The organism is Amycolatopsis sp. NPDC051102 (assembly GCF_040682815.1).
Lineage (GTDB): Bacteria > Actinomycetota > Actinomycetes > Mycobacteriales > Pseudonocardiaceae > Amycolatopsis.
Map to the genome: position 1 here is coordinate 55,618 of NZ_JBFBBT010000020.1, position 56,241 is coordinate 111,858.

The window sequence follows — 56,241 nt, forward strand, 5'->3', positions numbered from 1 at the left end:
GTGAGAACAGTTGTACGTACAGGAGCTTCGCGACTACGGAGAGAGCGCGGAAATCTTCGTCGTTCCAGATTTGCAGGTCGATGCGTGCGTGATCGCGCGCCACGATGTACACCCCATAAGCGGCAGAGTTGGGCATGAGGAAGCCGCCCGCCGAGACAGCAGCTCGGCGGGCAGCGAGAAGGCAGAACGGCTAGGACGCGGCCCGTTCGGCGGCGGCCCGGAGGTCTCCGAGGGCGGCGCCGTCCAGCGCGTAGACCGGCTGGAGTTTTCCACCGTTGCGTCCGGCCGTGTCCGTGCTCCGCACGTAGCGGCCGGTGGTCACCAGCAGCCCGGCCGCGCGCAGTCGGTTGACCGTCGCGCCGACCAGCTGGGGCTGCACCCAGGCGGGCAGTAGCGGCCGCCAGCGGTTCGCGGTGGTCTCCCGGAGCGGGTCAGCCAGCGCGTCACCGACGACAACTGAAACGATCGCCAGCACCTGAGCGTCGTTCCGTGGTTCGGACGTCAGCAGCGCCGCGACCGTGGCCGCCGTCTCCGCGTGGCCGGCCCCCGGCGGGCCGCTGGCCTGGGCGATCATCGCCCTGGCCAGCGAGACCAGCTCGGAGAACGGGACCGTCAGGCCGCGTCGAGTAGCCGGAATGTCCAGACCTCCGAAATGTCGCTGCACTCCCTCGCCACCTCGGGGTAGCGCGCCTTGACCAGGCTCTGGTCCAGGCTGATTCGCATCGAGCTGTCGAAGGACACGACCGGCACCCCGGCGACCGTCCCGACCGTAGCGCCCATCGCCACGAGCGCGGCCTTGATCACCGCCTCATGCTCCTTGCGTTCCTTGGAAAGCCGGGCCTGCTTGAGCTTGATCCGCCGGAGCGACGCGATGAGGTTCGCGTGGTTATCCAGTGGCCGGGCCGTCGGCCGGTCAGTAGCGTCAATACGGCGTTCGGGTGTGTTGTGCTTCACCGAGCTAACTCCCTGGAGCAGTTAACGCGCCCGCAAGACACCGCGATGGATGATCTTGGGAGCGCATCTCCGCGGCGGGTCGCTCGATCGGAACGACCGGGCGCGGAGGTTAAAAGTTAATGGTTGTAAACATTCTCTGGTCGTGCGTTTGTGCTGGCTGGCAGCGTGATGAAGCCGACTCTAACCAGGCCGGATGATCATCTGTCAACAGAAAACCGCAAAGTTCGACGGAAACTGTTTACAGCCGTAAGCAAATGGGGAAACGGGTGGCCGAAGAGGGGGCTGTGTCGTTCGCGGAGGCGTTGACCTTCTTGTACGACAAGCGACTGCGTGATGACGGAAAGCCATACAGTGACCGTGACGTTGCGGATGCACTGCAGGCGGCGGGTGTCGAAGTGTCGCACTCGTACCTGTGGATGTTGCGCAAGGGACGCAAGGACCATCCGCGCACCAACATCGTGACGGGACTTGCGGCATTTTTCCTTGTACCGGCGGGATTCTTCCTCGATCGCCCGGTCTATGACGCGTGGCGTAAGCGAATCGCTACGCCAGGAGAAGGGAGTCTGCCGGTACAGAGAGGTGGGCATTCGATACTGCGGCGAAGCTTTGAGGGCATGTCGGATCGCAGCCAGAGCCTGCTAGAAGCACTCGCCGCGCACTTGCACGAGCTTGAGGGCGACGACCGCCCAGGGAACCAGTATGAGTGAACACCGCAACCGACGGTGTCTGCTGCGCTGGCTGCGGGCTGCCCGTCGCCGCAGTGGCCTGATCGCCGCCGCGACGCCCGTCACCCAGCTGGCGGACGTCGAGCGGCTGGTAAGTGAACTGGATCTCACCGCGACGACCACCCATGCCGAACTGGCCGCACAGCTATCGACGCTGCGCGGGCGACCGATCAGGATCCAGCCGTACCCGGCCGCGTTCGTCGCCGAGGCACGGAGGATCGATGAGCCGTTGCCCTACGGCGTGTGGGTTCCGAAACCGGCAGCCGACTACGTGTTCTTCCGTGCCGAGACGACGCTCACGCACCAGCGGCACATCATCTTGCACGAGCTCGGTCATATCTGCTGTCGCCACGTTGGGGAGGACACCGCCGAGGCCGGCCGCGCGGAGCCCGGCGAGCCCGATCACGCCTCGATCACCAGTGCGGTGAAGCGTGCCGGTGGCTTCGCCGAGGACCAGGAGCAAGCGGCCGAGACCTTCGCCTACCTGGTCGAGCGCCAAACCCGGCCGAACCTGTCCGCAGCTGGCGAAACACCCGCCGCGCGCTATCGCCTTTTGGAGGACTGAATGCCCATCCCCGTCGCGCAGGTCCAGCAGCTGCTGACGTGGCTCGCCGTCACAGGAGCCCTGCTCTACTGGATCAGATCCTGGCGGCGCTCCCGCACACCCGGCCTGCTGGCGATGGTCAAGGCTCTGGCCGCGCTTGACCTCGCGCTGATCCTCGGCACGGACTACGGGGTGCACGACTGGCTGTTCGGCATCGCCACGCTCCCGAACTACATCGTGCACGTGCTCACGCTGTGCTCGGCTTACTGGCTCCAGCTGTTCGTGCTCTACCTCGCCCACCCCGCTGACACCATCCCGGCGAAGGTGCGAGCCCGCACCCGCGTGCTGATCGTCGCGCAACTGGCGCTCGGCGTGCTGTACCTGCTCGGCCCGCTGCCGGGCAAGCTGCCCGCGATCACCGCCGAGGCGGGTAGCCACACGTTCGTCGTCGCCTACCTCGCGGTGTTCGAGCTCTACCTTGGGCTGGCGATGTTCGACGTGGTGTACGTCGGCCGCCACGCCAAAGACCTGCCGCCCGGCTACCTGCGCACTGGGCTGCGGCTGCTGCGTTGGGGCGGTATCTGCGGCCTGGCGTTCGTCGCGCACAAGGCCCTGTACTCCCTGGCCGTCCGATTCGATCTCAACCCGCCGTGGGCCGAACTCGGCAACGTCGGCGCCATCCGGGTACTCACCACCGCCGGAATCCTGCTGCTCATGGCTGGGGTCACCGTGCCCGCCGTCGCCCCGCGTCGACAGCTGCGCCGCCACTACCACGCACTCGAACCGCTGTGGCACGACCTGACGGCCTTCGCGCCCGAACTCCGATACACGGCAGCACCACCCCGGCGGCTGTTCGGACGGCCCGATATCACCGACCTGGTCCGCACGCGCCTGACCGAGATCAACGACGTCCTGGTCGGGCCGCTTCAGCCGTTCCTCGACCCGGCGGTTTTCGCCGCCGCGCTCCAGCCGGCCGCAGCGTCGCCCGACGCAAGCCGGGCGCACGCGCAGGCGGTGACCATCGCCACGGCCCTGGTCACTGCGGAGCACGGAGCACCGGTCCACGCCGAGGACCCGGTAGCGTTCACGCCGGACAAAGCCACCGACGACTACCGCGAGGAAGCCGCGTGGCTCGCGGCCGTCGCGACGGCCTACAGCACGTCCACCACAGTCGCCGCGATCTTGAAGGAGACCAGCAGCCATGCCGCCGACCCTGTCCACTGAGTCCGCTTCCAGCGAGGCCCGGCGGCGTGCGGCCCGCGTCGCCACCGAAGTGCTCGCCCCCTGGGTCTGGGTCCTCGGCCTCCCGCTGGTCGTCGCCTGGCAGGTCACCGGACACCACCTTGGCGAAACGCTGCTCTGGGGGCTGATCGTCGGCGTCACCGGCTCCCTCATCCCCATGGCGGTCATCGTCCGGGGGGCGAAGAAAGGCAAGTGGGACGGACACCACGTCACCAACAGGGCCGGGCGGCTCGTGCCCTTCGCAGCCTGCATCAGCTCCCTGGCGGCCGGGTTCGCCATCCTTCTGATCGGCAACGCACCGCGCGAGATGGTCGCGCTCGCCGCGGCCGAGCTGGCTTGCCTCGTCGTCGCGCTGGCGGTCACCTTCGGGCTGAAGTTCAAGATCTCCATTCATGCGGTCGTCGCCGCTGGTGCGACCGTCATGCTCATGAAGGTCTACAGCCCGTGGCTGGCTGTCCTGTTCCTGGCGGTCGCCTGGGTTTGCTGGTCCCGTGTCGAGTTGCGCGATCACACGACCGCCGAGGTCGCCACGGGATCGCTGGCCGGCATCGTCGTGGGCGGCGGCGGCTACCTGGCGCTGGTCGCTGCCCTGGTGTGATCACCAGCCGACACTGCGGTTGAGGTCCGGGAGGACGTCGGCGAAGATGGCAGCGTGACGCGTGTACTGGTTTTGGGTGGGTCCTGGTTCCTCGGCCGATCGATCGTAGACGCTGCGCTGGCGACGGGCGCCGACGTGACGACGTTCCGGCGCGGCAAGTCGGGCGAGGATGCGACGGGGGTTCGGACGATCCGAGGTGACCGCACCGACCCGGCGGATCTCCGGCGGCTCGCCGCAGAAGGACCGTGGGACGCGGTCCTGGATACGTCGGGCTTCGTACCTCGGGAAGAGCTTGCCGTTGCCCGCGCACTCGAACCAGTTGCGGCGAGGTACGTCTTCGTGTCGACGGTGTCCGTGTACGAAGGATGGCCGACCGAGCCGCTGACCGACGAGTCCCCGGTCCTTGACGCGCCGAGCAGCGCAGGCCCGGACTACGGATTCGACGGCGATCCCGGTCCGTCCGTTTACGGCTTCACCAAGGCTGGTTGCGAAAGAGCTGTCAACGAGGTGTTCGGTGTGGAACGCGCAGTGTCGTTGCGGCCTGGCGTCATTCTCGGACCGCGCGAGTACGTTGGTCGTCTGCCGTGGTGGTTGCGTCGAGTCGAGCGGGGCGGCCTGGTCCTCGCACCGGGCCGCCCGGAGCGCTCCATACAACCCGTCGACGTGCGCGACGTCGCATCGTTCGCCCTCCACGCTGTCGGTGCAAACCTTAGCGGCAGCTTCAATCTGACCGGTTCCGGCAACGAAACGATGGAGGATCTTCTCCACGCTTGTCGCCAGGCGGTTGGCTCAGATGCCGTTTTCGAGTGGGTTACAGACGAGAAGTGGCTTGTATCGCAGGGGGTTGCGCAGTGGACGGAACTTCCACTCTGGCGAACCTACTCGGGCGCATGGGATGTGGCTTCTTCTCGCGCCCGCGAGGCCGGTTTCACTACTCGTCCGCTTGTAGAGACTGCCGTGGATACGTGGCGATGGCTACAGTCCGGGGACGCCGCGGTCAGTCACGAGCGAGCCGGAGAGCAAGGAATCGATCCTGCTAAGGAGACGAAAATCCTTTCAGCGTGGGAGAAGCAAAAGCGATAGCCGGGAGTCAGCGACCGTCCGTGATGGTCCTGACGGTCGTTCGCGCGAGACTGTGGGCGGTGAAGTCCTCGATCTCGCCGCCGAGGCTGATTGCTTCGCTGGCTCCGCGGTATCGTGCTGTGCCAAGCATCCGGCCGAGGTGTCGCATGCGCAAGGTCACAGCCTCCGTGCGCCGGGGAGGGTCTAGTTCGAGGACTGGGCGCAAGGCGGCTTCGGCCCCAGCAAGGTCGCCGCGCAGAACCCGCGCGGTGCCGAGGTCGATCCGCGCTCCGGATTCACCGGCAGCCCATCGGACGTCTTCAGGCAGCTCACCGAACAGATCGAGTGCGCGCAGCGCCTCTACCTCGGCTTGGTCGCCATCGCCAAGAGCGACGAACGCCGCCCCAGCGCAAAGAGCGTGCCGCGAGCGATCGAAACCAAGTTCACCGCCGATCTCGTCCAGGAACGGATCATCACCTGCGCGGTCCAGTTCGTCGGCAGCGTTCGCCAGCTCAACCTGTACCTCTTGACGCGCGCCGAGGAGCGCGAGCGAGCGAGCCTTCACCGAGTGCAATCGGACGCGGGCGGTCCCAGCCGGTGCCGTTTCTAGCGCAGCCTGGGCGATCGTCACAGCACGCCGGGGCCGGCCATCCCAGAACGCCACGGTGACCTGCAAGGCGCGCGCCCACGCGGACAGCGATAGGTGGTCGATCACGCTGCCGTAGGTATGAGCGGCGCGGGCCTGTTCCTCCGCCATGTCGGCATGGCCGAGGTCCCACGACACCGACGAAAGCAATCCGCAGACCTGACCCGCGATCAAGTACAGCTCAGCCTGCTGACGAGGCTTATGCGTCCGGTCGAGTTGTTCGTACACGCTGTTGCGCAACGCAATCAGGTTGGTCAGCATCACAATCGACGACGTCTTGTAGTAGTCGACCGCAGCCTGTGCCGCCATGGCGGCCAGATGTTCCAGCGCCGAGGGATCAATAGCCGACGACGATTCGATGGAGTGGTTGGCCGACTCGCGGGCGGCGTTCACGATGATGTCCTCCTCGGTGACCGCGGTAGTGGCGACCTCGAACTTGGGAGGTCCGAGCAGCTGCTCGACCGGTTCATCGAACCAGTGCTCCAGCACCCTGCACGACACGGCACGCGGCAATGGCGCACCTCCCGCGAACCATCGCTTGGCCTGACGCTCGGAGACATGGAACGCCCCGTCTTCGCCCGCTGCCTCTGCCTGCCGGGGGAACTCCTTGAGGAAGTCGCCCAGCGAGAGACGGCGCGCCTGCGCCAGCTGCTCAAGTCTCGACCGCGGATCCCTGTTCGCCATGTCGCTCCCTCCTACCCACCACGCTACCGATTCTTAAGCCGAATGGGGGGCTGAGCTGCGTAAATGTCCTCCACATGGCCTCCTATGGCCCCCTCATGGCCTCCGTATGCCGGTGACTGCCGCTCAAGATCGAACTACGGCACTTCCGACGTGGGGAGGACACAATGACTGGCTCGGCGATCACAGGCTGTCCCATCCCCGCCCTGAGCAGCCCGGTGCCCGGACTGAGTCCCGACGTCAGTCCGGGCACTGGGTGTCGACCAGTCGCGGCGCGCGCATCGCGCAGCCGGCATGGGGCGACTGGGGTGCGATCGCCAGGACGCGGGCGAACGCACTAGTGAAGGAACGCAGGCGATCCGCCCCCGGGCCGCACCACCCGGGTGCCTGCGTAGCTGGTCCGCGTAGCTGCCTTAGGCGGCCCCTTGAGCTACGCGGACCAGCTCCCTGACGGAGAGGACTCCCGATGACCGTCTACCTGCTTGATGCGGCGCGAAGATGATGACGACACAGACCGCGTTACGCGAGCGCGCTATCTATGCACAGGCGCAGCCCGATGGCGATTCCGTGCCGCATCCACGAAGGCAAACAGACTCATCCGTTTGGCGCGCAGTGCTACATCCAGAGGTGTTGCATCAGATCGACAACAGTGGAAAGCGCCTCAAAGCCAATAAGAAACTATTCGGCATATCAAGCTGCGGATTAGTCTGCACCCTGGATGAGGCGACCGGGGCCGGCGTCCTATGCGCAAAATGCTTCCCGTCTTGGCCGGTCGATCAAGACACTCAGCAGATGCCCGCCCTTCCTCCGCTGCCTAAAAGGACGCCCGGGCACGTGTCCCCGCCGCTTCCTCAAAGAGCGAATCCGAATAGTGGCTTGTTTGATGGTTGATCGCGCGTCCTCCGTGGCATAGCGCGAGGCAACTTACCCGAAGAGGCGAGAAAGGTTCTTACATGCATCGAGTGATCGCAACTCCGTTCCAGGGAAAGTTTCTGCTTCTGTGTCCCGGAAAGCCTCAAGATCTCAGTATTCCCAAGGGGAAGTTCGATGAACTTAACTCGCCGGAGAGCGAGGAGACGTGTCCGGAATGGTTTTCCGGAGTCGTGCAGCGAACCTGGGGCCTTGATGTTCGCGACCAGAAATTCAGCGACGTGTCGTTGATCAGGAGTCCGTCGAGCTTCAACTACGGGCAAGCTAGCTATGAGTTAAACCTCGGCTGCAACTATGACTGCAAGCACTGTTATCTTGGAATAAAGGAATTTGAAGGTCTTCCGTGGGCTGACCGGGTCAAGGTTCTGCATGCGTTGCGCGACGCCGGTGTTGTGTGGCTCCAGTTGACCGGCGGCGAACCGATGATCGATAAGCTTTTCGCCGCAACTTACTCGTATGCTTTCGCTCTTGGCATGATGATTGAAGTTCTGACAAACGGGTCTCGACTGCACAACGCCGTCATGCTCGATCTGCTTACACAGCGGCCACCTCAGAAGATGACCCTCAGCGTCTACGGTGCCACAGAAGATACTTACGACGGCTTGACGCAACGTCGAGGCTCTTACAAAGCTTTCTCGCGCGGCTTAGCCGCAGCACACGAAGCTGGCTTACCTCTGGAACTTAGCATTATCATCACAAATGACAATGCTCATGAAGTCGACGCCATGCACGCACTGGCGAAAAAGTTCGGGATTCCCGCCACTGACTTCGCGAACATTTCTCCTACGATCTACGGGGGATCTGAGACTCTGGCGAGCCAGTCTTCCCGGCATCTGACAAAGCGAACTCAATTCAACGGGTGCGACGCCGGAAACACCTTCTTCCATGTCGATCCGCACGGGAACGCCAGTACCTGCAAAGTGGCGCGAGACCCGAAGATCTCGTTGGTAAGCGAAGGTGTCGAAGGTTTACGCCGTCTCGGGGGTATTGCAGACGGCTTATTGCTTCGTCAGGGCGGATGCTCGGGGTGTCAACTCAGCGGCACATGCGGTACCTGCATGCCGCTGGCCTCGTTGTTCCGCAAGGCGAAGGCGCCGCTGGCAAATTATTGCCAGCACACCGAGAAGAGGAAGGAAGTAAGCTGATGACCGCGATCGCGCTCACGCTCGAACCGCCGCCGAGGACCGATCCCCAGGAGGCTGACGTCCAGATCATCCCCGATCTGGAAGGATTCACCGCCAACACGATCGTCTGCGGCTGCAACGACGACAACCCGTATCGGTAGACGGCTCTGGTCCCGCACCGCCAGAGCAGGCCCGACACCTGCTCTACTGCGGGCCCGAGGCGGGCCAGTGTCGTCAAGTCCGCTTCGATCGGGCGGGCTGGACATTCGGAGCCTCGGGGTAGACCTCGGTCTGCCCCGAGGCTCCATCAAACGTAAGGTGCCTCCGTGGTCACGACACGAGTCGAATGGGACTCACTCTCCGAAGACACTCGCCGCGCCGTCGAAGCGCGAACGGGACCGCTCAGTCACGTCGAATCCGTGTCGAGCGGCTTCAACTCCGAACTCGCTGCGGTGCTCCATTCGGCCGGTAAGACGACGTTCGTCAAGGGCCTGCGCGTCGACCATCCGCGCGTCTGGACGCAACGCCGAGAGAAGGCGGTCAACCCCCACGTCCTGCCGGTGACTGCCGCGCTGCAATGGTCGGTCGACACCGACGAGTGGAGCCTTCTCGCCTTCGAGCACGTACCAGGCCGGCACGTCGACTACTCGCCGTCTTCACCCGATCTGGCGAAGTTCGTGACTTCCCTGCGGACACTGCAAGAGCTTCCGTGCCCCGATATCGAGCTCAAGCTCGCCGAGAAGCGCTGGGCGAACTACTCGGATGATCCCGAGCTGTTCAAGGGTGAACATCTTCTCCACACTGAGTGGAGCCCCAGCAACGTGCTTGTCGACGACACGGCGTTGTTCGTCGACTGGGCCTGGGCAACCCGAGGCGCAGCCTGGATCGATCCGGCATGTTGGGTCGTCTGGCTCATCGCTTCGGGTCACTCGCCGCGAGAGGCTGAGAAGTGGGCCGCTCAGGTCCCGTCATGGAACGATGCGCCGACAGATGCCGTAGCCGCGTTCGCGGCTGCTCAAGCGGACCTCTGGAGCGAGATCGCCGAGGTCGATCCAGAGCCTTGGATCACGGGCATGGCGGCGGCTGCGCGCAGGTGGTCCACACACCGCTGTGCCTGAGAACTGGCTACCGAGAGCACCAGATGACGGTGTCGCGGCCGCCATCTGGTGCTGTCACATAAAGTAGTAGTCGGAGCACTCAAGGTGTTTGTGCTGGGTGGTCGACCTGGTCGACATGGCGCGTTCGATCTGTTGCCACCGCGTCTACCAGGCAAAACGCGTGCTTGCCGTTAACGTGCGTCAGTCCCAATTTGACTTTACCACTCACGAGCGTGGTGAAGCGGATGCCGGCCTGGGTGAGCCGGTCGACGAGCGCGCCGCCCATCGCCGTCGCCGTGGTCACCTGGCCCGCCGTGGCCGGCAGGTCGTCGGTCGCCAGGCACAGCGCCGATTCCGCGAGCATCTTCGCCGTTTCGTCGTAGCCGGGATCACCGCCCGACACCTCCGTCACGACGCGCGAGCCGCCGCCTTCGCCGACGAACCGCACCGAGAACCACGACCGCGCGCGGCGCTCGGGGCTCGGTCCGCTGCCGGGCGCGAGCAGCCGCGAGAGCGCCCGCCGGGCCGGCGGGACCTGCGCCGCGGCGAACAGCGCCCCCGCCCCGGCGACGCCGCCGGCCAGCACCGGGAGGTGCTTCACCGCGGCGAAGTGCCGGTAGGTGAAGTCGGGCCCGTAGCGCTCGGACGCGGCCGCCGACCGGCGGACGACCTCGGCGTCGATCGTCGGCAGCGGCACCGCCCACCAGCCCGCGCCGGCGACCCGGTGCGGGCGCCCGAGCGGGGCACGCGCGAACCGCCCGGCCGGCCGCGGCTCGGCCGCCGCCCGCTCGCGGGCCACCCGGGCCCCCGCGGGCAGCCGGGACATGATGGTCAGCGCGCTGAGCACCGTGCCGCCCGACGGCATCCCGCCGGCCCGCACGTAGCCGTCGACCCGCAGCGGCACGTCCTCCGGCAGCTGCTGCACGGTGAACCAGGCGCCGAGGTCGTGCGGGACGGAGTCGAACCCGCACGCGTGCACCAGCCGCGCCCCGGTTTCGCGGGCGCGCCGGTCGTGCGCGAGGTACATCCGGTCGACGAACTCGGGTTCGCCGGTGAGGTCGACGTAGTCGGTACCGGCCTCGGCGCACGCGGCCACCAGCGGCTCGCCGTGCGTCAGGTACGGCCCGACGGTGGTGATCACCACCTTGGTGGCCTCGGCGACGGCCCGCAGCGACGCCGGGTCGCCGGAGTCGGCGACGAGCAGGTCCAGCGAGCCGAACCGGTCGTCGATCCCCGCCAGCCGCGTCCGGACGGCCTCGAGCTTGCCGCGGTTGCGCCCGGCCAGCGCCCAGCGCAGGTCCGCGGGAGCGTGGCGGGCCAGGTAGCCGGCGGTCAGGTCACCGGTGAACCCGGTGGCGCCGAACAGGACCACGTCGTACGCGCGCATGGCTTCTCCTCCGGGACGTCGGCGGCCCCACGTTACCCGTCGGTCACTTCCCGGCGCCGGGTGAACTACCGGCGGGTACAGTGCCCCCTCGAACGCGAGGAGGCAACCGTGACCGAACGCTTCGGCAGCTACCAGAACGAGATCTACCTGCAGGGACTCGGGGGACAGCTGCCGCCGTGCTCGACCGACGCGACGAAGCTCGAAGCGTCGGCCCGCGAGGTCATGGCGCCCGGGCCGTTCTCCTACGTCGCGGGCGCGGCCGGCTCCGGCGCGACCGCACGCGCCAACCGCGAGGCGTTCGACCGCTGGCGCGTCGTGCCGCGGATGCTGACCGGCGCCACCGACCGCGACCTGGCCACGACGGTGCTCGGCACCCGGCTGCCGGCGCCGGTGGCCGTCGCGCCGGTCGGCGTCCAGTCGATCGTCCACCCGGACGCCGAATCCGCGACCGCCCGCGCCGCCGCGTCGGTCGGGCTGCCGTTCATCCTGTCCACGGCGTCCTCGACCGGCATCGAAGACGTCGCCGCGGCCAACGGCGACGGCCCGCGCTGGTTCCAGCTGTACTGGCCGGGCGACAACGACGTCTGCGCGAGCCTGCTGACGCGGGCGAAGAACGCGGGCTACACGGCGCTGGTCGTCACGCTCGACACGTGGACGCTGGCCTGGCGACCGTCCGATCTGGACCAGGCGTACCTGCCGTTCCTGAAGGGCGAGGGCTGCGCGGTCCCGTTCACCGACCCGGTGTTCCGCGGCCTGCTGGAGAAGACCCCGGAAGAGGACCCGAACATGGCGATCTTGCGCTGGATCGGCATGCTCACCGGCACCGACCGGACTTGGGACCAGCTGCCGTTCCTGCGCGAGCACTGGGACGGCCCGATCGTGCTCAAGGGCATCCAGCACGTCGCCGACGCGCGCCGCGCGGCCGAGGCGGGCGTGGACGGCATCGTGGTGTCCAACCACGGCGGCCGCCAGGTCGACGGCGCGCTCGGCGCGCTGGAGGCCCTGCCGGGCATCGTCGCGGCGGTCGGCGACCGCCTGGAGGTGCTGTTCGACTCGGGCGTCCGCACCGGCGCGGACGTGCTGAAGGCGCTGGCGCTGGGCGCCCGGGCGGTCCTGGTGGGCCGCCCGTGGGTGTACGGCCTGGCCCACGCGGGCGAGGCCGGCGTCCGGCACGTCCTGCGCAGCCTGCTCGCCGACTTCGACCTGACCATGGGGTTGTCGGGGCACTGCACCCTCGCCGACCTGGGGCCGGAGTCGCTGCAGCGGGCCTGAGGGGAGCCGGCCCGAGCTCTCGAGGGTGCGCCCGGTCACGCGGCGGGGATATTCGGAGGCCCGGTTCGTCACGCACGGCTATCCTTGGACCAAGAATGTCCGAGCCATCCCCCTTCCACGCGCTGCGTGCGCGCCTGCCCGAGCTGATGCCGCGCGACGAGCAGCGGCTGCGCCGGCGGCTCGAAGGCGCCCGCAAAGCCCGCAACCGCGACTCCGTGCTCGCGCAGATCGCCGCCGACATCGACAAGGCCGAGCGGCGGCTCCAGTCGCGGCGCGAGAGCGTGCCCAAGATCGAGTACCCCGAAGAGCTGCCGGTCAGCCGGCTCAAGGACGAGATCGCCGCGGCCATCGGCAAGCACCAGGTCGTGATCGTCGCGGGGGAGACCGGCTCGGGCAAGACCACCCAGCTGCCGAAGATCTGCCTGGAGCTCGGCCGCGGCATCCGCGGCCAGATCGGGCACACCCAGCCGCGCCGGCTGGCCGCGCGCACGGTCGCCGACCGGATCGCGAGCGAGCTGAAGACCGAGCTCGGCGAGACGGTCGGCTACAAGGTCCGGTTCACCGACCAGTCCGGGCAGGACACGCTGGTCAAGCTGATGACCGACGGCATCCTGCTGGCCGAGATCCAGACCGACCGGTCGCTGCGCCAGTACGACACGCTGATCATCGACGAGGCCCACGAGCGCAGCCTCAACATCGACTTCATCCTCGGCTACCTCAAGCAGCTGCTGCCGCGCCGCCCCGACCTCAAGGTCATCATCACCTCCGCGACGATCGACCCGGAGCGCTTCTCGAAGCACTTCGACGACGCGCCGATCGTCGAGGTGTCCGGCCGGACGTACCCGGTCGAGGTGCGCTACCGGCCGCTCGTCGACCCCGACGACCCCGAGGGCTCCGGAGACGCTGACGAGCGCGACCAGACGCAAGGCATCCTCGACGCCGTCGAGGAGCTGTGCGCCGAAGGCCCCGGCGACATCCTGGTGTTCCTCTCCGGCGAGCGCGAGATCCGCGACACCGCCGACGTGCTCAACCGGGCGAACCTCCGCAACACCGAGGTGCTGCCGCTGTACGCGCGCCTTTCGACGGCGGAGCAGCAGCGCATTTTCCAGTCCCACACCGGCCGCCGGGTGGTGCTCGCGACCAACGTCGCCGAGACGTCGCTGACCGTGCCGGGCATCAAGTACGTCGTCGACCCGGGCACCGCGCGGATCTCGCGCTACAGCCACCGCACGAAGGTCCAGCGGCTGCCGATCGAACCGGTGTCGCAGGCGTCGGCGAACCAGCGCAAGGGCCGCTGCGGCCGGACGTCGGACGGCATCTGCATCCGGCTCTATTCGGAAGCGGACTTCGAAGCGCGGCCCGAGTTCACCGACCCCGAGATCCTGCGGACCAACCTCGCCTCGGTCATTCTGCAGATGACGTCGCTGGGCCTCGGCGACATCGCCGCGTTCCCGTTCGTCGAGCCGCCGGACCGCCGCCAGGTCGCCGACGGCGTCGGCCTGCTGCAGGAACTGGGCGCGTTCGCGCCGGGCGGTTCCGGGTCCGACCGCAGCCTGACCGACATCGGCCGCAAGCTCGCGCAGCTGCCCGTCGACCCGCGGATGGGCCGGATGGTCCTGGAGGCGGCGAGCAACGGCTGCGTCCGCGAAGTGATGATCATCGCCGCGGCGCTGTCCATCCAGGACCCGCGGGAACGGCCGGCCGAGAAGCAGCAGGCGGCCGACGCCCAGCACGCGCGGTTCGCCGACCCGACGTCGGACTTCCTCGCCTACCTGAACCTCTGGGAGTACGTCTCGGAGCAGCAGAAGGCGTTGTCCGGCAACCAGTTCCGCCGGATGTGCCGCACCGAGTACCTGAACTACCTGCGCCTGCGCGAGTGGCAGGACATCTTCAGCCAGCTGCGCCAGCTGGCCAAGCCGCTCGGCATCTCGCTGAACACGAACGCGTCCCCCGTCGACCCGCAGCGCGTGCACACGTCGCTGATCGCCGGCCTGCTCTCGCACATCGGGCTCAAGGACCCGGCCAAGGGCGACTACCTGGGCGCGCGCGGCGCCCGGTTCGGCGTGTTCCCGGGGTCGGCGCTGTTCAAGAAGCAGCCGCGCTGGGTGATGTCGGCGGAGCTGGTCGAGACGTCCCGGCTGTGGGCGCGGGTGAACGCGCGCATCGAGCCGGAATGGGTCGAGCCGCTGGCCCAGCACGTCGTGAAGCGGTCGTATTCCGAGCCGCACTGGGAACGCAAGCAGGGCGCGGTGATGGCGAGCGAGAAGGTGACGCTGTACGGCGTCCCGCTGATCGCCGACCGCCGCGTCAACTACGGCCGGATCGACCCGGAACTGTCGCGGGCGATGTTCATCCGGCACGCGCTGGTCGAAGGGGACTGGCAGACGCGCCACCACTTCTTCGCCGAGAACCGGGCGTTGCTGGAGGAGGTCGAAGACCTCGAAAACCGCGCCCGGCGGCGTGACATCCTGGTCGACGACCAGACGCTGTACGAGTTCTACGACGCCCGCGTGCCCGCCGACGTCGTCTCGGTGCGCCACTTCGACAGCTGGTGGAAGAAGGCCCGGCACACGGATCCTGATCTGCTGTCGTTCGAGAAGTCCATGCTCATCAACGAGGCCGCGGGCAGCGTCCGCGAGGGCGACTACCCGGACTCGTGGACGCAGGGCACGCAGGTCTTCAAGCTGACGTACCAGTTCGAGCCGGGCGCGGACGCCGACGGCGTGACGGTCCACGTCCCGCTGCCGGTGCTGAACCAGGTGACGCCGGACGGCTTCGACTGGCAAGTGCCGGGCCTGCGGGCGGAGCTGGTGACGCAGCTGATCAAGTCGTTGCCGAAAGCGTTGCGGCGCAACTTCGTCCCGGCGCCCGACACGGCCCGGGATGTCCTTTCGCGAGTGTCGCCTTCGGACGGTCCGCTGCTGGAGGTGCTCGGCCGCGAGCTGCGGGCACTGCGCGGGATCACGGTGCCGTACGCGGACTGGGACCCGGCTTCGGTGCCGGACCACCTGAAGATGACGTTCCGCGTGGTCGACGAGCGCGGCAAGCGCGTGGCCGAGGGCAAGGACGTCGAGGCGCTGCAGCGGCAGCTGGCCCCGAAGGTCCGCGAGACGATCTCGAAGGCGGCCAACACGCTGGAGAAGGCGGGCCTGACGAAGCCCGCGTTCGGGTCGCTGCCGCACGTTTTCGAGTCCCACCAGCGCGGTCACGACGTGAAGGCGTACCCGGCGCTGGTCGACGAGGGCGAGTCGGTGGCGGTGCGCCTGCTGGACACGCCGGCCCAGCAGGAACACGCGATGTGGGCGGGCACGCGGCGGATGCTGCGGCTCAACCTGAACTCGCCGATGAAGTTCATCACGCGGTCGCTGTCCAATTCGTCGAAGCTGGTGCTGAACCGCAACCCCCACGGAAGCGTGGCGGCGCTGCTCGAGGACTGCGTGGACTGCGCGGTGGACGCCCTGATGGCGGCGGGCGGCGGCCCGGCGTTCGACGAGACCGGCTTCAAGGTGCTGCTGGAGAAGGTCCGGGCGGGCTTGCACCCCCAGGTCCTCGAAGTCCTGACCGAGGTGGAGAAGATCCTCCGCGCGGCGAACGACGTCGAGGTCCAGCTGACATCCACCCGCGGCCCGGCGGAGTCCCTGGCGGACATCCGCGCCCAGCTGGCGGCGCTGGTGTACCCGGGCTTCGTGACGGAGACGGGCGCGCCGCGACTACGTCACGTGGTGCGGTACCTGCAAGGGATTTCCCGACGCCTGGAGAAACTGCCGACGGAGCCGACCCGCGACCTGCAGCGGACGGCGGACATCGCGTGGATAACCCGCGAGTACGCCGAGGGGTTGGCGTCCCTCCCACCGGGAACGTCGTCCCCGGCGCTGCGCGAGGTGCGGTGGATGATCGAGGAGCTGCGGGTGTCGTTCTTCGCCCAGACACTGGGGACGGCGCACCCGGTGTCGCTGAAGCGGATCACCAAGGCCCTGGACGACGCTTTGGCGTGACGCCGGGAATGTCCGGCTCCACACTTACGGCGGTTGACCCGCGGCGGGCGGGCGTCAAGCCTGGGGCGGCTGGAGACCTTCCTGGGAAAGGACTTTCCGATGTCCTTGGGTGTTTCGTCCGCCAAGCGAAGAATCGTCGCCGCCTGTAGTGCGCTTCTCTTGCCGCTTGTCTTCGCGTCCACCGCGCACGCCGCCGCCGGGGGTGCGCCGGTGCCCGGGGAACCGCATGCCGGCAAGGCGAAGATCGCCGCGGAGGCTCGGCACGATGTGCCGAATCCGCTGCTCAAGGAGCAGTTCGCCGAGGAGGAAGAGGAAGACGGCGACGATCCCGCGCTGTCCGCGCTCTGCCAGACCTACATCGGCAAGCCGAACCCGTACCGGCCGCTCGCGCCGAACACCGACGTCATCGACGGCGACACCATCGTGCCCACCGGCAGCCAGACCGGGTGCAGCACGGCGCAGAACGAGACGACCGTCGCCGTCAACCCGGAGAACCCGCGCAACATCGTCGCCGGGTCGAACGACTACCGGCTGTACAACACGCGTGAGTCCCGCAACGACTCCGGCGGGTTCGCCTACACCTCGTTCGACGGCGGCCGGACCTGGGCGAACGTCCAGCTGCCGCACCTCGACTACCCGACCGGCGCCGCCGCGCCGCTGTCCTACATGGACGCCGCCGGTGACCCCGCGATCGCGTTCGGGCCGCACAACACCGTCTACTACGCGACGCTCGTGTTCAGCCGCGCCGCGGTGCCCGACGACCAGCAGCTCGCCAGCGGCATCGCCGTGTCGGTGTCCCACGACGGCGGCCGCAGCTTCGGCGACCCGGCGATCCTGCACCTCGACGGCGTGACCCCGGCGGGCACGCCGACGCCCACCAACATCTTCAACGACAAGGAGTGGATCGCCGCCGACCCGGTCACCGGCGACGTCTACGTGACCTGGACGCAGTTCACCTACGACGCGACCGGCGCGTTCACCGAGTCGCCGATCGTGCTGTCGAAGTCCCGCGACTTCGGCCGCACGTGGTCGCCGATGCGCCGGATTTCGCCGTCGCTGACCGGTTTCCACGGTGGGATCACGCCGTTCGGCAGCGGCTCGAACCCAGTGGTCACCCGCGACGGGACCCTCCAGGTCGCCTACGAGACGTCGGTGTGCGCGACGGCCGCGTGCGACCAGCCCGCCGACCACGACGCGGTCGTCGTGGCGACCTCCCGGGACGGCGGCCGGACGTTCCGGCACACGGAAGTGGGCCTCGACTTCGACTTCCCCGTCGACGAAGACCTCGCCAACAACGCGCTGACCGGCGAGAACTTCCGGGTCAACAGCTTCCCGCAGCTGACCTACGACCGGGTCACCGACCACCTGTGGGTGACCTGGGCCGACGACCGCAACGGCACCTACCGCGACGGCGAGTCGGTGAAGACCAACGGTGACGCCTTCCTCAGCGGATCCGACGGCCGGCACGGCTGGTCGAAGCCGGTCAAGATCGGCACCGGCGCCGACGAGGTGTTCCCCGCGGTCGCGGCGCTGGCCGGCCGGGTCGCGGTGACGACCTACACGCGCGGCTACGACCCGGGCGGTATCGGGCTGGACTACGCCTACGCCACCGGCTGGGGTGACCGGATGTCCCCGCTGCGGCGGATCACGACGCAGACGGCGAACCCGCAGGTCCAGTTCGTCTCGACGGGCGCGGTGACGGGCAAGGAACTCCAGGGCGTGTTCATCGGCGACTACACGGCGGCGGCGGTCGGCGCCGACTTCCGCCTGCACCCGGTCTGGACCGACTTCCGCGGCAACCCGGGCCGGACCCTGCCGAACCAGGACGTCGGGACGCAGTCCCTGCCGATGTTCCCGTAGCGAGGCGGACCGGCCGCTCCCGGCCCGGGAGCGGCCGGTCACTTCGCGTCGGCGTAGGTGTCGACGACCGCGGTCTGCATCGGGAAGCGGACCGGGCAGGCCGGGCCGAACAGCATCCGGGCCGCCTCCGCGACCGAGTCCACAATGGACTCGGTCACCGTGCCGGCCAGCGGAGCCGGGGTGTGGACGATCACCTCGTCGTGCTGGAAGAACACCAGGTGCGCCGGCTCGGGCAGGCGGGTCCGCAGGGTCGCCAGCATCACCGCCGTCATGTCCGCCGCGCTCGCCTGGACGACGAAGTTCCGCGTGAACCGGCCCCAGCCGCGCGAGGCCCGGCGCGCCTTCAGCTCCGCCGCTTCGTCCGACGCCAGGCCGCCGGTCAACGCGCGCCAGGCCGCCGAGGGCGCGGGCGACGTCCGGCCCAGCCGGGACCGGACGCGCTCGCCGCGCTCGCCCGCCTGTGCCGCACGCTCCACATAGGACACCGCGTCCGGGAACCGCTGCCGCAGCAACCCCAGCAACGGCCCCGCTTCGCCGGACGTGCCGCCGTACATCGCCGAGAGCATCGCGATCTTCGCCCGGGCGCGGTCGTCTCGGTCGTCGTCCGCGGCCGGCACCCAGCGGGCGCCGGAGAACAGCGCCTCGCCGAGGCGCGCGTACAGGTCCGTCGCCGCCGCGACGTCGGCGAGCCGCCGGTCGCCCGACAACGCCGTGAGCACCCGCGGCTCCAGCTGGGCCGCGTCGGCCACCACCAGTTTCCAGCCCGGGTCGGCCCGGACGCACGTCCGCAGCACCTTCGGGATCTGCAGCGCCCCGCCACCGCGGCTGGCCCACCGCCCGGACACCACCCCGCCGACGACGTAGTGCGGGCGGAACCGGCCGTTGCCGACCCACTCGTCGAGCCAGGCCCAGCCGTTCGCGGTGAACAGCCGCGACAGCTCCTTGTACTCCAGCAGCGGCCCGACCGCGGGGTGGTCGATGCCCTTGAGCAGGTACTTCCGCGCCGCCGGCACCTCGATCCCCTCGCGGGCCAGCGCGCGGACCACGCTCGGCGGCGAGTCCGGGTTCACCGGCCGTCCGCCGAACGCCTCGCTGATCTTCGCGGCCAGCTCGACCAGCGCCTTCGGCCGCTGCCCGGCGGGCACGCGCGGACCCAGCCGCTCGGCCAGCAGCGCCTCGTGCACGTCGGCGCGCCAGGGCAGGCCGTCGGCCGACATCTCCACGGCGGCCAGCGCGCTCGCCGACTCCGCGGCCAGCAGCAGCCGCATCCGGTCCGGGTGCGCGGTCGCCGCCACCCGCCGCTCCTGCTCCGCGAGCACGCGCCGGACCGCCGTGACGACCGTCACGCCCTCGGGCAGCGTCGGCACGCGCGTCTCGAACAGCGTCGGCTGCGCGAGCTCGACGGCCGTCGCGTCCGGCGGCGGTTCCTCGCCGTTCGCCCTGGCCCAGGCCGCGCGCAGGCTCCGCGACTGCGTCTCCGCGCCCTCGTACGCCAGCAGCAGCCCCTCGGCCAGCTCGAGGTCGTAGCAGCGGCGCACCTGCAGGCCGGCCGCCACCAGCAGCGGATACGTCCGCTCCACGGACGGGAACACCCACCGCGGCGCCAAGGACGTCTCCAGCTCCCGCGCCAGCGCCAGGAAAGCCGCCTCGTCCAGGCCGTCCACCGTCGAAGACGGCGTGTGCACGGTGAAGCTCCCGTCCTCCTCCCGTCCCGCGATCACCTGCACCCGGACATCATGCCGACCACCACCGACAGTTTCCGCGGGCTGGTGCGTTCGGCCCACGGTTGGTTTACTCTCCAGTAGCTCCCATACCGCCGGTACGCCCGCCGTCGGCGTGGGCTCACTCTTCCCGCAGCAACGGAGGTGCCTGGATGAGTCTGGTCGCGCTCGCCACCACGGTGGCGGACAAGGTGACCGAGACGGTGCGCAGCGTCGACGTGATGCGGCGGGCGGGCCTCGTGCCCTTCCCCCGGCTCGACGAGGGCGTGCGCTCGCTGGTCGCGCTGCGGAAGTTCGGCCCGTTCGCCGGCGCCAACCACATCTCCGCGCGCCGCGACCCGGCCGCCGTCGGCATCGTCGACGAGCTCGGCCCGCTCACCTACAAGCAGCTCGACGACCAGTCGAACGCGCTGGCCAGGGCCTGGTCCGAGCGGGGTATCCGGCCCGGCCAGGTCGTCGCCGCGCTCTGCCGCGACCACCGCGGCCTGGTCCTCACGATGGCCGCGTCGGGCAAGCTCGGCGTCCGCCTGCTGCTGATGAACACCGGGTTCGCCAAGCCGCAGCTGGCCGACGTCGCCAAGCGCGAAGGCGTCACGGCGCTCGTCTACGACCAGGAGTTCACCGGCCTGCTCGACGCGATCCCCGACGGCGTCGACCGCTACCTCGCCTGGGTCGACCCGGGCTCGGACCTGACCGACCGGACCGTCCCGGTGCTCGACGAGATCATCGCCAGCACCGACGACCGGCCATGGCCCGCGCCGGCCAAGCCGGGCGGTTTCGTGCTGCTGACCAGCGGCACCACCGGCACGCCGAAGGGTGCACCGCGGCCGCACACCTCGGCACTGGCATCGGCGCAGTTCCTCGACCGGATCCCGCTGCGGTCCAACGAGGCCACGTACATGGGCGCGCCGCTGTTCCACGGCACCGGGCTGTCCCAGTTCATCCTGTCCTTCGCGCTCGGCTCGAAGGTCGTGATGCGGCGCAAGTTCAACCCCGAAGAGGCGCTGCGCGGCGTCGCCGAGCACAAGTGCACCGCGCTCGTGCTGGTGCCGACCATGCTGCAGCGCATCGTCGACCTGCCGAAGGAGGTCCGGGAGAAGTACGACACGTCGGCGTTGCGGATCATCTTCGTCGCGGGCTCGGCCCTCTCGCCGGACCTCGGCAACCGCGCGAACGACGCGTTCGGCCCGGTCGTGCACAACCTCTACGGCTCGACCGAGGTCGCGGTGGCGACGGTCGCGACGCCGGAAGACTGGGCGAAGGCCCCGGGCACGGTCGGCCGCGCACCCGTCGGCTGCAAGGTGGCGCTCTACGACGAAAAGGGCCGGAAGATCACCGAGCCGAACGTCACCGGCCGCGTGTTCGTCGGCAGCGGGCTCAGCTTCGGCGGCTACACCGACGGCCGCCACAAGGAGATCATCGACGGCCTGCTCTCCAGCGGCGACGTCGGCCACTTCGACGAAGACGGCCTGCTGTTCATCGACGGCCGCGACGACGAGATGATCGTCTCCGGCGGCGAGAACGTGTTCCCGATCGAGGTGGAAAACCTCCTGGTCGAGCGCGAGGACGTGATCGAGGCGGCGGTGGTCGGCGTCGAGGACCCGGAGTTCGGGCAGCGGCTCAAGGCGTTCGTCGTGCGGGCCGAAGGGGCCGACCTCGACGCCGACGAGATCCGCGACTACGTCAAGGCGAACCTGGCCCGCTACAAGGTGCCGCGGGACGTCGAGTTCCTCGACGAGCTGCCGCGCAACGCAACCGGGAAGGTGCTGCGCACCAAATTGTCATGAGCCGCGCTGCACGTTGACGATCAGCCAGCGTCCGTCCCGGTTTTCGGCCACCACCGTGCAGGCGACGCCGTCGCGGTGCCCGGTCGCGACGCCGACCGAGTGCGTCACCTGCAGGCGCGTCCACCGGAACGCGCCCGCGGGGACGCGGCCGGGCCAGCCGGCCTTGCCGAGCACGCGCCCGGCCGGGCCGTCGCCGCGGAAATCGTCGGCCAGCAGCGGCGCCAGCACTTCGGCGTCGCCGTTCGCGTCGGCGTCGGACCAGCGGGCCAGCACCACTTCGAAGGTCTCCACGATCCGAAGGTCGCAGGCAGCGGGAAGGCGAACATCGGCCACCTGGCCGAGATCCGCTGGCAGACTGGCCGGGCCATGACTGCGACGAAACTCCTCCCGGCGGGCACGGTCACGATCCTCTGCGCCGGCGACGCCGCCCCGGTCGTCTTCACGACCCCTGACGAGGCGCTCGCGGCGCTGCCCGGCGGCCCGGCCGCCGTGCACACCGGGGACGTGCTGATCCGCGACGACGGCACGCCCACCGGCCCCGCCGTCCGCCGCTGCGAACAGCTGCGCGCGCTGGCGGAGGACGGCCGGATCCTCGTGTCGGCCCGCACCGCGGCGGCCCTCGGGGACGCCGTCACGCTGCACGACCTCGGCGTCCACCGGCTGCCGGACCTCACCGCGCCCGAGCGGGTCTTCGAACTCGGCGACCCACCCGATCCGCGGCCGCTTCGCTCGCTCGACGCCGTCCCGAACAACCTGCCGGTGCAGCTGACCGGGTTCGTCGGCCGCGACGCCGAGGTCCGCGACGTCCGGCGGCAGCTCGCCGGGACGCGGCTCGTCACGCTGGCCGGGCCCGGCGGCAGCGGCAAGACGCGGCTCGCCGCGCAGGTCGCCGCGAGCACCGAGTGGCCCGACGGCGTCTGGTGGGTGGAGCTGGACGCCGTGACCGAGGTCGCCGAGCGGGTCGCCGCGACGCTTGGCGTGCCGGTCGAGCCCCACGTCGGCGCGGCCCGCTCGGTCGCGACGGAACTGCGCGACCGGCGCGTCCTGCTCTGCCTCGACAACTGCGAGCACGTCCTCGACGGCGCCACCGAAGTCGCGGTCGAGCTGCTGCGGTCCTGCCCCGAGGTCGCGGTGCTGACGACCAGCCGCGAACCCCTGGGGGTACCGGGGGAGACGGTGTGGCGGGTGCCGCCGCTGGCCGTCGAGGACGCCGTCGCGCTGTTCGTCGAGCGGGCGGGCGCGGTCCGGCCGCTGTTCACCCTGGACGCCTCCAGCGCGGCCGCCGTCCGGTCGATCTGCACGCGGCTCGACGGCATCCCGCTCGCCGTCGAACTCGCCGCGGCGTGGCTCGGAACCCTGACCCCGCACCAGATCGACGCCGGCCTCGACGACCGGTTCGCCCTGCTCACCCGCGGCCCGCGCGGCGTGCCGGCCCGGCAGCGCACGCTCGAAGGTTCGATCGCGTGGAGCCACGACCAGCTCGACGAGGAAGATCGCGCGGTGTTCCGGCGGCTCGCGGTGTTCGCCGGCGGGTTCACCCTGGACGCGGCCGGCGGCCCGGCGGTGCTGCCCGCGCTCGGCCGGCTCGTCGACAAGTCCTTGGTGCAGGCCGAAGACGGCCGCTACCGGCTGCTGGAGACGCTGCGCGAGTACGCGGCGGCCCGGCTGGCCGAGGCGGGGGAGACCGCGGCCGTCCGCGACCGCCACCTCGGCCACTACCTGGCCCTGGCCGAAGCGGCCGAGCCCGAGCTCGACCGCGACAAGGACGCCTGGCGCGCGCGGATCGAGCCCGAGCGCGACAACCTGCGCGCGGCCCTGGAATGGGGCCTGGTGCAGGAGGATCCCGCCCGGGGCCGCCGGCTCGCCGCCGCCGTCGCGTGGCTGTGGAACCTGCACGGCTACGGCCACGAGGGCTTGGCCTACCTCAAGCGCGCGGTCGCCCGGTGCCCCGGCGACCGGACGCCGCTGCAGGCCCGGCTGCTGACCGGGATGGGCCTGGTCGCCGACACCACGGCGCCGTTCGACCTCGAAGCCGCGCGGCAGGGCCTGGAGCTGGCCACCGAACTCGGCGAAGCGGGCCTGCGAGCGCGATGTCTTTCGCTGACCGCACTCGGGCTCCTCTACACGGACCTGGACGCCGCCTGGGACGTCGCCGTCGAAGCCGGGAAGGTCGCCGAGGACGCCGGAGACGGCTTCGCGCGGGACAGCGCGTTGATGCTGCGCGGGCTCGTCCGGTTCGCCCGCGACCGCCACGACGAAGCGGCGCCGCTGCTGGACGAAGCGGCCGAAGGACTTCTGCGCCGCGGCGACCGCGGCCTCGCCTCGACCGTCCTCAGCGTCCGGTCCGGGATCGCGCTGGCCGCGGCGGACCTGCCGCGGGCGCGCGAACTCGCCGCGCAGGCCGTCGGCGTCGCCGCACCGCTCGGCGACTTCCACCGCGTCAACACGACGTTGTGCCGCTTGGCCCAGGTGCACTGCGAGGCCGGGGACGTCGAGGCCGGATTCCGCGTGATGGAGCCGTTCCTGCGCCTGCTCGAGACGGCCGGTGACGTCTTCGTGCCGGGCATGGCCGGCGTGCTGGGCCGGCTGCACTGGCGGCGAGGCGACGTCGAAGCGGCGTTGCGCTGGTTCGAGCGCGAAGCCGTGCCCGGGACGTACATGGCCGCGCAGGGCCTGCCCGAACGCGGCGCTCTGCTGCGCGCGCTCGGCCGTCCCGAGGAGGCCGCGGAGGTGCTGGCCACCGCCGTCGAGCTCACCCGCCGCTGGTCGCTGCCGTCGCCGCTGGCCGACGCCCTGGACGAGCAGGGGTACCTGGCCGAGCCGGAACAGGCCGCCGACCTGCACCACGAATCGCTGAACCTGCGGCTCGCCCACGGCCTCCGGCTGGGTGTCCTGGCCAGCCTGGACGCGCTGACGACGCTGCTCGCGCGCACTGGCCGCGAGGCCGATGCCGCCCGGGTGCTCGTGTCGGCTTCGCAGGCCAGGGCCGAGCTGGGGGCGCCACGCCGTCCTGCTGCGCAGGCGGAGCTGGACGCGCTCGGCCTGGTGACGGACTCGTCGCCGATGAGCCTCGACGACGTGGTGGCTTTCGTGCGCCGGACCCGCGGCAGCCGGGGCCGCCCGTCGAGCGGGTGGGGCAGCCTGACGCCGACGGAACTCGAGGTGGTGAAACTGGCGGCCGCGGGATGCACGAACCCGGAGATCGGCACCCGCCTGTTCATGAGCCGCGGCACGGTCAAGACGCACCTCGCGCACGTCTACGCGAAGCTGGGCATCGCGAACCGCACGGAACTGGCCACCCTGGCGGCGGCCCACCTGTCCTGAAATTCAGTCCCAGTCGATGCCGAAGACGCCGGGGCCGAAGTCGAACACCACCGCGTGGACGCCGTCGGCGCCGTCGAGCGTGAGCGGGCGCCGGGCGAGCGTGCCGGTCGCGCCGCCGCGGGAGTACTGCCAGCAGCGGCCGGGGGCGGTCCCCGGCGCGAACCGGACCTCCAGCAGGTACTCCCGCACCGGCCGCCGGAACTCGCGGTAGTGCGTGTTGCGGCACTCCGGGTACGGCGGCCCGCTGTTGGTCAGCGTGTACTCGATCAGGTGCGTCTCGCCCCGGTTGACCGGCCGGTCGAAGAGCAGCTCGGCGACGATGAGGCCGTGCGCCTCGTCGACCTCGGCGCGCCCGACCCGGCAGTTGCGCACGGCGTGCAGCTCGGGGGCGCCCGCCGCGGGGTCGTCCTGGGTGTACACCAGCAGCCAGCGGTCCTGGCCGTCCGCGGCGGCCTGGAACACCGCCCGCGCGGTCACCGCGCGCTGCCCGCCGTCCGCGGCGATCTCGCACAGGTCGTGCAGCCCGACCATCTTCAGCGGCTGCTGGCGGTCGAGCGCGTGCGGCGCGCCCACCTTGTCCAGCAGCGGCTGCAGCACCTCGCGCGGGAACGACACCGGATCGCCGCCGGCCTGGCGCTTACCGGCACCACCGCGCGGCCGGGGCGGCGGCAGCAGCCCGAGCAGGGACCCGGCGGGCACGTCGAGGATTTCTTCCAGCGTGCGGACGGCCGACAGCGAGCTCTGCCGCTCCGGCTGCCGCTTGCCCGACTGCCAGTAACTGAGCGCGGTGACGCTGACGACGACGCCGCGGGCCCGCAGCCGCGCCTGGATCCGGTCCAGCGACAGCCCGCTCGTGGCGATGGCCGCGCGCAACTGGATGGCGAACGCGGTGCGCCCACTCTCCTGGCCGTCACCCGCCGTGCTGCCCGCCATTGCTGAAACCCCGACCCGCCCCGTGCCGTCCCCCGACGATCCCCGACACCGGAGAACGTTAGCAGGATTCCCGGCGTCGTCAGCGCCCGTCTTCGGCCGGGTCGCCGGAGCGGCCACTCGGGCGAACGGGCTAGTACTGGCAACTGTGAACCATTGCCCCGGCCTGGGCGGACGCGCTTTCATGACTTGCCTGCGCCGGTGGCTCCGCCTCCCCCTCACGGCCCACCAGTGCGCAGGCGCGACCGGCCGCGAGAGCGGTTCCGGCTCCGGTTCACCCGGCCGCGTTGTGCGACCGGCCGGTGTGGCCGCGCGATGACCGGTGGCCCGGCGACGCCCCCAGCGCCGGGCCACCGGTCTTGTTACCACCGGGTAGCATCCGGGCATGGTCCTCCGGCAGAACATCCTCATCACCGGCGCCAGCAGCGGGTTGGGCGAAGGTATGGCCCGCCAGTTCGCGGCGAAGGGGCGCAACCTCGCGCTGTGCGCGCGGCGCACCGAGCGGCTCGAGAAGCTGGCCGCCGAGCTCACCGCGGCGCACCCCGGGATCAAGGTCGTCACGCGCACCCTCGACGTCACCGACCACGACCGCGTGTTCGCCGTCTTCGAGGAGTTCCGCGCCGAACTGGGGTCCCTCGACCGGGTGATTGTGAACGCCGGGCTGGGGAAGGGGCAGCGGGTCGGCACGGGCCGGTTCGACGCCAACCGGCAGACCCTGGAGGTCAACTTCATCGCGGCGGCCGCCCAGATCGAGGCCGCCGCCGGGATCTTCCGCGAGCAGGGCAACGGCCACCTCGCCGTGATTTCGTCGTTCAGCGCGCTTCGCCCGTTCCCGGGCAAGCTGACCGCGTACGCCGCGTCGAAGGCGGGGATCTCGGCGTTCGTCGACGGCACCCGCATCGAGCTGAAGCCCCGGGGCATCGCGGTCACCGACGTCCGGCCCGGCTACATCGAGTCGGAGATGAACGACCGGATCGGCCGGAACCCCTTGCTGGTCAAGGCCGAGACCGGCGCCCGGGCACTGGCCAAGGCGATCGAGGCCGAGCGGGCCCGGGCCTACGTCCCGGCGTGGCCGTGGCTCCCACTGAGCGTCGTCATGCGCCTCGTGCCGGCCGCGCTGCTGCGGAAGTTCGCGTGAACGCCCCGGTCGAGGTCCGCGCGGAGGACGCCTTCGACACCGCCGCGGTGCACGCCTGGCTCCGCGGGAAGCTCGAGGGCCTCGGGGACGCACCGCCGCAGGTCCGGCAGTTCCCCGGCGGCGCGTCCAACCTGACGTACCTGCTGAGCTACCCGGACCGCGAGCTCATCCTGCGCCGCCCGCCGGCCGGGCACAAAGCGGCGTCCGCGCACGACATGCGGCGCGAATACCGCGTGCAGCACGCGCTGAAGCCGGTGTTCCCGTACGTGCCGCGGATGCTGGCGTTCGGCGACGATCCGGCCGTGCTCGGCGGCGACTTCTACGTCATGGAGAAGCTCGAGGGCCTGATCCTGCGCGGCAACCTGCCGCCCGGTCTCGAACTGAGCCCCGACCAGGCCCGCGAGCTGTCCGGCCGGGTCGTCGACCGGCTGGTGGACCTGCACGCCGTCGACGTCGGGAAGGCCGGGCTCGCCGACCTCGGCAAGGGCGCGGGGTACGTCGAGCGGCAGGTCCGCGGCTGGTCGGAGCGGTACGTCGCGGCCCGTACGGACAACGTCGGCGACTTCGCCGAGGTCCGCACTTGGCTGGCCGACCACCAGCCGGGCGAGGTCAAGATCTGCCTGATCCACAACGACTACCGGCTCGACAACCTGGTCCTGGACGGGCCGTCGACGCTCAACATCACCGGAGTCCTCGACTGGGAGATGGCCACCCTCGGCGACCCGCTGATGGAGCTGGGCAGCATGCTCGCCTACTGGGTCCAGGCCGGCGACGACGACGCCATGCACGCGAGCCGCCGCCAGCCGACGCACCTGCCGGGCATGTTCACCCGCGAGGAGTTCGTCGCCCGCTACGCGGAGAAGACCGGCCTCGAGGTCGGCGACTGGCGGTTCTACGAGGTCTACGGCCTGTTCCGGCTGGCCGCGGTCCTGCAGCAGCTGTACCGGCGCTACCGCGACGGCGCCACCCGCGACCCGGCGTTCAAGGACTTCTGGCAGTTCGTCGCGTACCTGGAGTGGCGCTGCCGGGAGATCATCGCGAAGGGACGGGTCTAGTGGGCGCGATCTACCTGGTCCGGCACGGACAGGCGTCGTTCGGCGCATCCGACTACGACGCCCTGTCCCCGCGCGGCTTCGAGCAGTCCACTGTGGTCGGTGCGGAGCTGCTCCGGCGGGCGGTCTCCTTCAGCCAGGTCCGGTCCGGGACGCTGGCGCGGCAGCGCGACACGGCGGCGACGGCCCTGAAGGTGCTCGGCACCGACGTCCCGGTGGTCGAGGACCCGCGCTGGAACGAGTACGACCACGTCGACATCGCGCTGCACCACGCCGCCGGCGCGCCCCAGGAGGATTCCCGCGCGTACCAGGGGGTGCTGGACGCGGCCCTGACGGCGTGGACGTCGGCCGGCGCCTCCGGGCCGTGCGCCGAGACGTGGCCGGCGTTCCTCGCGCGGTGCCGTGCCGCGCTCGAGGACTTGGTCGCGTCCCTGGGCAAGGGCGAGCACGCGGTGGTCTTCACCTCCGGCGGCGTGATCGCCACGGTCTGCGGCCTGCTCATGGGCACCCCCGAGACCGGCCTGCTCAAGCTCAACCGCGTCACGGTCAACGGCGGGATCACCAAGCTGGTGTCCGGCCGCGGCGGCGTCACGCTGCTGTCCTTCAACGAGCACCCGCACTTCGAGGCCGACGCGGCTTCGCTGCTCACCTACCGGTAGGAGGCTCGATGCGCTTCGGCGAAGTCACGCTGTACCCGGTGAACGGCCACGGCCCCGAGGACGTCGTCGTCGACGCCGAGGGCCGCATCTACACCGGTGTCGACGACGGGCGCATCCTGCGCCTGTCCCCGGACGGACGGCACATCGACGTCATCGCCGACACGGGCGGCCGCCCGCTCGGGCTGGAGCTGTACGGCGACGACGAGCTGCTGATCTGCGACGCCCGGGCCGGCCTCCTGGTGGTCCCGCTGGCGGGCGGTTCCCCTTCGGTGCTGGCGACTTCCGCGCTGGGCCTCGACTTCGTGTTCTGCAACAACGCCGCGGTGGCCGCCGACGGAACGGTCTACTTCACGGATTCCTCCCGTCGTTTCGGCATCGACAACTGGCGCGACGACCTGATCGAGCAGACCGCGGGCGGCCGGCTGCTCCGCCGTGCGCCGGACGGCTCGATCGACCTCCTGCTCGACGGCCTCCAGTTCGCCAACGGTGTCGCCCTTGCGCCCGACGAGTCGTTCGTGGCGGTGGCGGAGACGGGTGCGTGCCGCGTGTCGCGCGTGTGGCTTTCCGACGGCCGGTCCGACGTGTTCGCCGACGGCCTGTGGGGTTTCCCGGACAACATCTCGACGGGCACGGACGGGCTGATCTGGATCACCCAGGCATCGCCACGCGTGGCGGCCCTGGACTTCGCCCGGCGGTTGCCCGGTTTCCTGCGGGCGGGCATCCGGCGGCTGCCGACGTCGCTGCAGCCCAGCCCGGGTCGCGAAGTGGGTGTCCTGGGTGTCGCGCCGGACGGCCGGGTCGTTTCGGAACTGCGTGGCGAGATCGCCGGGTTCCACATGCTGGTGGGCGTCCGCGAGTGGCGCGGGCAGCTGTACTTCGGCTCTTTGGAGGAGTCGGCGATCGCGGTGACGCCTACCATCGGATGATGCTGAGCAACGTCCGCATCGAAGCGCGCATCCCGACCCAGGACCTGGCCCGAGCGCGACGCTGGTACGCCGAGAAGCTCGGCCTCGAAGCGGTCGAGGAGCGCGAGGGCGGCCTGCGGTACGAAGGCGCGTCGGGCGTCTTCTGCCTGTACGCCTCCGCTGGTGCATCCGACGGTTCGTTCACCCAGGCCGGCTTCTACGTCGACGACCTCGAAGCGACGGTCGCGGTGCTGCGTTCGCGTGGCGTGGTGTTCGAGGAGTACGAGGGCATGCGCGGCGGGATCATGGAGATCCGCGGCAACTACCCGAGCAAGGGCAGCGGTGAGCGCGCGGCGTGGTTCCGCGACAGCGAAGGCAACCTGATCGGCCTGGCCGAAGTGGTGCCCTGAGCGGGTCACCACGGGACGACCTCGCCGTGCCGGTCCAGGAACCGCAGCGTCCGCGCGCCGGCTTGCTTTTCGAGGACGTCGACGACCCGGGGGATGCTTTCTTCGGGGTCCAGGGGCGCGTCGGGGCCGCCGAGCCGGGTCCGGTTGTGGCCGGGGTCGATGAGCAGTTTGGTGTGGCCGTCGTCGTGGTGGCGGGTGGCGTAGCTGCGCATGAGCTGGTTGAGGGCGGCTTTGCTGGCTTTGTAGAGGTCGTAGCCGGGCTCGGTGTTGCGGGTGATGCTGCCCTGCTCGGAGGACATGATCGCGACTGTGCCACCGGGTTCGACCAGGTCGTGCAGCGTCTCCAAGACGCGAAGCGGGCTCAGCGCGTTGGTGATCATGACTTCGGTGAAGTCTTCCGTGGCCACCTCGCCGATCGGGACGTTGCCGCGGTCGATCGCGGCGTTGACGAACAGCAGGTCTAGCGGGTGGCCTCTCAGCCGTTCGCGTAGGGCGCGTAGTTGCGCCTGGTCGGTCATCTCGAGGGCTTCTTCGTGTGGTCGACCGGACGTTCCTCCTTGACGGGTGGTGGTGATGACGTGCCAGCCGCGGCGGTCGAGTTCTTCGGCGAGGACGAGGCCGAGCCCGCGGGAGGCGCCGATGACGAGAGCGTGAGGCATCTTGCTGCTCCTTCGTTTGTCTAGACGAGACGTTGCGTCTAGACAGTAGCACGGTATCGTCCCGGCATGCCAGCTTCTCCTCGGGTCCGGTCCGGCAACCGGCGTGACGAGGCCGCGCGCTTGGCGGTGCTCCACGCCGCGGACGACCTGCTCGTGTCGCACGGGTTCGCTGCGTTGACCATCGAAGCGATCGCGCGTGAGGCCGGGGTGGCCAAGCAGACCATCTACCGGTGGTGGCCTTCGAAGGTCGAGATCCTGCTCGACACGCTCATCGGGGACACTGTCAAGCGCCTGCGGGTGCCGGAGGACTCTTCGGCGGACAGTCTTCGTGGGTATCTGGTTACTTTTGCTCGGTTTGTTACCGAGGATCCTGCCGGGAAGGTTTTTCTCGCCCTTCTTGCTCAGGGGCAGCATGATCCTGCTACTGCCGAGAGCCTTCGGAAGCGGTATCTTGTCCCGCGTCGGATTTTGGAGCGGGAGCTTCTTGCTCGGGCTGTTGCGGCTGGGGAGATTGCTCCTGTGCTGGGACTTGATGCTCTTCTGGATGCTCTGTTCGGGCCTATAGTCTACTGTGCTCTTACTGGGTCTGTTGTTAATGCTGAGCTTATCGATGCGCTTTTTATGTCGCTTGTTCGGCCTTGTGGTTGAGTTTTACCGATACGGCTGCGCCGTGGCGTGGGAAATCGGCGCTCCTTGTGGTCATTTCTGTTTGTGGTCGGTAGTGCCGATTCCCCACGCATCGGTTCCTCTGCCGGGCTTTCGTGGTTGTACCCGTTCGTGTGATGATCAGGTGTTCGATTGGCGGTATTGTTGAGGTATGGCCCCGAACGTGATGCAGGAAGCCGAGGCGGTGGCGCTGGCCGACCGTGTCGGTGAGCTGCTCACGGCCATCCGGTCTGCTGAGGCCGAGCTGGGTGCTGTGTTGGTGGAGATCGAGCAGCGCGGGGTGATGGAGCTGTTCGGCTATCGTTCCGTCGCACGGCTTCTCGAGCACCTCGGTGATGTGCCGAAGGCGGCGGCGGAACGGGTGGTGCAACGTGCCCGGGCCCTCAATCCCGGCCGGACCCTCGACGGCACCCCCATTCCCGCCCTGGCTCCCGCCACCGGCGCCGCGGCTCTCTCCGGTGGCCTCAGTGCCCCGATGATCGACGTGATTGTCGGTGCCCTCACTGACATTCCGCCCGAGCACCGCGACACCGCCGAGAATCATCTACTGTCCTTCGCCGCCGAAGCGGGGCACAAGCAGGTCGCTGCGCTCGGTGCGCGGATCCTGGCCCACCTCGACCCCGATGGCCCCGCACCCGACACCGCCGAACCGGCCACCCCGACCCGGGAACTGTCCCTGCGGCGGAAAAGATCCGGAATCTGGGAGCTGCACGGCAGGTTCGACGACGAGACAGGTACCCGCGCCAGCGCCCTGCTCGATGCGTTGGCGCAGCGCCGCACCACCACCGGTGAGGGTCCCGACCTACGGTCCCCGCAGGAACGCTACGGCGACGCCTTCTCCGACACTCTCGACCTGGCGTTGAACTCCCCGGACTTGCCGATGCAGGCGGGGGAACGCGCCCACGTCCTGGTCGCCGTCTCCCTCGATGACCTCAAAACCGGCGTGGGTGCAGCGACGCTGGGCGACACCGGCCGCATCTCCGCCGCCGAGGCGCGGATCCACGCCTGCGACAGCATGATCATCCCCGCGGTGCTGGGCGAGAAGAGCGAACCGCTCAATCTCGGCCGCCTCCGCCGCCTGATCTCCGCCGGTCTGCGCCGCGCGCTCTATCTCCGTGACCGCGGGTGCGCGTTCCCCGGCTGTCACCGCCCACCGCGGCATTGCCAGGGGCATCACATCCGGCACTGGGCCGAGGGCGGCACCACCGACCTGGGGAACTTGGTGTTGATGTGCGCCCACCACCACCGGCTCCTACATCGCTCCGGCTGGGAGGTCCGCATCGCCGCCGACGGCCTCCCGGAGTTCCTGCCACCGCGGTTTCTGGACAAACGCCGAAAACCCAGGCGTAACAACCTGCACCAACCGCTGCCCTTCGCAGCCTGAAGACGGGAAAGGCCCGCAGCCCACGGCTACGGGCCTACCCCCACGTGTATGGCGCGCCTCAGCCCTATTCCCGCCATTCGGCGGGCAGCAGATATCCCCGCGGCCTGGACTAGGCACCGCCCGCCAACCCACCGTTCCACTGCGACCGGCGCCTCACGACCTACCTGTGCCGATTGCTCGTCCGCGCCGGTGTGCAGTTCCGGCCTATCCGACTGAGCCTCAGCGTGGGTGCGCCCCATCCGGCCTCAGTGGTCCGTCCGCCGTCGTCTCGCCATTCACTCGCGCCGATCGCTCCCTGCCGAGGCGCTGTCCGCGCCGGTGTGCAGTTCCGGCCTATCCAACTGAGCCTCAGCGTGGGTGCTCTCCATCCGACCTCAGTGGTCCGTCCGCCGTCGCCTCGCCACTTACCCGCGCCGATCGCTCCCGAGGCGCTGTCCGCGCCGGCCCCACTGCCGGCGCGTGGTGCCGTCCATCGTGGCTTCGTCCTCTGCCTGCGCCGATCGGTCCCGGTGGTGCCGCCGGCGCGGGCTTCGCTCCGGGCGCGCTCAACGCAACCCGGCGACCCGCTGCCGTGGCTTCGCCCTTTGCCTGCGCCGACCGGCTCCGGTGGCGCTGTCCGCGCCGGCTCCACCGTGGGCGCGCCTAGTTCAGCCTGGCGTGCCGTCCGCCGTGGCCGCGCCTACCGCGCCGACCGGTCCCGGAGGCGCCATCGGTGCGGGCGCGCTCAACGCAACTCCGGCGACTCACTGCCGTGGCTTCGCGTTCCACTCGCGTCAATCGGCCCTGGAGGCACCGCGCGCGCCGGGCTTTACTCTCGGGCGCGCCTGAGCGTCAGCGTCCCGTCCGGTCGCCACTCGGGCCCGGCGGCACCACCCACCCCGGTCCGGGCCGTCCGCCCGCAGAGTCAGCGGCCGGTCCAACGAGGCTCCCGCCCCGCCGACCAAGCCGCGTAGAACTCCTTGTGGTCCTTCGCCGTCATCAGCAGCGCCTGGGTGATCGCCTCCAGCTCGATCGCGCTGCCCAGATCCATGTCCAGCTCACGCGTCAACAGCACCTTCGTCGTCGCGTACGCCAGTGCCGGGCCGTCCGCCAGGCGCCGGGCGAGAGCGGCGGCCGTAGAAGCCAGCGAAGCGTCCGGCACGACCTGTGAAGCCAGCCCGATCTCCGAGGCCCGCGAAGCCGACACCTTGTCGCCGAGGATCAACAGCTCCGTCGCTCGTCCCAGGCCGACCAGCCGCGGCAACAAGTACGCCGAGCCCATGTCCGCTCCTGCCAAGCCCACCTTCGTGAACAAGAACGCGAACTTCGCCGACTCCGCCAGCAACCGGAAGTCGCTCGCCAGGGCGATCACCGAACCTGCCCCCGCCGCCACTCCATTCACCGCCGCGATCACCGGCAGCGGGCATTCGCGCAGAGCCTTCACCACCGCTCCCGTCATGCGGGTGAATTCCAGCAGCTCCGCCGTCTCGAACTTCTGGAGCTCGCCGATGATCTCCTCGACGTCGCCGCCCGAACAGAATCCGCGGCCCTCGCCCGTGATCACCAAGACCCGGACGTCCTCGTGCTGGGGGAGCTCCAGCAGCAAGTCACGCAGGTCCGCGTACACCTCGAACGTCAGCGCGTTGAGCTTCGAAGGACGGGTGAACGTCACCGTTGCCACTCCGTCGGACACCGTGAACGCGAAATGTTCCCATTCGCGAGTCAGCGGGGCTGTTGCGCGGAACGGGCTCATGACTGGATTCCTCCGCCGTCTAGTACCAGGGTCTGGCCGTTGATCGCCGCGGCCTCCGGGGCCGCCAAGAATGACACCGCGAACGCCACCTCGGACGGCTCCAGCAGCCGGCCGAGCGGGGATGCCGCTGCCAGTGCCGCTTCCGCGTCCGATGACGAACGTCCTGATCGGGACACGATTCGGGCCACCGATGTGGCCGTCATGTCGGTGCGGACGAAGGCCGGGCACACCGCGTTCGCCGTCACGCCCGTGCCCGCCAGCTCCGCCGCCAGTGCGCGCATGAAACCCACCGCGGCGTGCTTCGATGCCGTGTAGCCCGCCGTGTAGCGGTAGCCGACGTGGGAGGCCGTTGACGCCACCGTGATGATCCGGCCGCTGTCCCGCACGCGCATTCCCTCCAGGACCGCGCGCGAACACAGGAACGCGCCCGTTGCGTTCACCTCGAACTGCGAGCGCCAATCGTCCAGAGAAGTCCGGGAAACCGGGGCGCTGGAGGAGATTCCGGCGTTGTTGACCAGCACGTCGACCGGGCCCGCCGAAGCGAAATACGCCGCCACGGCTTCCTCTGAAGTGACGTCGCAGTCCGCGCGGCCCGGGGCCAGCACCTTGTCGCCCGAAGACCGGAACCGGTCGGCGATCGCCGCGCCGATGCCGCGCGTGCCGCCCGTCACCACCACCAGGCGGCTCACGGGCGGGCCGCCAGGGCTCGGCGGTCGAGCTTTCCGTTGGCCGTGCGGGGGAGTTCCGTCACGAAGACCACCTCGCGGGGGTATTTGTGCTTGGCCAGGTGGGCTTTCGCGTGGTCCTTCAGCTCGTCGGCCGACACCGGAGCTCGCGCCACGACGTACGCTCGCGGGACGACCAGGCCGCCGGCCTCGTGGCCGACCACCGCGCAGTCCACCACCGCCGCGTGGCCGAGCAGGCAGTCCTCGATCTCGCCCGGGGCGACGAACACGCCGCCGACCTTGAGCAGCGCGTCCGCGCGGCCGTGGTGGCGAAAATACCCGTCGGACGTGCGGCTGAACAGGTCGCCCGAGGTCAGCGTGTCGCCGTCGAACGTCCGCGCCGACTTCTCCGGGTCGCCGAAGTACTCCAGCGCGATCGTCGGGCCCGTCACGCGCAGCGGGCCGATTTCCCCGTCCGGCAACGGGTTCCCGAGTTCGTCGACGACCTCGGCGGTGTAGCCGGGCACCGGTGTGCCCAGCGTGCCCAGCTGCGCGGCGCCGGGCCGGTTCGACAGGTAGATGTGGTACGCCTCGGACGAGCCGATTCCGTCCACCACCGGCACGCCGAACGTCGCGTCCCACCGCCGGTGCAGCTCCGAAGGCAGTGCCTCGCCCGCCGACGTCGTCATCCGCAGGCAGCTCAGGTCCTGCTCCGCCGCGGCCGGGTGGGCGATCATCGCGCTCATCATCGTCGGCACGTTGACCAGGACCGTCGGCCGGTGGCGGGCGATCAGCTCGAACACCAGGTCCGCGGTGCTGCGCTCCGGGAACGCGATGCCCGCCGCGCCGACGCCGAACGGGAACAGCGCCACCAGGTCCCGCGCGTAGCCGAAGAACAGCTTGGGCACGGCCAGCACCCGGTCGTCCGCCCGCAGGCCGAGTACTTGGACGGCGTACCGCTCGAAGCTCTCGAGCGGACTGCGCAGGGGATGCACGCACGCCTTGGGCGCGCCCGTGCTGCCCGTGGTGAACTTCCAGATGCCGACGTCGTCCACAGTGGTCGGCGCGGCCTCCAGCGTCTCCGGCGCCGCGTCCAGCAGCGTCCGGAATGGACGCTCACCGGGGAGCAGCTCATCGGCGGGCACGCCCGTCACCAGCATCCCGGTCGCGCCGGCCGAGCGCAGCGCCGGCAGCGTGACGGCGTCCGCGATGACCGCGACGGCCTCGGTGTAGCCGAGGTAGTACGCGTAGTCCTTCGGCTGCAGGAACGGGTAGACCTCCGCGGTGACCGCACCGATCTTCTGGCCGCCGTACCAGGCCGCGACGAACTCGTCGCCGTCGCTCAGCGCCAGCAGTACCCGCTGTCCTTTGCGGACCCCGACGTCACGCAGCACGTTCCCCGCACGGTTCGCCATGGCCGCGAGGGACGCGTAGCTGACCGTCCGGTCCCCGACGTACAGGGCGGTCCGATCGCCCCGGCCCTCGGCCACGTGCCGGTCGAGGAAGTGCGTGGCGAGGTTGAACGGCTCACTCACGGGCCAGCTCCCGGATCGCTTCCACCAGCAGGTCGGTCAACGTCGAGAACGTCTCGGCGCCCTCTTCGGCGGTTGCTTCCGCGGGCTTGCCGCAGTACGCCTCGGTCATCCCCATCTCGCGGAAGCCGCCGTCCGAAGGGGCGGCGGCCAGGCTGACCGGCACGTGCGGCAACGTCCGCATCAAGGCATGGTCGACCAGCTCCGGCCGATCGGCCAGCACCAGCGACGTCTCGTACCGCCCCGCGTGGCACTCGCCGGACCGGAACTCTTCGGTCAGCCGCTGCGCGTGCTTCCGGCGGACCAGGTCGAGCAGGGCGACGCGGCCGTCGTAGGCGAAGTTCAACGTCTCCACCGCGCGTCGCAGCGTCACCAGATGAGCGGGCTCGAAGTGGTTGTTGACCAGCAGGATCCGCCGCAGGCGCTGGCCGATCAGCGCCGCGCCGATGTCGACGAGCAGCGAGTGCAGCGTCTCCTCGCCGATGTGGACGCCGCCGGCGAACCCGGCCGCGAACCGCGTCACGCCGTAGGGCACTTCCGGCAGGACCAGCACGTGGACGTCGGAATCCGCCGCGAGCCGGTCGGCCGCGCGCTCGCACATCCCGCGCGAGATCAGCGGGTCCGTGCCCAGCGGTGCGTGGGGACCGTGCGGCTCGATCGCGCCCAGCGGGAGCAGCAGCACCGGGACGCGCTCACCCGAAACGAGGGCGGCGACCTGCCGCGAGCTGAGGTCCGCGAAGTACGTCACGCAAATCAAGCTACACCGCAGCGGCCTGAGGTGTATAGAGTTGCGCCATGCCCGGAGACGCCTTCGAAGCCAGCCCGCAGGAGCTGGTCGTGACGTTGCTGGGCAGCTACGTGCACCCGCGCGAAACCCGCCGGGTGTGGTCGGGCGGCCTGGTCGCGGTGCTCGCCGAGCTGGGCTTCTCCGACGGCGCCGCCCGGATCGCGCTCACCCGCCTGGTGCGCCGCGGCCTGCTGCAGCGCCACCGCGAAGGCCGGACTGTGCACTACTCGCTGACCCGGCGCACCGTCGCGCTGCTCGCCGACGGCGACCACCGGATCTTCTCCCTCGGGCGCCGCGAGCGCGCCGCGGGCGAGTGGACCGTGCTGTGGCAGAGCATCCCCGAGAGCCGCCGTCAGGCCAGGGAACGCCTGGTCAGGCGGCTGCGGTTCCTCGGGTTCGGGCCCTATCAGGACGGCACCTGGATCGCCCCGCACGACCGCGAGGCCGAGGTCGTCGCCCTGCTCGGCGAACTGGACGTCACCGAGCACGCCGGGCTGCTGCTCGGCCGGCCGTCGGCCGCGCTCGACGTCCGCCGGTTCGCCGGCCGGGCCTGGGACCTCGACGACCTGGCCGCACGGTACACCGCGTTCGTCGGCCAGTTCGGCGGGTACGCGGGCCGGGAGCCGCCGGACGCCGAGGCGTTCGAGGTGCGCACCCGGCTGGTGCACACCTTCCGGATGTTCCCGTCGCTCGACCCGGAACTGCCCGCCGACCTGGTGCCCGCGCCGGACTGCCGGGCGGCCGCGGTCGAGCTGTTCCACGATCTGTACACCGCGCTCGCGAAACCCGCGCAGCGCCACTTCGACGAGGTGACCCAAGGATGACCGAACCCAGCCAAGCGACCCAGGAAGCCTTGAGCTACACCTCGTACCTCGGGCTCGACGACGTTTTGAACTCGCAGCGCCTGCGCTCCGACGAGCACGACGAGCTGCTGTTCATCGTGATCCACCAGGTGTACGAACTGTGGTTCAAGCAGATCCTGCACGAAGCCGCCTTCCTCCAGGCGAACCTCGTAAAGGGCAACACCGCGCACTCCATCCGCACGCTGCGCCGGATCCTCACCATCCTCAAGGTCGCGGTCGCGCAGATCGACGTGCTGGAAACCATGACGCCCAGCCAGTTCACCAGCTTCCGCGCCCGTTTGGACGCTTCGAGCGGCTTCCAGTCGGCCCAGTTCCGCGAGCTGGAAGCGGTGCTGGGACGCCGTGACGAGCGCGTGTTCGCGCACTACCCCGAAGGTGGGGAGCAGCGGAAACGCATCTCCGAAGCGATGGCGCGCCCGTCTTTGTTCGACTCTTTTCTCACCTATCTCAAGGTTTCTGGCTACGCCGTCGAGTGTGACCGAGACGTCACTCGCTCGGTGGAGCCGTCCCCGGCCCTGCAGGCGATATTGCTGGACGTGTACGGCGACGACGGGGGACCCTCGGTCGTCGCGGAGTGTCTGGTCGATCTCGACGAAGGGATGCAGGAGTGGCGCTACCGGCACGTGAAGATGGTCGAACGCACCATCGGCGACAAGACCGGGACAGGAGGATCATCCGGCGCGACTTACCTGCGTACCACGCTTTTCCAGCCGATGTTCCCGGATCTCTGGGCCGTACGGAGCCGACTGTGACCACATTGGACGACCTGCGCGCGGACGCCAACCGGCTCGCCGCGCACTACACCCGGTTCGCGGTGGCCGACCGCCTCCTGCTTTCCGGGCACTCCCACCAGGCCTGGCCCGACGTAGCCGAGGAGGGACTGAGCGAGTCCTTCGCCGACGCCGCCCGCGACGTCGACGGCAAGTGGGACCGCGCCTTCGCGAAGGCGGACGAGCTGCGCGCGGGCTTCCGCCTGCTGCTCGGTGACCCGCACGGCGAGTACGCGCTCGGCGCGAGCACGCACGACCTGGTGCTGCGCTTCCTGTCGGCGATGGAGCTGCCGCGCCGGCCGCGCCTGGTCACCACCGACGGCGAGTTCCACACCCTGCGCCGTCAGCTCGCCCGCCTCGAGGAGGAGGGCGTCGAGATCGTGCGGGTGCCGCTCGACCCGGTGACGACGCTCGCCGAGCGCGTCGCCGGCGAGGTGGACGGCAACACCGCCGCCGTGCTGGTCTCGGCCGTGCTGTTCGAGACCTCCAGGCTCGTGCCGGGGCTCGCGCACCTCGCCGACGTCTGCCGCGGCCGCTCGATCGAGCTCGTCGTCGACGCCTACCACGCGCTCGGCGTCGTGCCGTTCGCGCTGCACGACCTCGGGCTCACCAACGCCTGGGTGCTCGGCGGCGGCTACAAGTACCTGCAGCTGGGCGAGGGCAACTGCTTCCTGCGGCTGCCCGCGCACGCCCAGGAGCTGCGGCCGGTGATCACCGGCTGGTACGCCGAGTTCGGCGCGCTCGCCGACGCACGCCACCCCGGCAAGGTCCCGTACGCCACCGGCGGCGACCGGTTCGCCGGTGCCACCTACGACCCGGCGAGCCACTACCGCGGGGTCCGCGTCCAGCGGTTCTTCGCCGAGCAGGGGCTCACGCCGGAGTTCCTCCGCGAAGTGTCGCAGCACCAGGTGGGGCTGCTCGCGTCGGTGTTCGACAAGCTCGCCCTGCCCGAGGACGTCGTCACCCGCGACCGCGAAACGCCACTCGGCATGTTCGGCGGGTTCCTCTCGCTGCGCTGCGCCGACGCCGCCGGGTTGCAGGCGGCGCTGGCCGCCCACGGCGTCCGCACCGACAGCCGCGGCTCCTACCTGCGGTTCGGCCCGGCGCCGTACCTTTCCGACACTCAGCTCGAGACGGCGATGGGCACGCTGGGCACGGTGGTGCGCGGCTGATCCAGGGGCCCCTACTTCCGGGCTACCGGTCCGTATCGCGGGACCTCCACTGGTCCGGCGGACGGCGGGGATCTAGGTTGGTGCCGGGACCCGGCACGGTGGCGGACGACCTCCGCCCGGCGCCGGTTCCCGGCCACCCGAAGCGCGTCCCGGCCACGAAACCGGGCGCGGATGACAAAGGAGTCACCACCCGTGACCGAAGGAGTGTTCGCCCGGGGCACCGGGCACGAACAAGTCGTGTACTGCCACGACCAGGCCAGTGGCCTCAAGGCCATCATCGGCATCTACTCCACCGCGCTCGGACCCGCCCTCGGCGGGACGCGCTTCCACCCCTACGCCACCGAATCCGACGCGCTCGACGACGTCCTCGCGCTGTCCAAGGGCATGGCGTACAAGAACGCGCTGGCCGGGCTCGACCTCGGCGGCGGCAAGGCCGTCATCATCGGCGACCCGAAGACGCTCAAGTCCGAAGCGTTGCTTCGCGCGTACGGGCGCTTCGTGCAGTCCCTGGGCGGCCGCTACATCACGGCGTGCGACGTGGGCACGTACGTCCAGGACATGGACGTCGTGGCCCGCGAGTGCCAGTACGTCACCGGGCGTTCGCCCGAGGACGGTGGCGCCGGCGACTCGTCCGTGCTCACCGCGTTCGGCGTGTTCCAGGGCATGCGGGCCTCGGCCGAGCACGTCTGGGGCAGCCCGGACCTGGCCGGCAAGCGCGTCGGCGTGGCCGGTGTCGGCAAGGTCGGCCACATCCTCGTCGGGCACCTCGTGGAGGCCGGCGCGCAGGTGACGATCACCGACGTTTTCGCGCCGGCGATCGAGCGCACCCGGTCGATCCACCCGGACGTCCAGGTCGTGTCCGATGTGGACACCCTGCTGCGCGCCGAGCTGGACGTCTTCGCGCCCTGCGCGCTGGGTGGCGTCCTGAACGACGAGACCGTGCCGGTGCTCGGCGCCCGGATCGTCTGCGGCGCGGCGAACAACCAGCTCGCGCACGCCGGCATCGACAAGCAGCTCGCCGACCGCGGCGTGCTGTACGCGCCGGACTACCTGGTCAACGCCGGCGGCGTGATCCAGGTCGACGACGAGCGCCACGGCTTCAACTTCGAGCGCGCCAAGCGCAAGACGACGGCCATCTACGACACGACGAAGGCCGTGTTCGCGCTGGCCGACACCGACGGCGTGCCCCCGGCGACGGCGGCCGACCGGCTCGCCGAGCGGCGGATGGCGGAGGTCGGGCGGCTGCGGTCCATCATGACCGTGTGAGCCTTTCCGCGTTCTTCGAGGCGGTGGGCGTGCAGGGCTACCTGCACGCCTGCCGCCTCGGTTCGTCCGACGAAACCGGCCTGGCCGCGGACGCGCCGGTGGTCCTGGCGTCCGTGGTGAAGGTGCCGCTGGCGCTGGAGTTCGCGCGGCAGGTGGCGGCCGGGCTGCTCGACCCGGCCGACCGCGTCCGGGCGTCCGCGGCGGACCGGCTCGGCGGCACCGGTTCGGCGGGCTTCGCCGACGACGCCGAGTACAGCCTGCGGGACGCGGCCCGGCTGGCCCTTTCGGTGTCCGACAACACCGCCGCGGACCTGCTGTTCGACCGCGTCGGCGTGGACAACGTCCGGTCGCTGCTGGCCGAGCTGGGCCTGACGCGCACGACGGTGATCGGCAGCCCGCGCGACCTGCTGCGCACGATCATCGAGGACACCGAGGCCGGCCGGCCGCTGCGGGCCCTGGATCCGCTGCGGACGTCGGCGACCACGCCCCGCGAGATGACGACGTTGCTGTCGGCGATCTGGGCCGGCGACGTCGGCGCCCCGATCCGCGAATGGATGTCCGCGCAGGTCAGCTGGCACCGGCTGGCCGCCGGGTTCCCGCCGGAGGTGGCGGTGGCGGGCAAGACGGGCACGATGCCGGGGATCCGCAACGAGATCGGCGTCGCGACCTATCCGGACGGAGCCGCGTACGCGGTGGCGGTGTTCACGGTCGGCGGGGCGGAGACGTTGCGGCGCCCCGACATCGATCACGCGATCGGGGCCGCCGCGCGGGCGGCGGTCGATCAGCTGCGGTCGTAGAAGATGTCCCACGGCCGGGGGTGCTGCGGCGCCGGCACCAGGCGCGAGACGCCGTCGTCCTGCAGGACCTCGGCGGCGATCCCGGCGAGTTTCGCCGCCTGCGGGTGCGGGCTGGTCGACGGCCAGGCGAACGCCGTCCGGGCCCGCAGCACCTCGCCTTCGAGCGGCCGCCAGACCACCCGCGGTTCCTTGCGGACGTCCGGTTCGAACGCGACGCCGTGGCCGGCCAGCACCAGGCCGAGGACGAACTCGGGGTTGCGGGCGTGACGGATCGACGCCGGGCGGAAGCCGTGGTCCCAGCAGGTGCGCAGCAGCGCGTCGTAGCTGCCGGGCGCGGCGGCGCGCGGGGCGTGGACCAGGCCCTCCCCGGCGAGGTCGGCGAGGCTGAGCCGGGTGCGGCGCGCCAGCGGCGAGTCACGGGGGAGCACGACGCCGAGCGGGGTGTCGACGGCCGGGCCGAGGTCGAGCCCGACGACGTCGACGGGCAGCTGCAGCAAGCCGGCGTCGAGCTCGCGGTCGGCGAGCAGCCGGGCCTGTTCGGCGGTGGTGAGCTCCTGCAGGTCCAGCCGCACGGCGGGGCACTCGCCGGCGAACCGCGTCAGGATCGCGGCCAGCAGGCGGCCGGGCAGCTCCGGCGGCACGCCCGCGCGCAGGGCGTCGGTCTCACCGCGTTCGGCCTTCGCGACGAGCGCCGTCATGCGGTCCCACCGGGAGAGCAGGTCGCGCGCTTCGGCGCGCAGCACTTCGCCGGCTTCGGTGAGCGTGACGCGGCGGCCGCGCTCGAACAGCGTCGCGTTCAGCTCGGCTTCGAGCCGCTTGATGCGCTGGCTCAACGGCGGCTGCGCGATCCCGAGCCGTTCGGCGGCCCGGCCGAAGTGCAGTTCTTCGGCGACGACGAGGAAGTACCGCAGCGAGCGAAAGTGGTCCACGCTGCGACGATAGCCGTTTGCCTATCAGGATGTGCGACCGTCGATCTTGGACAGATTTCGTGCTTCGTGGTCGGGTGTCCGCCATGGAGACAGGATTCAGCAGGCGCGGGCTGTTCGGCGCGGGCGCGGCGGCGGCGGCCATCCTCGCGGGCGCACCGGCGACCGCCCGCGCGGCTTCGGGAATGACGTTGCGCTGGTGGGGAAACAACGGCTGGGAGATCCGGGTGGGGCCGAAGACGATCCTCATCGACCCGTGGCTGACCCGCTTCAAGACGGGCACGTACACCCCGGCGGGCGCGGACCCGCGCACCCCGCTCTCGGTGAACCACGCGCTGATCGACGGATACCTGGACCGCGGGTACCTCCGCGCGGACCACATCCTGGTGACGCACGGCCACTACGACCACCTGACGGACGTCCCCTACCTCGCCCAACGCACGGGCGCGACCGTGATCGGCACCGAGACCCATTTGAGTCTCATGGCGGCGTTGGGGGCACCGGAGGACCAGCTGTCGATCGCGACCGGTGGAGAGGATCTGACGTTCGAGGGGTACTCGATCCGGGTGTTGCGGTCGTTGCATTCGGCGACGGGAACCCGGGCGCAGGTGGCGTTCCCGGGGACGCGGCCGTTGTCCCGCCGGGATCGCCCACGGGTGATTTCGGACCTGCTGGAGGGCGGCACGCTGGCATACGTGGTCTCGGGCGGCGGGGCGAGCGTGCTGGATTTCGGGGGTTCGAACTACGTCGAGTCCGAGCTGGCCGGGCTGCGGCCGGACGTGGTGCTGCTGCCACCGGGCGGCGCGAAGGTGCGGGAGTACGTGCCGCGGCTGCTGCGGACGTTGGGAGGTCCGCGGTGGGTGGCGGCAACGCACTGGGACGACTTCGATTTGCCGCTGGGTCAGGCCCATGACCCGAACGGGGGGTTGGAGGTGTTGCGGAAGGCGGTGGCGGCGGCGAGTCCGGGGAGCGAGTTTGTGGTGCTCGACCACCTCGGCGAGTTCACGCCGTAGCGGCCGTTGTCCGCAGCCCTCCTCTTGTCCACAGCCCTGCGGTGATGTGGACAGACAAGCCGCCCGAGGTGCTTTCGGGCGGCTTTGCCGGTGCGGGGCGATAGACTGGACCCGGGGACGCCCCCCAGGGAAGGGCGGGGGAGTCTCCGGGTCCCTGTCGCTCAGCCGCTCTTGCGGCGGAATGTCCGCTTGTTGGCCGCCGGGCCGTGGGCGTGCTGGTTCTTGCCGCCGCCGTTTTCGTGGGCGGCTCCCGAGCGGGCGTGGGCCTGCTTGCGCTCCAGTGCCTCGCGGAACTTGCGCTTGACGTCGTCCTCCTCGCCGCTGGGCGACGGGTTCGGTTCACTCATGCTTACCTCCGAAAATGACGACGTGTGACCGCTCCAGCCTGGCATCACCCGGGCCCCTTGGCGAGCCGATTTCCGTCACCCTTCAGCGTTTGGGGGACGGGACGCCGCCGAACTGCACCGACTTGCGGGTCAGGGGGCGGCCGCAGTGGTCGCACAGGAGCATCGGGCGCAGGCGCTCGCCGCACTCGACGTGGTGGAGCGTGATGTCCGGCTCCTGGCCGGCCACCTCGAACCCGCGGGACCACTCCGCGATGAACGCCAGTGCCGGGAAGAACGCCAGGCCCTTCGCCGTCAGGCGGTAGTCGCGGGCGTCGGTGCGGGTCTTCGCCGCGCCCGTGCGCAGGACGCCCACCTCGACCAGCTTGCTCAGCCGGGCCGACAGCACGCTCGGGCCGATGCCCAGCTCGCGCTCGAACTCCGAAAAGTGCCGGCAGCCGAGCAGCGCCGAGACCAGCAGGCCGGTCGACCACCGGTCGCCGAGCAGCTCCATCGTGTCCGGGAAGAACATCAGCGGGTCGCCGGCCAGGGACTCCGCGTCCTTGCGGCGGAAGCGCTTGGACGCCGTCGCCGCCGCGACGCCGGTGCTGTCCAACCGGGAAGCACGCACGTCCCGGGCGTCGACCCGGCGGCCGCAGGCGGCGCAGCCGAGGGGCGCTGATGTAGCCAGCTCGCAGTCGAGGTGGATCAGCGTCGGCAGCACCTCGCGGCGGCCTTCGACCCACTCGCGCTCCCAGGCCCAGATCGAAATCAGCAGCGGCCACAGCTCGAGGCCGCGCTCGGTGAGCCGGTACTCGTGCCGCGTGCGGCGCGCGTCGCGGTAGGGCACGCGGGTGAGCAGGCCCGCATCCACCATGTCCCGCAGCCGCCCCGACAACGCCGTCGGCGAGATGCCCAGCCGCAGGCGCAGCTCCTCGTACCGCCGGAAGCGCAGGAACAGGCTCTGCAGGATGAGCAGCGTCCACTGGTCGCCGACGAGCTCGAGCGCCCGGCGGAGCGGATCTCCCGCCGGCCGGATGCGCTGTGCAGTCGCCTCCACCAAAAGCTTTCCCCTCGTTACATCGCCACCTCAGGGTAGCACCTGGCTACACCAAAAGAAGCCTATTGACAGCTGGGTACACAAATCATAGTCTCTTCTCCATCACCCCGCGCAGCCAGGGAGCAGCCCGATGACCAGCACCTCCGAACAGCCGCTGATGGTGGCCCGGACGGCGGACGCGGCCGAGGACAACCCCTACCTGCTGGGCGTCTACGCCCCGGTCGGCACCGAGATCGACGCCGAAGACCTGCAGGTCGTCGGCGAGATCCCGAAGGACCTCAACGGCGTCTACCTGCGCAACGGCCCGAACCCGCGGTTCGCCCCGGAAGGCCGCTACCACTGGTTCGACGGCGACGGCATGATCCACGCGGTCCACCTGGAGAACGGCAAGGCCCGCTACCGCAACCGCTGGATCCGCACCAAGGCCTTCGAGGCCGAGTCCGCGGCCGGCAAGGCGCTCTGGACCGGCGTCATGGAGAACCCGGCGGGCAACCCCTTCGGCAACTCGCACGGCCTGGGGCTCAAGGACAACGCCAACACCGACGTCGTCTTCCACCGCGGCCGCATCCTCGCCACCTGGTACCTGTGCGGCTCGCCGTACGCGGTCGACCCGCTCTCGCTGGAAACCCTGGGCGCCGAGGACTTCCTCGGCACGCTGGCCGGCGACATGATGGCCCACCCCAAGGTCGACGAGACCACCGGCGAGCTGTTCTGGTTCGACTACGGACCCCGCCCGCCGTACCTGCGCTACGGCGTGATCAGCGCGGACGGCACCGTCGTGACCACCACCGACGTCGAGCTGCCCGGCCCGCGCCTGCCGCACGACATGGCCATCACCGAGCACTACGCGGTGCTGATGGACCTGCCGCTGGTCCAAGACCTGGCGGCGGCGAAGCAGGGCCGCCACAAGCTGCACTTCGACCGCTCGATGCCGAGCCGCTTCGGCGTTCTGCCACGCTACGGGAACGGTAGCCAGATCCGGTGGTTCGAAGCGAGCCCGTGCTACATCTACCACGTCGTCAACGCCTGGGAGCAGGGCGACGAGGTCGTCCTCGACGTCTGCCGCGTGCAGCGCCCGCAGCCGCGCGCCGACGCGCACACGCCGCTCGCGAAGATGCTGTCCTATCTGCGGCTCGACGCCCAGCTGCACCGCTACCGCTTCGACCTGCGGACCGGCGCGTGCCACGAAACTCCGCTCGACGACGACAACACCGAGTTCCCGACCGTCGACGCCCGTGGCGTCGGACGGCGGAACCGGTACTCCTACGCGGTGCACATCTCGCCCGAGTCGACGCTGAAGTTCGACGGGCTGGTGCGCCACGACAATCTTGCCGGCGCAAAGACCGAATACCGGTTCGGTCCCGGCCGGTGGGGCAGTGAGGCCCCGTTCGCACCCCGCGACGGAGCAGCCGCCGATTCGGCGGACGGTTATCTGGTGACGTTCGTGCAGGACGAGCGTGAGGGACGCTCGGAACTGGACATCTTCGACGCCGCCGATCTCGCTGCCGGACCCGTGGCCAGGGTCCTGCTTCCCCAGCGTGTCCCGCTCGGTTTTCACGCGACCTGGGTCCGGGCGGACCAGCTGGAAAACCTCCGTTCATGAGATGCCATCGAGAGGGTCGCGCCCGGGACTTCCGGGCGCGGGGATGGTGGAGTGCGGAGACGATCGACCGGCTCGTGAAGGAGCGGGTCAGTGCCGACCCGGAGGGTCTCGCGCTGGTCGATCCACCGAACACCACCGCACTGGTCGGACGCGACCCGGTGCGGTGGACCTGGAACCGGCTCGACGAACGCGTCGACGTCCTGGCCGCGTTCCTGCTCGCCAGAGGGGTGCGGGCAGGTGACGTCGTGGCCGTGCAGCTGCCGAACTGCTCGGCCCTGGTCCAGGCGTTCCTCGCGATCGTGCGGATCGGCGCGATCGTCACCCCGTTCCCGGTGTCCTACCGGGAACACGAACTCGGCCCGATGTGCCGGCGCACCGGAGCCGTCGGGGTGGTGACCGCATCCAGATACGGCGAGCACGAGCTCGCCGGGGCGGCCCTTGGGCTAACAGGCGCTTCGGCGCCGTCGGTCCGGTTCGTCGTCGCCTCGGGGGACGACGAACCGGCCGGCGCCCTGGCCTGGCCGGAAGCCCCGCTGTCCGCGGCGGAGAAATCCACTTTGGACTCTTCACTGACCGAAGCCGACGTGAACGACTGCGTCACGATCTGCTGGACCTCCGGTACCGAAGCCGAGCCGAAGGCCGTGCCGCGCTGCCACGGCGACTGGCTGGCGACGGCCGCCGGCTGCGTCCAGGCCGCCGGGATGACCCGCGACGACGTCCTGCTGTCGCCGTTCCCGATGACGAACATGGCCGGCATCGGCGGGATGTTCCTGCCGTGGCTGCTGACCGGCGCGGTGTTCGTCCCGCACCACCCGTTCGACCTGCCGGTGTTCCTGGGCCAGCTCGCCGCCGAGCGGGTGACCTACACCCTCGCGCCACCGGCATTGCTGACCATGCTGCTGCACAAAGAAAAGATCCTGTCCGGAGTGGACATTTCGGCGCTGCGCAAGATCGGGTCCGGCTCGGCCCCGCTTTCGCCGTGGCTGGTGCGCACCTGGGCGGAGCGGTACGGCATCGACATCATCAACTTCTTCGGCTCGAACGAGGGCACCGCGCTGCTGTCCGGTCCGGTGGACATCCCGGACCCGGACCAGCGCGCGAGCTACTTCCCGAACTACGGCTCGGACGTCACCTGGTCGACCCCGGTGGCCGAGCGGACGTCGGTGCGGCTGCACGATCCGGTCACCGGCGAGCGGGTGACCGAACCCGGGCGCCCCGGCGAGCTGCACATCGCCGGGCCGACGGTGTTCGCCGGCTACCTCACTGAGCTGGGCGAGCCGCTGGACACGGCGTCCTTCGACGAAGACGGGCACTTCCGCACCGGCGACGTCTTCGAGATCGCCGGCGAGCGCGGGGAGTTCCTGCGGTACGTCGACCGGACGAAGGACCTCGTGATCCGCGGCGGCATGAACATCTCGCCCGCCGAAGTCGAGGGCCTGCTGGCCGGTCACCCGGATGTCGCCGACGTCGGCGTCGTCGGCGTGCCCGACGACGTCATGGGGGAGCGGGTGTGCGCGGTCGTCGTGCCGGGCGCGCGCAAGCCGTCGCTCGAAGAGCTGGTCGCCTACCTGCGCGAGCGCAAGGTGGCCGCGTTCAAGCTGCCGGAACGGCTCGAGTACGCCGACGCCTTGCCCCGCAACCCGGTGGGGAAGATCCTGAAGCGGCAGCTGCGGGAGAGCCTGGGGTGAGGTCATGACGGTGTTCGTGCTGGGCGGGGCGCAGACCGACTTCGCGCGCAACTTCACCGAGGAGGGGCGCGGGATCCTCGAGCTGTTCGCCGAGGTCGTGCCCGCCGCGCTGGCCGACGCCGGGGTGAGCGCGGACGACGTCGAAGTCGCCCACGTCGGCAACCTCGCCGCGGAGCTCTTCACCGGCCAGGCCCAGCTCGGCGGGCTGCTGGTGGCCGCGGTGCCGGAGCTCGACGGCGTGCCCAGCACCCGGCACGAAGCCGCGTGCGCGTCCGGCAGCACCGCGGTCCTCGCCGCCTGCGCGGACATCGAGGCCGGCCGGTACGACGTGGCGCTGGTCGTCGGCGTCGAGCTGATGCGCAACGTCGACGGGCAGCGCGCGGCCGAGCACCTCGGGTCCGCCGCGTGGGCCGGGCACGAGGCAGTCGCCGCGAAGTTCCCGTGGCCCGCCCTGTTCGCCGACGTCGCTTCCGCGTACGACGAGCGGTACGGCCTCGACCCGGCGCACCTCGGGCTGTTCGCCGAACACGCCTTCACCCGGGCGGCCCTGAACCCGCTGGGGCAAGCCCGCGACTGGCGGTTCCCGGCCGGCTCGTTCGGGCCCGACGACGAGCTCAACCCCGTCGTCGAGGGCCGCCTGCGCAGGCAGGACTGCGGCCGGATCACCGACGGCGCCGCGGCGGTCCTGCTGGCCTCGCCCGCGTTCGCCGCCCGGCTCGGCGGCGGGTTCCCGCGCATCGCGGGCTTCGGGCACCGCACCGCGCACATCGGCCTCGCCCCGAAGATCGCTTCCGGGGGCGAGTACCTGTTCCCGCACCTGCGCGGGGCCGTCACCGACGCCTACCGGCGGGCGGGCGTGCCCGGCCCCGGCGCGCTCGACGTCGTCGAACTGCACGACTGCTTCACCATCACCGGCCTGGTCGCGCTGGAGCACCTCGGCGCGGCACCACCCGGCGAGGGCGGCCGGTTCATCGACGGCGGCGGCCTCGACGCAGCCGGGATCAACCCCGGTGGCGGCCTGATCGGCCTCGGCCACCCGGTCGGCGCGACCGGCGTCCGCATGCTGCGCGACGCCGCCCGGCAGGTGACCGGGACAGCGGGCGAGACGCAGGTCGAGGGCGCGGGGACGGCGTTGACGCTCAACGTCGGCGGCTCGTTCACCACGGTGGTCACGATGGTGGTCACCGCATGAGGCTTTCGGTTTCGCTGGGGCTCTGGCAGGACCGGCCGCCGGCGGAGGCGCTGGACACCGCCCGTGCCGCCGACGCGGCGGGCTACCCGGAGCTGTGGATCGGCGAGATGGCGACGTGGGACGCCTTCGCGCTCGGCACGGCGATCGGCGCGGCCACTTCGGGCATTTCCCTGACCTTCGGGCCGCTGGCGGTGACCGTGCGGGATCCGGCGACGATCGCCATGGGCGTCGCGTCGGTGGCGGCGCTGACCGGCCGCGAAACGGGCGTCGCGCTCGGGACGTCCAGTGACGTCGTCGTGCGCGGCTGGCACGGCCGGTCGCGCGACCGGGCGGCCACGGCCCTGGCGGAGTCCGCGCTCGCGGTCCGGCAGCTGCTGGCCGGCGAGAAGTCCACTGTGGACGGTGAGGTGGTCGGCTCGCAGGGCTACCGGCTGCGGCTGCCCGCTCCGAAGTCCCCGTTGACGATCGCCGCGTTCGGGCCGCGGGCGCTCGACGTGGCCGCGCGGCACGCCGACCGGATGGTCGTCAACCTCGTCAGCCCGGCGGCCGCGGCGACGCTGGTGCGCGGGCTGCGCGCCGCGGCCGGACGCGCGGGCACGGCCCCGCCGCCGGTGGCCGCGTGGGTGGTCGCCGCGGCCGACCCGGGACCGGCCGCGCTCGAACAGCTCCGCCGGGGTGTGGTCGGCTACCTCGCCGCGCCCGGTTACGCCGACATGTTCCGCGCGGAAGGCTTCGGCGACCTCGTCGACTTCGCGCGCAGCCGGCCGCACCCGCGGGAACTGCTGGCCGCGGTGCCCGCCGAAGCCGTCGCCGCCGTCGGCCTGCTCGGGTCCGGCGAGGAGATCGCCGCGAAGATCGGGGCCTACGCCGCCGCGGGCGTCGACGAGCTGGCGATCGTCCCCGCCACGAGCGACGAGGATCCCGGCGGGGTGAAAACTCTCGCCGCCTGTCGATCCGCGGCCGGTTCGTTCGACACTGGGGTATGACCGAACCGACCGCAAGCCACAACCTCGACCGATCCGGGTCCGCCGAGCTGCCGTGGAGCCGGGTGCGCGACCTGCTCGCCACCCAGACCCCCAAGGAGGACCTGACGTTCTTCGTCGGCACCGTCCGCCCCGACGGCCGGCCGCACGCCGCCGGCGTCGGCGCGATCTGGGTCGACGAGACGCTGTACTTCGTCAGCGGCCCGGGCACCCGCCGGGCCCGCAACCTGGCCGCGAACCCGGCGTGCAGCGTGTCGGTGCGCCTGAAGGGCGTCGACCTCACCATGGAAGGCGAAGCCCACCGGGTCACCGACGCGGCGACCCTGGACCGGGTGGCGGCCGTCTACGGCGAGGGCGGCTGGCCCGCGACGGTGCTGGACGGCGGGTATACGGCCCCGTTCATGGCGCCGAGCGCCGGGCCGCCGCCCTGGCACCTGTACCGGCTCACGCTGCGCCGGGCCATCGGCGTCGCCTGCGCCGAGCCGTACGGCGTCACCCGCTGGGACTTCAGCCGCTGATCGCCGCGGCGACCAGCCCGCCGATCGCGGCCATGCCGTCGGCGTTCGGGTGCAGCGGCGCCGCGACCGACGTGGGGATGACGCTCTCGAACCACTTCACCCCGGGCGGTTTGCAGACGTCGTGCCCGATCGAGGCGGTCCGGACGTCGATGTAGCGCGCGTTGTGCGCGGCGGCCTGCCGGGCCAGGGCGGCGTTCGTCTTGTCGACGCTGCCCTGGATGTAGTTCGCGTCGCGCGGGGTCAGGGGCGCGATCGGCCAGCACCCGTCGTGCGGCAGGTAGGTGCCGTAGCCGGCCACGAAGACGTCGGCGTTCGGTGCCTTCGCGTGGATGGCGTCCAGCAGCGCGCCCCACACCGGCTCGAACGCGGCGATCCTTTCGGCCAGCTGGTCGTGGCCGCCCGCGGTGTACCGGTCGACGCAGTCGGGGTTGATGCCGGGCAGCAGGTTGATGCAGCTGGTCGCCGCGCCGACCAGGCCGATGTCGTTGCCGCCGATCGTCACGGTCACGGTGCGGGTCTGCGGGCCGAGCGCGTCGAGCTGGGGCGGCACCGCGCCGGCCGACGTCTGCTGCGGCGCGGTCATGTCCGCGGTGGTCGCGCCGGAGCACGTGACGTCGGTCAGCGGCACGCCGAGGTCCTTCGCGGCGACGTGCGGGTAGTTCGCCAGGGACCGGAGGCAGCCGGGGGAGGCGATGTCCGGGGGCACGATCAGCGGCCCGGCCGCCGCCGAATCGCCCAGTGCCACATATTCCCCGGCGGTGCTCGCCACCGCCGGGGACGCCGTCGCGCCCACCAGCGCGGTGACCATGATCGCGATGAACGCCGTCGTTCTCACTCGCACGCCGTCCTCCTTGACGTTGTGCCGATGGCTGGTCTCCGTGACACCATCGGCACGGCGCGTGGCCGGGTTGACTGGGAATCCGGGCAGAGAACGGGGGGATCGGTTGTGACGGAGCACAAGGCCGGCGGGGAGCTGACCCTCGGCGGCCAGCGCGTGCACGAGCGGCTCACCCGGGAGGAGCCCGAGCTGATCGCCCGGGTGCTCCGGCGCATCCAGGCCGAGGTGGCCGACTACCGGCGGCTGCCGGTGGAGGAGCTGACCGGCGACATCGCGGGCATCACCCGGCAGGCGGTGCGGGCGTTCGCGCGGAGCCTGCGGGAGGACCGCGAGCTCAACGCGGCCGAGCTGCGGGAGGTCGGCGCGTCGGCGGTCCGCCGGGCGGAGGAGGGCTTCCCGCTGGAGGCCGTGCTGACCGCCTACCACGTCGGCGCGCGGGAGATCTTCGCCGTCGGCTCGGCTTCGTCGGGCCGCGCGGACGTGGCCGATCTGCTCGAAGTCGCGGACCGCGTGCTGGCGTTCGTCGGGACCGTCACCGGCGCCGTCACCCGCGGCTACCTGGAGGAGCTGCGCACGAAGGTCGGGCAGGAGCACACCGCGCGCCGGACGCTGCTGTCGGTGCTGGTCGACGGCGGCCCGGTCGACGTCGTCGCCCGCAGCGCCGGGATCGCGCTGCCGGCGCGGTACCTCGTGCTGAGCGTCGAACTCGGGCCGCACGCCGACGAGGAGTCGCCGGGCGTGGACGCCGAAATCGCCGTCCGGCGCAAGCTCCGCCGGTTCCTCGCGGCCTTCGACCACGTCTGCGGCGACGGCGTGCTCGCGTCCCTGGACGGCCCGGGCGGGCTGGTCCTGCTGCCGCTGGCCGGCCGGCTGACCGCGGTCGGCGAGTGGCACGCGGTCGTCACCGCGGCCGGGCGCGCGGCGGGCGTGACGGTGCTGGCGGCGGCGGACACGGCGGCGCCGGAGGAGGTCCGGGCGGTGGCCGCGCAGACCGGCGAGGTGCTGGACGTGCTGCGCTGGTTCGGCCGCCCGCCGGGCCTGTACCGCTTGGACGACGTCCTGGTCGAGTACCAGCTGACCCGCCCGGGCGCGGCCCGCGACCGCCTCGCGGCCGCGCTCGACCCCCTGCACGCGCACCCGGAGCTGACCGAGACGCTCCAGACGTACCTCGCCCTGGACACGAACCGCCGTCGCACGGCGGCCCGCCTGCACGTCCACCCCAACACGGTCGACTACCGCCTGCGGCGGGTCCGCGACCTGACGGGCATCGACCCGCTCCAGCCCGCGGGCCTGGCCCGCCTCACCGCGGCTTCGGCCGCCCGCCGCGCGTCGGGCGCCCGCCGCCCTTGACGTGTCGTCCCTTCAATCACGCGTGTCGGCTTCCTGATCACGCGTGTCGGCTTCCTGATCACGCGAGTCGACCCTCCGATCACGGAAGCCGGAGCACCCGGCCGGCGAACTCGCGTACCCGAAGGGTCGGTTCGCGTGCTTGGAGGGTCGGTTCGCGTGTCTGGAGGGGCGACACGCGTGATTGAAGGGTCGACACGCGTGATTGAAGGGTCGACACGGTGCGGGTGAGGGTGCCGGTGACCAGGGTGGCGGTCAGGACCAGGGCGGCGAGGGCCGAGGGGCGGGTGAAGGTGAGCTCGCCGAAGCGGCCGAGGACGAAGCCCGTGTGGAGGGCCCAGGCGATCGCCGTGACGCCCGCCGCGGCGGGCGGGGGGCCGCGGAAGGCGGTGGTGGTGACCACCGCGCCCAGGGTGACCAGCGCGTACCACGGGTGGGCCGCCGCCCCGGCCAGGTTGGCGACGCTCACCGCGGCGACCGCGGCCACGCAGCCGAACGGAAACCCGAAGCCTTCTGTCATGCCCCCAGTGCAGGTCCGGCGGCGTGCGAGGGCATGAGCCAGGACACATTCCGTACGTCCGGGCCCGGGATCTTTACGCGCTATTTACTCGACGACGTCACTCGAACGATCGCGTCGGCGAGCTCCGGCCAGACCGCGCGCGGCAGGTTGTGGCCCATGCCCGGGATCACCAGCAGCTCCGCGTCCGGGACGGCCTCCGCCGTCGCCTTGCCGCCGCTGACGTTGATCAGCGGGTCGGCGTCGCCGTGGACGACTAGGACCGGCAGCCGGACGTCCCGGAGCCGGGCGGTGCGGTCGCCGGAGGCCACCACCGCCGCCGCGTGGCGCAGCGTGCCTACCGGGTGGCGGGCGCGGTCGTAGTGCAGGGCCGCCTTCGCCAGCAGGAACGCCTCGTCGTCCGGGTAGCCGGGGGAGCCGAGTTTCCGGTAGCCCTCGACGCTGTCGGCGATGGCCTGCTCGCGCGTGTTGGCCGGCGGCCGCGTCAGCAGCGCCAGTGCCCACGGCTCGGCCTGCCCGACCGCCCGGTCGCCGGTGGTCGACATGATCGACGTGACGGACGACAGCCGGTCCGGGTGGTCGATGGCCAGCTGCTGCACGATCATCCCGCCCATCGACGCCCCCACGACGTGGGCGCGGCCGATGCCGAGCGCGTCGAACAGCCCGACGGCGTCGTCGGCCATGTCCGACAGCGTGTACGGCGCGGTCGCCAGGTCGCCGGCGGCCAGCGCGGCCAGGTCCGGCGGGGGCAGGTGGTCGAGCCAGGTGGAGAGGCCGACGTCCCGGTTGTCGTACCGCACGACGAAGAACCCGCGGCCGGCGAGCAGCTCGCAGAAACCGTCCTCCCAGGTGATCATCTGGGCGCCGAGGCCCATCACCAGCACCAGGGGCGGGTCCGCCGGATCGCCGAAGGTGTCGTACTCGAGCTCGAGACCGTTGGCCTGTGCGCGTGCCATACCCCGATCCTGCCGTACCCGCGCGGACCTGGCACCGGGCCGGGCGGTGCCGATACCGTTACCCCCCATGCCGACCTCATCCTCGGGCACGGGCCAGCGCCCCCGGTCGCGGGCCGCGGCGGGACTGCCGGCGCTCACCGCCGCCCGCATCGTCAGCGCGGCCACCGACCTGACCGCCCAGCGCGGCCTGGACAACTGGACGCTGCGGGAGCTCGCCCGCGCCGTGGAGGCCTATCCGGCGGTGATCTACCACCACGTCGGCGACCGGGACGCGGTGGTGAACGCCGTCGTCGACCGGGTCGTCGGGCTGCTGGAGCTGCCGGACGAGCGGCTGCCGTGGCAGGAGTGGTTCACCGCGCTGCTGGCGAACCTGCGCGCGGTGCTGCGGACCTACCCGGGCTGCGCGCGGCGGCTGGCGCTGTTCGGCCCGTCCGTCGAGGCGGCCACGCGGTCCATCGACGCGGGCATCGGCGTGCTGCTGGGCGCCGGGTTCGGCCGCGAGAGCGTGCTGGCCTACAACCTGCTGCTGATGACCGCGTGCCAGTTCGTCGCGATGGAGGACGACCGCGACGGCGCGCTCGCGCTGCGGATCGACAACACCGAGGAGTACGCGACCTTCCGCGAACGCTCCGACATGCCCGGGATGGCCGAGCTGGGCGCGGCGATGCACGACCTGATGGGTGACCCCGACCTCGCCTCGGGCTACTACGCGCAGCTCTACGACTACGCCGTCCGGCGGTGTCTCGACGGGCTCGCCCACCGGTTGGCGGAGCTGCACGATTCGGACAGTGGCGGCTGACAGCGACTTGACAGTGCCGGGGCGTACCGTGGGCGTGCGTCGGTGGTTCGCCCACTGACCCGGAGCCCCTGGCGCCCTCCTCCCCCTCGTGGCGCCGGGGGCTTCGGTCTACGCGGGACCGCCGGTACGCGGCGGCTCGGCC

General features: G+C 70.8%; 53 protein-coding genes (2 of these 53 cut by a window edge). 33 read left to right on the forward strand and 20 right to left on the reverse strand.

Going from position 1 to position 56,241, the window contains the following annotated elements:
• From AB0M93_RS37625 to AB0M93_RS37635, 3 genes are all read right to left on the reverse strand, one after another.
• A protein-coding gene (locus tag AB0M93_RS37625) for a hypothetical protein (protein WP_364283220.1) crosses the window boundary here: on the reverse strand, positions 1 to 103 show its beginning. The gene continues 1,067 nt to the left of window position 1, outside the view; only the first 103 of its 1,170 coding nucleotides appear in the window; the start codon lies at positions 101 to 103; the stop codon falls past the left edge of the window.
• 87 nt (positions 104 to 190) lie between these two features.
• Complete coding sequence (locus AB0M93_RS37630; RefSeq protein WP_364283223.1) at positions 191 to 664, reverse strand: hypothetical protein; 474 nt, start codon at positions 662 to 664, stop codon at positions 191 to 193.
• On the reverse strand, positions 613 to 954 hold the full coding sequence (locus tag AB0M93_RS37635; protein ID WP_364283226.1) for a hypothetical protein: 342 nt from the start codon (positions 952 to 954) through the stop codon (positions 613 to 615). Before AB0M93_RS37635 ends, AB0M93_RS37630 begins: the two co-directional genes overlap by 52 nt.
• 266 nt (positions 955 to 1,220) lie before the next feature.
• Between AB0M93_RS37635 and AB0M93_RS37640 the strand changes: the two genes are divergently transcribed.
• Genes AB0M93_RS37640 through AB0M93_RS37660 form a run of 5 tightly spaced genes read left to right on the forward strand, consistent with a single transcriptional unit; the run spans position 1,221 to position 5,146 of the window.
• Complete coding sequence (locus tag AB0M93_RS37640; RefSeq protein WP_364283229.1) at positions 1,221 to 1,661, forward strand: hypothetical protein; 441 nt, start codon at positions 1,221 to 1,223, stop codon at positions 1,659 to 1,661.
• Entirely contained in the window at positions 1,654 to 2,244 is a 591-nt protein-coding gene (locus AB0M93_RS37645; protein WP_364283232.1) for a hypothetical protein, read from the forward strand. Before AB0M93_RS37640 ends, AB0M93_RS37645 begins: the two co-directional genes overlap by 8 nt.
• Positions 2,245 to 3,447, forward strand: coding sequence for an MAB_1171c family putative transporter (locus AB0M93_RS37650; RefSeq protein WP_364283235.1), 1,203 nt, complete (start codon positions 2,245 to 2,247; stop codon positions 3,445 to 3,447).
• Positions 3,425 to 4,063 (forward strand): hypothetical protein, encoded by a 639-nt coding sequence (locus AB0M93_RS37655; protein WP_364283238.1) that lies wholly within the window; start codon positions 3,425 to 3,427, stop codon positions 4,061 to 4,063. The genes AB0M93_RS37650 and AB0M93_RS37655 overlap by 23 nt, the downstream gene beginning before the upstream one ends.
• Positions 4,064 to 4,117: 54 nt before the next feature.
• A complete protein-coding gene (locus AB0M93_RS37660) occupies positions 4,118 to 5,146 on the forward strand; it encodes an NAD-dependent epimerase/dehydratase family protein (RefSeq protein WP_364283241.1) in 1,029 nt (342 codons plus the stop codon).
• Positions 5,147 to 5,153: 7 nt separating this feature from the next.
• Here the strand turns inward: AB0M93_RS37660 and AB0M93_RS37665 are convergent, their stop codons facing one another.
• The gene (locus AB0M93_RS37665) at positions 5,154 to 6,455 is read right to left on the reverse strand and encodes a hypothetical protein (RefSeq protein WP_364283244.1); all 1,302 of its coding nucleotides are present in this window, start codon (positions 6,453 to 6,455) and stop codon (positions 5,154 to 5,156) included.
• 950 nt (positions 6,456 to 7,405) lie between these two features.
• On the opposite strand from AB0M93_RS37665, the gene AB0M93_RS37670 reads away from it, so the two are divergent.
• The 3 genes from AB0M93_RS37670 to AB0M93_RS37680 all read left to right on the forward strand — a co-directional run bounded on the left by AB0M93_RS37670 (position 7,406) and on the right by AB0M93_RS37680 (position 9,624).
• Entirely contained in the window at positions 7,406 to 8,527 is a 1,122-nt protein-coding gene (locus tag AB0M93_RS37670; protein WP_364283247.1) for a radical SAM protein, read from the forward strand.
• Positions 8,527 to 8,667, forward strand: coding sequence for a hypothetical protein (locus AB0M93_RS37675; protein ID WP_364283250.1), 141 nt, complete (start codon positions 8,527 to 8,529; stop codon positions 8,665 to 8,667). Before AB0M93_RS37670 ends, AB0M93_RS37675 begins: the two co-directional genes overlap by 1 nt.
• Before the next feature lie 165 nt (positions 8,668 to 8,832).
• Positions 8,833 to 9,624 carry a hypothetical protein gene (locus tag AB0M93_RS37680; protein ID WP_364283253.1) on the forward strand — a complete coding sequence of 264 codons (792 nt, stop codon included), beginning with the start codon at positions 8,833 to 8,835 and terminating at the stop codon, positions 9,622 to 9,624.
• Between the two features lie 79 nt (positions 9,625 to 9,703).
• On the opposite strand, the gene AB0M93_RS37685 is transcribed toward AB0M93_RS37680, so the two are convergent.
• The gene (locus AB0M93_RS37685) at positions 9,704 to 10,990 is read right to left on the reverse strand and encodes a saccharopine dehydrogenase NADP-binding domain-containing protein (RefSeq protein WP_364283256.1); all 1,287 of its coding nucleotides are present in this window, start codon (positions 10,988 to 10,990) and stop codon (positions 9,704 to 9,706) included.
• Positions 10,991 to 11,098: 108 nt separating this feature from the next.
• Between AB0M93_RS37685 and AB0M93_RS37690 the strand changes: the two genes are divergently transcribed.
• From AB0M93_RS37690 to AB0M93_RS37700, 3 genes are all read left to right on the forward strand, one after another.
• Positions 11,099 to 12,262, forward strand: a complete 1,164-nt coding sequence (locus AB0M93_RS37690; RefSeq protein ID WP_364283259.1) for a lactate 2-monooxygenase — start codon at positions 11,099 to 11,101, stop codon at positions 12,260 to 12,262.
• A gap of 95 nt (positions 12,263 to 12,357) precedes the next feature.
• On the forward strand, positions 12,358 to 16,257 hold the full coding sequence (gene hrpA, locus AB0M93_RS37695; protein WP_364283262.1) for an ATP-dependent RNA helicase HrpA: 3,900 nt from the start codon (positions 12,358 to 12,360) through the stop codon (positions 16,255 to 16,257).
• 159 nt (positions 16,258 to 16,416) lie between these two features.
• Positions 16,417 to 18,117: a sialidase family protein gene (locus tag AB0M93_RS37700; protein WP_364283265.1), complete on the forward strand. Its 1,701-nt coding sequence runs from the start codon at positions 16,417 to 16,419 to the stop codon at positions 18,115 to 18,117.
• Between the two features lie 38 nt (positions 18,118 to 18,155).
• Here AB0M93_RS37700 and AB0M93_RS37705 read toward each other — a convergent pair whose 3' ends face one another.
• A complete protein-coding gene (locus AB0M93_RS37705; RefSeq protein WP_364283268.1) occupies positions 18,156 to 19,844 on the reverse strand; it encodes a bifunctional 3'-5' exonuclease/DNA polymerase in 1,689 nt (562 codons plus the stop codon).
• A gap of 146 nt (positions 19,845 to 19,990) precedes the next feature.
• Between AB0M93_RS37705 and AB0M93_RS37710 the strand changes: the two genes are divergently transcribed.
• Positions 19,991 to 21,625: an acyl-CoA synthetase gene (locus AB0M93_RS37710; RefSeq protein ID WP_364283271.1), complete on the forward strand. Its 1,635-nt coding sequence runs from the start codon at positions 19,991 to 19,993 to the stop codon at positions 21,623 to 21,625.
• Here the strand turns inward: AB0M93_RS37710 and AB0M93_RS37715 are convergent.
• Entirely contained in the window at positions 21,620 to 21,916 is a 297-nt protein-coding gene (locus tag AB0M93_RS37715) for a nuclear transport factor 2 family protein (protein ID WP_364283274.1), read from the reverse strand. The two genes, AB0M93_RS37710 and AB0M93_RS37715, sit on opposite strands and share 6 nt — an antisense overlap.
• Before the next feature lie 75 nt (positions 21,917 to 21,991).
• Between AB0M93_RS37715 and AB0M93_RS37720 the strand changes: the two genes are divergently transcribed.
• Positions 21,992 to 24,949 carry a LuxR C-terminal-related transcriptional regulator gene (locus AB0M93_RS37720; RefSeq protein WP_364283277.1) on the forward strand — a complete coding sequence of 986 codons (2,958 nt, stop codon included), beginning with the start codon at positions 21,992 to 21,994 and terminating at the stop codon, positions 24,947 to 24,949.
• A 3-nt stretch (positions 24,950 to 24,952) separates the two neighbouring features.
• On the opposite strand, the gene AB0M93_RS37725 is transcribed toward AB0M93_RS37720, so the two are convergent.
• The gene (locus tag AB0M93_RS37725; RefSeq protein ID WP_364283279.1) at positions 24,953 to 25,882 is read right to left on the reverse strand and encodes a hypothetical protein; all 930 of its coding nucleotides are present in this window, start codon (positions 25,880 to 25,882) and stop codon (positions 24,953 to 24,955) included.
• 382 nt (positions 25,883 to 26,264) lie between these two features.
• Between AB0M93_RS37725 and AB0M93_RS37730 the strand changes: the two genes are divergently transcribed.
• From AB0M93_RS37730 to AB0M93_RS37750, 5 genes are read left to right on the forward strand one after another with little or no spacing between them, the layout of a single operon-like run.
• Positions 26,265 to 27,017, forward strand: a complete 753-nt coding sequence (locus AB0M93_RS37730) for an SDR family oxidoreductase (RefSeq protein WP_364283282.1) — start codon at positions 26,265 to 26,267, stop codon at positions 27,015 to 27,017.
• Complete coding sequence (locus tag AB0M93_RS37735) at positions 27,014 to 28,072, forward strand: phosphotransferase family protein (RefSeq protein ID WP_364283285.1); 1,059 nt, start codon at positions 27,014 to 27,016, stop codon at positions 28,070 to 28,072. Before AB0M93_RS37730 ends, AB0M93_RS37735 begins: the two co-directional genes overlap by 4 nt.
• A complete protein-coding gene (locus AB0M93_RS37740) occupies positions 28,072 to 28,728 on the forward strand; it encodes a histidine phosphatase family protein (RefSeq protein WP_364283288.1) in 657 nt (218 codons plus the stop codon). Before AB0M93_RS37735 ends, AB0M93_RS37740 begins: the two co-directional genes overlap by 1 nt.
• 8 nt (positions 28,729 to 28,736) lie before the next feature.
• Positions 28,737 to 29,654: an SMP-30/gluconolactonase/LRE family protein gene (locus AB0M93_RS37745; protein ID WP_364283291.1), complete on the forward strand. Its 918-nt coding sequence runs from the start codon at positions 28,737 to 28,739 to the stop codon at positions 29,652 to 29,654.
• Positions 29,654 to 30,043, forward strand: a complete 390-nt coding sequence (locus tag AB0M93_RS37750; protein ID WP_364283294.1) for a VOC family protein — start codon at positions 29,654 to 29,656, stop codon at positions 30,041 to 30,043. The genes AB0M93_RS37745 and AB0M93_RS37750 overlap by 1 nt, the downstream gene beginning before the upstream one ends.
• 5 nt (positions 30,044 to 30,048) lie before the next feature.
• Here the strand turns inward: AB0M93_RS37750 and AB0M93_RS37755 are convergent, their stop codons facing one another.
• Positions 30,049 to 30,702: an SDR family NAD(P)-dependent oxidoreductase gene (locus AB0M93_RS37755; RefSeq protein ID WP_364283297.1), complete on the reverse strand. Its 654-nt coding sequence runs from the start codon at positions 30,700 to 30,702 to the stop codon at positions 30,049 to 30,051.
• A gap of 66 nt (positions 30,703 to 30,768) precedes the next feature.
• Between AB0M93_RS37755 and AB0M93_RS37760 the strand changes: the two genes are divergently transcribed.
• On the forward strand, positions 30,769 to 31,350 hold the full coding sequence (locus tag AB0M93_RS37760) for a TetR/AcrR family transcriptional regulator (RefSeq protein ID WP_364283300.1): 582 nt from the start codon (positions 30,769 to 30,771) through the stop codon (positions 31,348 to 31,350).
• A 169-nt stretch (positions 31,351 to 31,519) separates the two neighbouring features.
• Positions 31,520 to 32,752: a DUF222 domain-containing protein gene (locus AB0M93_RS37765; RefSeq protein WP_364283303.1), complete on the forward strand. Its 1,233-nt coding sequence runs from the start codon at positions 31,520 to 31,522 to the stop codon at positions 32,750 to 32,752.
• 904 nt (positions 32,753 to 33,656) lie between these two features.
• On the opposite strand, the gene AB0M93_RS37770 is transcribed toward AB0M93_RS37765, so the two are convergent.
• From AB0M93_RS37770 to AB0M93_RS37785, 4 genes are read right to left on the reverse strand one after another with little or no spacing between them, the layout of a single operon-like run.
• Positions 33,657 to 34,484, reverse strand: coding sequence for an enoyl-CoA hydratase family protein (locus tag AB0M93_RS37770; protein WP_364283306.1), 828 nt, complete (start codon positions 34,482 to 34,484; stop codon positions 33,657 to 33,659).
• Positions 34,481 to 35,173 (reverse strand): SDR family oxidoreductase, encoded by a 693-nt coding sequence (locus AB0M93_RS37775; protein ID WP_364283309.1) that lies wholly within the window; start codon positions 35,171 to 35,173, stop codon positions 34,481 to 34,483. The genes AB0M93_RS37770 and AB0M93_RS37775 overlap by 4 nt, the downstream gene beginning before the upstream one ends.
• Positions 35,170 to 36,684 carry a benzoate-CoA ligase family protein gene (locus AB0M93_RS37780; protein ID WP_364283311.1) on the reverse strand — a complete coding sequence of 505 codons (1,515 nt, stop codon included), beginning with the start codon at positions 36,682 to 36,684 and terminating at the stop codon, positions 35,170 to 35,172. The genes AB0M93_RS37775 and AB0M93_RS37780 overlap by 4 nt, the downstream gene beginning before the upstream one ends.
• Positions 36,677 to 37,429 carry a creatininase family protein gene (locus tag AB0M93_RS37785; protein WP_364283314.1) on the reverse strand — a complete coding sequence of 251 codons (753 nt, stop codon included), beginning with the start codon at positions 37,427 to 37,429 and terminating at the stop codon, positions 36,677 to 36,679. The genes AB0M93_RS37780 and AB0M93_RS37785 overlap by 8 nt, the downstream gene beginning before the upstream one ends.
• A 47-nt stretch (positions 37,430 to 37,476) precedes the next feature.
• On the opposite strand from AB0M93_RS37785, the gene AB0M93_RS37790 reads away from it, so the two are divergent.
• The 5 genes from AB0M93_RS37790 to AB0M93_RS37810 all read left to right on the forward strand — a co-directional run bounded on the left by AB0M93_RS37790 (position 37,477) and on the right by AB0M93_RS37810 (position 42,336).
• Entirely contained in the window at positions 37,477 to 38,292 is an 816-nt protein-coding gene (locus AB0M93_RS37790; protein WP_364283317.1) for a PaaX family transcriptional regulator C-terminal domain-containing protein, read from the forward strand.
• On the forward strand, positions 38,289 to 39,083 hold the full coding sequence (locus AB0M93_RS37795; protein WP_364283320.1) for a tryptophan 2,3-dioxygenase family protein: 795 nt from the start codon (positions 38,289 to 38,291) through the stop codon (positions 39,081 to 39,083). The genes AB0M93_RS37790 and AB0M93_RS37795 overlap by 4 nt, the downstream gene beginning before the upstream one ends.
• Entirely contained in the window at positions 39,080 to 40,273 is a 1,194-nt protein-coding gene (locus AB0M93_RS37800; RefSeq protein ID WP_364283323.1) for a kynureninase, read from the forward strand. The genes AB0M93_RS37795 and AB0M93_RS37800 overlap by 4 nt, the downstream gene beginning before the upstream one ends.
• Positions 40,274 to 40,465: 192 nt before the next feature.
• Positions 40,466 to 41,539 (forward strand): Glu/Leu/Phe/Val dehydrogenase dimerization domain-containing protein, encoded by a 1,074-nt coding sequence (locus AB0M93_RS37805; protein ID WP_364283326.1) that lies wholly within the window; start codon positions 40,466 to 40,468, stop codon positions 41,537 to 41,539.
• Positions 41,536 to 42,336: a serine hydrolase gene (locus AB0M93_RS37810; protein WP_364283329.1), complete on the forward strand. Its 801-nt coding sequence runs from the start codon at positions 41,536 to 41,538 to the stop codon at positions 42,334 to 42,336. Before AB0M93_RS37805 ends, AB0M93_RS37810 begins: the two co-directional genes overlap by 4 nt.
• Here the strand turns inward: AB0M93_RS37810 and AB0M93_RS37815 are convergent.
• Positions 42,321 to 43,265, reverse strand: coding sequence for a LysR substrate-binding domain-containing protein (locus tag AB0M93_RS37815; RefSeq protein ID WP_364283332.1), 945 nt, complete (start codon positions 43,263 to 43,265; stop codon positions 42,321 to 42,323). The genes AB0M93_RS37810 and AB0M93_RS37815 overlap by 16 nt on opposite strands.
• 83 nt (positions 43,266 to 43,348) lie before the next feature.
• Between AB0M93_RS37815 and AB0M93_RS37820 the strand changes: the two genes are divergently transcribed.
• A complete protein-coding gene (locus AB0M93_RS37820) occupies positions 43,349 to 44,275 on the forward strand; it encodes an MBL fold metallo-hydrolase (protein WP_364283335.1) in 927 nt (308 codons plus the stop codon).
• Between the two features lie 161 nt (positions 44,276 to 44,436).
• Here AB0M93_RS37820 and AB0M93_RS37825 read toward each other — a convergent pair whose 3' ends face one another.
• A complete protein-coding gene (locus AB0M93_RS37825) occupies positions 44,437 to 44,622 on the reverse strand; it encodes a DUF5302 domain-containing protein (RefSeq protein WP_329056412.1) in 186 nt (61 codons plus the stop codon).
• Positions 44,623 to 44,704: 82 nt separating this feature from the next.
• Positions 44,705 to 45,661 carry a winged helix-turn-helix transcriptional regulator gene (locus tag AB0M93_RS37830; RefSeq protein WP_364283339.1) on the reverse strand — a complete coding sequence of 319 codons (957 nt, stop codon included), beginning with the start codon at positions 45,659 to 45,661 and terminating at the stop codon, positions 44,705 to 44,707.
• A gap of 127 nt (positions 45,662 to 45,788) precedes the next feature.
• On the opposite strand from AB0M93_RS37830, the gene AB0M93_RS37835 reads away from it, so the two are divergent.
• The 5 genes from AB0M93_RS37835 to AB0M93_RS37855 are packed head-to-tail and all read left to right on the forward strand — an operon-like array spanning position 45,789 to position 51,642.
• Complete coding sequence (locus AB0M93_RS37835) at positions 45,789 to 47,261, forward strand: carotenoid oxygenase family protein (RefSeq protein ID WP_364283342.1); 1,473 nt, start codon at positions 45,789 to 45,791, stop codon at positions 47,259 to 47,261.
• The gene (locus AB0M93_RS37840; RefSeq protein WP_364283346.1) at positions 47,258 to 48,949 is read left to right on the forward strand and encodes a class I adenylate-forming enzyme family protein; all 1,692 of its coding nucleotides are present in this window, start codon (positions 47,258 to 47,260) and stop codon (positions 48,947 to 48,949) included. The genes AB0M93_RS37835 and AB0M93_RS37840 overlap by 4 nt, the downstream gene beginning before the upstream one ends.
• 4 nt (positions 48,950 to 48,953) lie before the next feature.
• On the forward strand, positions 48,954 to 50,141 hold the full coding sequence (locus AB0M93_RS37845) for an acetyl-CoA acetyltransferase (protein ID WP_364283349.1): 1,188 nt from the start codon (positions 48,954 to 48,956) through the stop codon (positions 50,139 to 50,141).
• Complete coding sequence (locus AB0M93_RS37850; RefSeq protein WP_364283352.1) at positions 50,138 to 51,127, forward strand: LLM class F420-dependent oxidoreductase; 990 nt, start codon at positions 50,138 to 50,140, stop codon at positions 51,125 to 51,127. Before AB0M93_RS37845 ends, AB0M93_RS37850 begins: the two co-directional genes overlap by 4 nt.
• Positions 51,124 to 51,642 (forward strand): pyridoxamine 5'-phosphate oxidase family protein, encoded by a 519-nt coding sequence (locus tag AB0M93_RS37855; protein ID WP_364283355.1) that lies wholly within the window; start codon positions 51,124 to 51,126, stop codon positions 51,640 to 51,642. Before AB0M93_RS37850 ends, AB0M93_RS37855 begins: the two co-directional genes overlap by 4 nt.
• On the opposite strand, the gene AB0M93_RS37860 is transcribed toward AB0M93_RS37855, so the two are convergent.
• Complete coding sequence (locus tag AB0M93_RS37860) at positions 51,632 to 52,477, reverse strand: SGNH/GDSL hydrolase family protein (protein WP_364283509.1); 846 nt, start codon at positions 52,475 to 52,477, stop codon at positions 51,632 to 51,634. The genes AB0M93_RS37855 and AB0M93_RS37860 overlap by 11 nt on opposite strands.
• A gap of 111 nt (positions 52,478 to 52,588) precedes the next feature.
• Between AB0M93_RS37860 and AB0M93_RS37865 the strand changes: the two genes are divergently transcribed.
• Positions 52,589 to 53,830 carry a helix-turn-helix domain-containing protein gene (locus AB0M93_RS37865; RefSeq protein ID WP_364283358.1) on the forward strand — a complete coding sequence of 414 codons (1,242 nt, stop codon included), beginning with the start codon at positions 52,589 to 52,591 and terminating at the stop codon, positions 53,828 to 53,830.
• 79 nt (positions 53,831 to 53,909) lie between these two features.
• Here AB0M93_RS37865 and AB0M93_RS37870 read toward each other — a convergent pair whose 3' ends face one another.
• Both AB0M93_RS37870 and AB0M93_RS37875 read right to left on the reverse strand, forming a co-directional pair.
• A complete protein-coding gene (locus tag AB0M93_RS37870; RefSeq protein WP_364283360.1) occupies positions 53,910 to 54,347 on the reverse strand; it encodes a hypothetical protein in 438 nt (145 codons plus the stop codon).
• Positions 54,348 to 54,427: 80 nt separating this feature from the next.
• Positions 54,428 to 55,300, reverse strand: a complete 873-nt coding sequence (locus AB0M93_RS37875) for an alpha/beta hydrolase (protein WP_364283362.1) — start codon at positions 55,298 to 55,300, stop codon at positions 54,428 to 54,430.
• A gap of 67 nt (positions 55,301 to 55,367) precedes the next feature.
• Here AB0M93_RS37875 and AB0M93_RS37880 point away from each other — a divergent pair, with 67 nt between their 5' ends.
• Positions 55,368 to 56,099, forward strand: a complete 732-nt coding sequence (locus AB0M93_RS37880) for a TetR family transcriptional regulator (protein ID WP_364283364.1) — start codon at positions 55,368 to 55,370, stop codon at positions 56,097 to 56,099.
• Between the two features lie 108 nt (positions 56,100 to 56,207).
• Here AB0M93_RS37880 and AB0M93_RS37885 read toward each other — a convergent pair whose 3' ends face one another.
• Positions 56,208 to 56,241, reverse strand: partial view of a TetR/AcrR family transcriptional regulator gene (locus tag AB0M93_RS37885; protein WP_364283367.1) — the 3' portion only. It continues 611 nt past the right edge of the window; the window shows 34 of its 645 coding nt (coding positions 612-645); its start codon lies off the right edge, out of view; it ends in the stop codon at positions 56,208 to 56,210.

Bases quoted from the DNA above. Each gene is read 5' to 3' on its own strand.
- AB0M93_RS37645 (WP_364283232.1), top strand. From the start codon at position 1,654: ATGAGTGAACACCGCAACCGACGGTGTCTGCTGCGCTGGCTGCGGGCT.
- AB0M93_RS37720 (WP_364283277.1), top strand. From the start codon at position 21,992: ATGACTGCGACGAAACTCCTCCCGGCGGGCACGGTCACGATCCTCTGC.
- AB0M93_RS37870 (WP_364283360.1), bottom strand. From the start codon at position 54,347: ATGACAGAAGGCTTCGGGTTTCCGTTCGGCTGCGTGGCCGCGGTCGCC.
- AB0M93_RS37765 (WP_364283303.1), top strand. From the start codon at position 31,520: ATGGCCCCGAACGTGATGCAGGAAGCCGAGGCGGTGGCGCTGGCCGAC.
- AB0M93_RS37835 (WP_364283342.1), top strand. From the start codon at position 45,789: ATGACCAGCACCTCCGAACAGCCGCTGATGGTGGCCCGGACGGCGGAC.
- AB0M93_RS37685 (WP_364283256.1), bottom strand. From the start codon at position 10,990: ATGCGCGCGTACGACGTGGTCCTGTTCGGCGCCACCGGGTTCACCGGT.
- AB0M93_RS37730 (WP_364283282.1), top strand. From the start codon at position 26,265: ATGGTCCTCCGGCAGAACATCCTCATCACCGGCGCCAGCAGCGGGTTG.
- AB0M93_RS37675 (WP_364283250.1), top strand. From the start codon at position 8,527: ATGACCGCGATCGCGCTCACGCTCGAACCGCCGCCGAGGACCGATCCC.
- AB0M93_RS37650 (WP_364283235.1), top strand. From the start codon at position 2,245: ATGCCCATCCCCGTCGCGCAGGTCCAGCAGCTGCTGACGTGGCTCGCC.
- AB0M93_RS37770 (WP_364283306.1), bottom strand. From the start codon at position 34,484: ATGAGCCCGTTCCGCGCAACAGCCCCGCTGACTCGCGAATGGGAACAT.
- AB0M93_RS37670 (WP_364283247.1), top strand. From the start codon at position 7,406: ATGCATCGAGTGATCGCAACTCCGTTCCAGGGAAAGTTTCTGCTTCTG.
- AB0M93_RS37665 (WP_364283244.1), bottom strand. From the start codon at position 6,455: ATGGCGAACAGGGATCCGCGGTCGAGACTTGAGCAGCTGGCGCAGGCG.
- AB0M93_RS37725 (WP_364283279.1), bottom strand. From the start codon at position 25,882: ATGGCGGGCAGCACGGCGGGTGACGGCCAGGAGAGTGGGCGCACCGCG.
- AB0M93_RS37845 (WP_364283349.1), top strand. From the start codon at position 48,954: ATGACGGTGTTCGTGCTGGGCGGGGCGCAGACCGACTTCGCGCGCAAC.
- AB0M93_RS37790 (WP_364283317.1), top strand. From the start codon at position 37,477: ATGCCCGGAGACGCCTTCGAAGCCAGCCCGCAGGAGCTGGTCGTGACG.
- AB0M93_RS37655 (WP_364283238.1), top strand. From the start codon at position 3,425: ATGCCGCCGACCCTGTCCACTGAGTCCGCTTCCAGCGAGGCCCGGCGG.
- hrpA (WP_364283262.1), top strand. From the start codon at position 12,358: ATGTCCGAGCCATCCCCCTTCCACGCGCTGCGTGCGCGCCTGCCCGAG.
- AB0M93_RS37855 (WP_364283355.1), top strand. From the start codon at position 51,124: ATGACCGAACCGACCGCAAGCCACAACCTCGACCGATCCGGGTCCGCC.
- AB0M93_RS37750 (WP_364283294.1), top strand. From the start codon at position 29,654: ATGCTGAGCAACGTCCGCATCGAAGCGCGCATCCCGACCCAGGACCTG.
- AB0M93_RS37760 (WP_364283300.1), top strand. From the start codon at position 30,769: ATGCCAGCTTCTCCTCGGGTCCGGTCCGGCAACCGGCGTGACGAGGCC.
- AB0M93_RS37745 (WP_364283291.1), top strand. From the start codon at position 28,737: ATGCGCTTCGGCGAAGTCACGCTGTACCCGGTGAACGGCCACGGCCCC.
- AB0M93_RS37840 (WP_364283346.1), top strand. From the start codon at position 47,258: ATGAGATGCCATCGAGAGGGTCGCGCCCGGGACTTCCGGGCGCGGGGA.
- AB0M93_RS37710 (WP_364283271.1), top strand. From the start codon at position 19,991: ATGAGTCTGGTCGCGCTCGCCACCACGGTGGCGGACAAGGTGACCGAG.
- AB0M93_RS37875 (WP_364283362.1), bottom strand. From the start codon at position 55,300: ATGGCACGCGCACAGGCCAACGGTCTCGAGCTCGAGTACGACACCTTC.
- AB0M93_RS37850 (WP_364283352.1), top strand. From the start codon at position 50,138: ATGAGGCTTTCGGTTTCGCTGGGGCTCTGGCAGGACCGGCCGCCGGCG.
- AB0M93_RS37820 (WP_364283335.1), top strand. From the start codon at position 43,349: ATGGAGACAGGATTCAGCAGGCGCGGGCTGTTCGGCGCGGGCGCGGCG.
- AB0M93_RS37795 (WP_364283320.1), top strand. From the start codon at position 38,289: ATGACCGAACCCAGCCAAGCGACCCAGGAAGCCTTGAGCTACACCTCG.
- AB0M93_RS37755 (WP_364283297.1), bottom strand. From the start codon at position 30,702: ATGCCTCACGCTCTCGTCATCGGCGCCTCCCGCGGGCTCGGCCTCGTC.
- AB0M93_RS37880 (WP_364283364.1), top strand. From the start codon at position 55,368: ATGCCGACCTCATCCTCGGGCACGGGCCAGCGCCCCCGGTCGCGGGCC.
- AB0M93_RS37825 (WP_329056412.1), bottom strand. From the start codon at position 44,622: ATGAGTGAACCGAACCCGTCGCCCAGCGGCGAGGAGGACGACGTCAAG.